A 57671-nucleotide genomic window follows, 5' to 3' on the forward strand; every position below is an offset into this window, starting at 1 on the left:
ACCTGTGGTATAGAAGATCTTATCTTCACCTGACGCTTTGTTAAGCCACATCTCACCAGCCAATGTATCAACAGCATTGTGCCGGCCAACATCTTCAACAAACGATAGAACCTTGTCGTCTTTGCAAACCGCACAACCGTGCACCGCGCCTGCTTTCTTGTAGGTATCGTTGTAATGAGTCAACGCTTCAAGCGCTGTGTAGATTTCAGATTGCTTAATCTTGTTTTGAGGCACTTGGTAATCTTCCAACTGCTTCATTACGTTGCCATACATGGTGCCTTGACCGCAGCCAGAGGTTACTGTCTTCTTCTTAAGCGCTTGCTCAAGTTGGCTCGTATCTTCTTTGGTGATAACCGCTGCAGAGCTGGTTTCCCAATCGATGATGATAGATTCAACCGCTTCAGGGTCAGAAAGGAAGCTTTGGTTCTTCAAATAACCTAACACTAACGCTTCAGGACGTGAGCCGAGTGTCATCAGCGTGACTATCTCTTTCCAGTTCAACATGACCGTGAGAGGGCGCTCGCAAGCGATTTGTTTGGTTAACTTTTCGCCATATTCATCAAACACTTCAACTTCGATTGTCTGAAGTGGGTTTTCACTGGTTTTTATTATGTTTGGTTTTACCACAGTCATGTCCTACTTAATGAGACAGCGATGTTATGAGATAAGAAGTCAACAAGAGCCATCCTATGACTCTGTAGAATACATTTGTTCGCTGTAATTTGTTCAGTTTTAGTTTCACTTTAACTCAAGCATTTAGCAATTCTCATTCCAAAATAACGGGGATTCCAAAAAACATGAAGCATTTGATGAAAATAGCGCAAAATAAGAGAGTTCGTCGGGGGAGCTGTCTGAACTTACGAGTATCGGCTAACGTTATAGGGTTAACTGACTATTGAAAGGCATTATGTAGGATAGTCAAAGTTATCGTGTATTGGCGTGTTTATTGCTATGTAGGGGGTATATGATTGCGCTCGGTACAAAATGTCCTACGTGCATTCAGACCAAAGAAAATCAATTGGGTGAAGTATGTCTGAGATAAAAAAATACAAAGAACAATATGAAAAAACAGAAACAACTTGGCCTATCGGCGTCCAAAGAATAGAGAAAGAGGTCAAAACAGGTATCTGGGTCACGACTCAATGGGAATTAACTGGGTTTGAACTGTCGCCAGAAGACGATGCCCAAGATGTGTGTTTACTCCAATTACATAAAGACGAGCGTACAGACTATCGTTTCAACCTAAGCTCTCAGCAACCTAAGCTTTTCTTAGTAATGGATAATGTTGATTCTGGTGTTAAGCCCGTAATTCAGTTACTTACAGCATCACAAACCGTAGCAGGGCAGTACATGGACGGAGACAACCAAGTGCTGTCTTACGACATGCCTCTGCCCGTACAAGCTTGGATGGAAGCATTCATCGGCCGTCATGGCGAGTTATTAGAAGTAAGACGCAAGAAACGTAAAGGGGTGGGTAGATCAAATGGCAACTAATTTCTTTAGCCGTTGGTCTCAACGAAAACTTGATGAATCCACTGACGAGCCTTTTGAAGCAGAACAAACACTGGAAGAAATAGAACTTACCTCCTCAGATTCTGTATCTTCTGAGATTCTATCTACTGATCTTTCACCTGCTGCTGCCGCAGAAGCACCTCAGCCTTTAGAAAGTGATGCTTTAGAAAGTGATGCTTTAGAAAGTGATGCTTTAGAAAGCGATGAAGAAGCTCATGCTGTCGACTCCCAAGATACGGCATCAGAATCGACTGAAGATTTGTCTGTTGCTCAATTATTGGTGTCAGAAGCCTCAGAAAGCGTAAAAAAAACCGCATTACGTAAATTATTCCTCTCAGAGGAGTTTAACGTGCGTGATGGCTTGGACGATTACGACGACGATTACAGCAATTTGAAGACTCTCTCTGAAGGTGTTGCAGAAACGCTTCGCGATTGGGTAAAAGACAAGACAGAAGAAGACACAGTAAACGAATCAGATCAAGTTGCTGATAATGAAGAAGAAATTTTGATTGATGAGGTTGATGACTCTATTAACGAAGCCGAAGTGACCGAATCAGAACTCAGTGAAAGTGACGAAATTGCGGGGGAACAAAAAGAACTGTATAAAAATACAGTAACCAGCAATAATGATACTGTGACTAACGAAGATACTTAAAAGAAGTGAGACAAAATATACCACACAAAGAATAGGTACATTTTGACTAAACACTCAATGAGCCGCTTGCGACAAAATGTCCCAAGCGGCTTTTTTATTATCTAAAGAGACTCAGAATCACACTAATTCATTGAAAATAATGAATTATTAATTTGGCATGGCACTTGCTAAATATCGTTCATTATCGACTTTTTTGTAGATAGCTTGAGTAAGGTTGAATGGATAATGAATAGCTAACGAAACAATTAGCTGTTAACTGATTACTCAGCAAGTTCTCTAACGCTAACTACAATGAAGGTTGAACAGATTATCCATGTCCAAAGATGGAACTGAGCAATGCTTAAACAATTATTAGAACAAGCAACTTCAAATAACGCTAAAGCAAGACTGTATGCATTTGAAAATACAGTCGAATTAACAAACCTAATTCCACCGACAGTCAGTTATGAGAGCGGGGGAAATACACTCATTATTGGTCCAACTACGATCATCGAAAGTGCGGCTGCGCAATTACCTCAGCTAACTAGCCTAACTTTATTGTCGACAGATGGTGAAAAGGGCACAAACCCAGAATTGTACTTCGCGAATTCGGTTCAAGTATCCGGTTTCCTTGGCACGTTTGAAGTTGTGATCGAAAGTAAAGGCACATCAAGCAACCTAGCGAAAGTCGCGATTAATCACGATTGTTTCGATGTTGTTCTAGACCTATGTCTGAATAGCTGCATGACAGAAGAAGTGCCTGTACCGGGTTATTACCCAGTAGGCCGTGGCTATCCAAAACTGGCTGAAGCACTGGAAGAGATTCCAACGCTAATGGGCACATTTGATAAGCCTAAATTCTTCCGTTTAGACACAGACCTATGTGCGCACAGTTCACGTGGCGTTAAAGGCTGTGAGCGTTGTGTTGACGCTTGTCCTGCTGGTGCACTATCAAGTGAAGGCTCGGATAAGACGGGTCACAAGATCGAGATTAACCCTTATCTATGTCAAGGCGTCGGAACTTGTGCAACAAGCTGTCCTACAGAAGCGATTACCTATGCGCTTCCAAATCCTGACGATACCCAAAAATTCATTGAACGTACGCTAGCGAACTATGAGCAAGCGGGCGGCCTGGATCCTATCGTGCTTATCTGTAGCTCTCGTCATGAAACCTACAATGTGATGGCGTTAAAGGCACTGCCAGATAACGTGATTCCGATTGTGGTGGAAGAACTGCCATCTATTGGTATTGATACGTGGTTTGCAGCTTTGGTTAACGGCGCAACTCAAGTTCTGTTTGCTGCTTCTCGTTTTATGCCAGAAACCATCATTCGTGTTCTGAATAGCGAAGTCGGGATTGCTCAAGAACTGCTAGACCAAATCGGTATTCCAAAAGAAACCATCGATATCCTTTATCTAGAGTCGCTACGTGAAGGTCCTCCGACATTGTGTGTGGATTCATTCGATCTTGCACTTGGTGATCTTCAAGGCAATAAGCGTCAACGCCTGTTTACAGCACTTGATGCAATGTCTTCGTCTCGTATTCCAGTTGAGAACATTGTTGAGCTTCCTTCGAATGCACCCTATGGCACGGTTTCGTGTGAAAGCAAAGATTGTACTTTGTGTATGAGTTGTGTGGCTGTGTGTCCGACACGTGCTCTGCATACCGATGGCGCATCTCCATCCCTTAAATTTGTTGAACAAGACTGTATTCAATGTGGTCTGTGTGAAAAAGCATGTCCTGAGAATGTTCTCACTCTGACTCCACGTATGAATTGGGTGAAAGAAGAACGTCAACAAGCGGTTGTGATTCATGAAGAGAAAGCAGCGGAATGTTTACGTTGTCATAAGCCATTCGCACCACAGTCTATGATTGACATGTTACAGGATAAGTTACGCGGTCACTCTCATTTCTCAGACGAGACAGCAATTAATCGTATTGCGATGTGTGAAGACTGTCGTGTAGTGGACATGTTCGACTCAATGGCTCAAGACCCATTGAATCAATTGAAATACTAGGAGTTGGCATTGGAAACTAATTTAGATCAAGAACAGACACTAAGAACTGAAATCTATTTGGTTCTTTCTGCATTGTTTCGTAGCGCACCTTCTGAAGAGCTGATTGATTTCCTAAAGACGCTAGACATTGAAGCGTCTGAGAGTGCGATGCAAAAGGCTTGGATTGCGATTCAACAAGCGGCAACCGAATCAAACCGCGAAGCACTACAAGATGAATATCAGAATCTTTTCATTGGCATTGGTCGTGGGGAGATTGTTCCATTTGGATCTTGGCATAGAACAGGATCGATGATGGAAAAACCATTAGCTGAGATCCGTCACGATCTTGAATTGCTTGGCATTGAGCGTGATGAGCAGGTTAAAGAGCCTGAAGATCATATCGCGGCTCTTTGTGAAGTAATGGCGATGCTAACCGATGAAGAAGAAGCGCTTCAACAAGCCGTTTTCAATAAGCATCTTGGTCCATGGTTTAACTCTTTTACACGTCAGCTTGAAAGTGCAGAGAGCGCGAACTTCTACAAATCGGCAGCTCAGCTGTGTGAAGCATTCTTAACGTTGGAACAGGTTCGTTTTAGCGTTAATACAAAAAGCAGTAAGCATAAATTAAAGATTGATGTGAAAAACGTCACTGATTACGAGTAATCGAGCAGTACGCGATTATATCGATAGAGGGGCATGAAGCCTCCAAAAAGATCTACCGCAAGGTAAGGAAGCAATGATGAAAGATAATAAAGAAATAGATACAAGCCGTAGAGACTTACTCAAAGGTTTAACGACTGCAGCCGTTGCTGGTGCCGTTGTCGCTGGTACAACGAAGGTGGCAACTGCGTCAGAAACGGTTGAAATGCCGAAAGAAGACATGAAGAAGACGGGCTATCGTGAAACGCAACACATTCGCGATTACTACGACACACTTTAGGAGATAACGGATGAAACTTGTCAAACGCTCCGATAGTGTGAGCAAAGAAACCAATCAGTTAGGTGTGTCTCGTCGCGCCTTCATGAAAAATACTTCATTGGCTGCTGGTGGCGCAGTGGTAGGCGCAAGTCTATTCGCTCCGGGCATGATGAAGAAAGCACAGGCTAAATCAGTCGACCCTGAAGCGAAAACAGAAGTGAAACGTACGATCTGTTCTCACTGTTCTGTGGGTTGTGGTATTTACGCTGAAGTTCAAAATGGCGTATGGACGGGTCAAGAGCCTGCTTTCGATCACCCATTCAACGCTGGTGGACATTGTGCAAAAGGTGCTGCACTGCGCGAACATGGCCACGGTGAACGTCGTCTTAAGTACCCAATGAAATTGGAAGGCGGTAAGTGGAAGAAGCTTTCTTGGGAACAAGCGATTGAAGAAATCGGCAACAAGGCGCTAGAACTTCGCAAAGAGTCTGGCCCTGATTCGGTTTACTTCCTAGGCAGTGCAAAACACAGTAACGAGCAAGCTTACGCATTCCGTAAGATGGCGTCGCTTTGGGGAACGAACAACGTTGACCACCAAGCGCGTATTTGTCACTCAACCACAGTAGCCGGTGTTGCGAACACTTGGGGTTACGGTGCAATGACAAACTCGTTCAATGACATGCACAACTGTAAATCAATGCTGTTCATTGGCTCGAACCCTGCAGAAGCTCACCCAGTTGCGATGCAACACATCCTGATCGCGAAAGAAAAGAACAACTGTAAGATCGTGGTTGCGGATCCTCGTCGTACGCGTACTGCTGCGAAATCTGATCACTATGTTTCTCTTCGCCCAGGTTCAGATGTTGCCTTCATTTGGGGCATCTTATGGCATGTATTTGGAAACCAATGGGAAGACAAAGAGTTCATTCGCCAACGTGTATTCGGCATGGACGAGATCCGTGAAGAAGTCGCGAAGTGGAGCCCAGCTGAAGTTGAGCGCGTTACTGGTGTAAGCGAAGAAGACGTTTACCACACTGCAAAACTACTTTCTGAAAACCGTCCGGGTTGTATCGTTTGGTGTATGGGTGGTACTCAACATACTACGGGTAACAACAACACTCGTGCTTACTGTGTACTTGAGCTTGCACTAGGTAACATCGGTAAGTCAGGTGGTGGTGCAAACATCTTCCGTGGTCACGATAACGTACAAGGCGCAACTGACCTTGGCGTACTATCAGACACGCTTCCAGGTTACTACGGCTTGTCTGAAGGCTCATGGCGCCACTGGTCGAAAGTTTGGGACGTAGACTTTGACTGGATTAAAGGACGTTTCGACGACAACACATACGGCGGTCAAAAACCAATGAACAGTGCAGGTATTCCTGTCTCTCGTTGGGTTGATGGCGTACTCGAAGACAAAGACAAGATTCGTCAACGCGAAAACATCCGTGCCATGTTCTACTGGGGTCACGCAGTGAACTCTCAGACTCGTGGTCCAGAGATGAAGAAGGCGATGCAGAAGCTGGATATGATGGTTATCGTTGACCCATACCCAACAGTCGCAGCGGTAATGAACGATCGTACTGACGGCGTTTACCTGCTTCCAGCTACTACTCAGTTTGAAACCTACGGCAGTGTAACGGCATCAAACCGTTCGCTTCAGTGGCGTGACAAGGTTGTTAATCCTCTGTTCGAATCCAAGCCTGACCACGAAATCATGTACCTTCTTTCTAAGAAGCTTGGTTTCTCTGATCAGCTGTTCAAAAACATCCGTGTTGAGAACAACCAACCATTGATTGAAGACATCACTCGTGAATTCAACAAAGGTATGTGGACGATCGGCTACACAGGTCAAAGCCCAGAGCGTTTGAAAGAGCACCAACAAAACTGGCACACGTTTCACAAAACCACGCTTGCTGCAGAAGGCGGCCCAGCGAATGGCGAAACTTACGGTCTGCCTTGGCCATGTTGGGGCAACCCAGAGATGAAACACCCCGGCACACATATCCTTTACGATACGTCTAAGCCTGTTGCAGAGGGCGGCGGTAACTTCCGTACTCGTTTCGGTGTCGAATTTGAAGGTCAAAGCCTGTTAGCTGAAGACAGCTACTCAAAAGGCAGCGAAATCAAAGATGGCTACCCTGAGTTCAGTGACAAACTACTGAAACAACTGGGTTGGTGGGACGACCTAACAGCAGAAGAAAAAGCCTCGGCTGAAGGTAAAAACTGGAAGACTGACGTTTCTGGTGGTATTCAACGTGTGGCTATCAAGCACGGTTGTATTCCGTTTGGTAATGCAAAAGCGCGTGCGATTGTTTGGACATTCCCAGATAGAGTGCCACTACACCGTGAGCCACTTTACACACCACGTCGCGACCTAGTCGCTGATTACCCAACGTGGGATGACAAAGAAGCAATTTTCCGTGTTCCTACGTTGTACAAGTCAATTCAAGACCAAGACAAGTCTGGTGAATACCCGATTATCCTGACTTCTGGTCGTCTGGTTGAATACGAAGGTGGTGGTGACGAAACTCGTTCTAACCCTTGGTTAGCAGAACTGCAACAAGAGATGTTTGTTGAAGTAAACCCAAAAGACGCAAACGACATCGGCTTCAAAGACGGTGACGATGTTTGGGTCGAGGGCGCAGAAAAAGGTCGTATTAAGGTGAAAGCGATGGTCACACGTCGTGTGAAACCGGGTCTGGCGTTCATCCCATTCCACTTCGGTGGTAAGTTCCAAGGCGAAGATTTGCGTTCTAAATACCCAGAAGGCACTGATCCTTACGTTATTGGTGAAGCTGCTAACACAGCAACCACATATGGTTACGACCCTGTCACGTTGATGCAGGAAACGAAAGTAACCCTTTGTAATATTCGTAAAGCGTAAGGAGTCTTAAAATGGCTAGAATGAAATTTCTTTGTGACACCAAACGTTGTATCGAATGTAACGGCTGTGTCACTGCATGTAAGAATGAAAACGATGATGCCCTGGAATGGGGTATTCAACGTCGCCGCGTTGTGACACTGAACGACGGTGAACCGGGTGAAAACTCAATATCAGTAGCGTGTATGCACTGTACTGATGCGCCTTGTATGGCAGTTTGTCCTGCAGACTGTTTTGAACATACCGAAGACGGCATTGTACTTCACAATAAAGATCTTTGTATCGGTTGTGGTTACTGCTTGTTTGCTTGTCCGTTTGGCGCACCTCAATTTCCTAAACAGGAAGCCTTTGGTGAGCGCGGTAAGATGGACAAGTGTACCTTCTGCGCTGGCGGCCCTGAAACAGAACCAGGTTCTGTTGAAGAGCGTCAAAAATACGGTGCGAACCGTATTGCTGAAGGAAAGCTACCAATGTGTGCTTCGCTTTGTTCGACAAAAGCGCTACTTGCTGGTGATGCTGATCAAGTCTCTGATATCTTCCGTCAGCGTGTTGTAGAGCGCGGTGCGAAAGGTGCCGGTTGGACAGACGGCAACGACCTTTCTTACGATGCGATGAAGAGCTAGTTAGGAGAGACATATGCTTACAATGTTTAAGCGTCTCTTCCTTGTAGTGCTGCCAATGTTGGCAGCACTAACAGTGCTTTCTCCTATGAGTCATGCATCTGAGACGAACTCATCACAAACTCAATCGAATAGTGCAGAAAGAGAAATCACACAACTTGCTGGCGCCGATTTTTGGCGACAAGTAAGAAACGGTGAGGAAGGCTACACCACATCTCAATCTGCTGAGCACGGTGTGTTAATCAGTGCCCCTGGGCAAACATGGTACATACTGAAAGAGAAGTGGATGTCGCCAGCCGGCGCTGTTGCTATCTTTGGCAGTATTGCTTTCGTTACTCTAATGTACGTTGTGATTGGCCCACTAATGCTGAGCGCACCAAGAACAGGCCGTAAGATCAAACGTTGGTCTCGACTTGACCGTGCTTTGCACTGGAGTATGGCGTTTACCTTTTTAACACTGGCGTTCAGTGGTTTGATGTTGGTTTACGGTAAGCACTTCTTGAAGCCGTACATTCCAACGGACCTTTGGGGCTTCATCGTTCTATTGGCCAAGCAATACCACAACTACATCGGCCCGATCTTCTATGTGTTATTGATGTGCGTACTGATCAAATGGTGGCGCAAATCGATTTTCAAAATGGTCGATATCCAGTGGTTCATAAAACTGGGTGGTATGGTCGGGAAACATAAAGGTTCTCATCCATCTGCAGAGTTTTCTAACGCGGGTGAGAAAGCGCTATTCTGGCTATTGATTGTTATGGGTAGTGTCGCTGCGATCAGTGGCTTGGTTTTGGACTTCCCAATTTTTGGTCAAACTCGACGTGATATGGAGCTTTCAAACCTTGTTCACATGTTGGCGGCTCTGATCCTTATTTGTGGTTTCGTGTTCCACATCTACATCGGCCTGTTCGGTATGGAAGGCGCGCTAGAAGGTATGGTAACTGGAGAAGTAGACGAAACCTGGGCAAAAGAACACCATGACCTTTGGTACAAAGAAGTGATGGAACAAGAGAAAAACGGCGTTGAACAAAGCGCGAACGCAGTAACAGAGAAAAGTGAAAGGGTGAATAAAAATGAACAAACCTCATAAAGGTATTTGGGTTGCTTACATCCTTAGCTGCTTCACACCGTTTACTTGTCTGATCTCTGGCGTGATTGCGATTGTCTACGCGGGCTATCGTTTAGATAAAGGTGAAGACGGTGAAGTCGTGGATACCCATTACTACGGCTTGATTCGCTCGTTCTTCTTGAACTTAACGTTCTTTGTGGTGCTTATCGTAACGGTAGCGACCTCTAATGGTGTGTTGATCGGTGTGAATGATTACTGGTATCAAAACCATATTATCGATTACATCGCTTACTACATTCCATATGTAGGTATGTTATTCGGTGGTATCGCAATTGTGGTTTGGTTTATCCGCATGTATCAAGGTATGCAGCGTTTAAGTCAAAACCTACCTCAAAACCCTTCAACAGGACCGAACCTCTAGCTCTAACTAGCAAGCGAATGGAAGAGTTAAGCTTCGAACTAGCGCGATAACGACTTGTCCAGAGCAATAGTCATTTATAAAGCCCAGTGATTCATTTCACTGGGCTTTTTGTGTTTAAACACCTAGATAACTACAAGCAGCCCTGAGTCACTCAACTCTGAATAAAATTCGCCCCATTGACCGCTTCAATATGGTGCAACTCCCTCTGTTGGTGCAATCGTTCATGTGGCTTTTTCGCCCTCTAAGAGCCAAGAACGTGCAGCGGGAAATTTATTTATTTTTAATCAACAACTTAAAAGTCAATTCTATTGCACGAAAATTACGCCACGCAGTTGGAACACATCTTGCGTTCACTGTTGAGTCTTTAATTAATTACATCATTGAATCGCACGATATCAGTGCAAATCAGATAAAGCGAAGGAGAATGCTTTAATGAGTGAAACGGTGACTCAAGTTCATAGTGCAGTACAAACCCTTACCCAAAGTTCAGATACTTTATTCCTATTACTCGGTGCCATCATGGTCTTCTTGATGCACGCTGGCTTCGCCTTTCTCGAAGTCGGTACTGTTCGAAAGAAGAACCAAGTCAATGCGCTGGTTAAGATTCTCTCGGATTTTGGTGTCTCCGCTATTGCTTACTTCTTTATCGGCTACTGGGTCGCTTATGGCGCGCACTTTTTTACCGATGCTGAAACGCTATCACAAGGTAATGGATACGAACTGGTTAAGTTCTTCTTTCTAATGACCTTTGCAGCGGCTATCCCTGCGATTGTTTCTGGCGGTATCGCAGAGCGTGCACGTTTCTATCCCATTTTGATTGCGACACTGTTTACCGTTGGTTGCATCTACCCATTTTTTGAAGGCATCATTTGGAACGGTAACTTTGGCTTCCAGGCGTGGCTAGAAGGCCAATTTGGTTACGGATTCCACGACTTCGCGGGCTCTGTTGTTGTTCACGGCGTTGGCGGTTGGATTGCATTGGTCGCAGTTTACTTCCTAGGCATGCGCAAAGGCCGTATCCGCGCTGGCAAACACACCAACTTCGCACCGTCGAACATTCCATTCTTAGCTCTGGGTTCGTGGATCTTATGTGTGGGTTGGTTTAGCTTCAATGTGATGTCTGCTCAGGCTATTAATGGCATCAGCGGCCTAGTTGCGATGAACTCATTAATGGCAATGGTCGGCGGTATTCTTGCGGCGCTTGTGGCAGGAAAAAATGACCCAGGCTTTATCCATAATGGGCCTTTGGCTGGTTTAGTCGCGATTTGCGCTGGTTCAGACTTGATGCACCCACTAGGCGCTTTGGTGACGGGCGGCGTTGCAGGCGCTTTGTTTGTTTACTTGTTCACGTTCATGCAAAACAAAACACAGATTGACGATGTATTGGGTGTGTGGCCTCTACACGGCGTGTGTGGCGCTTGGGGTGGCATCGCAGCTGGCATCTTCGGTCAGCAAGTATTCTGGGGGCTAGGGGGGGTGAGTTTTGCTTCTCAGGTTGTCGGTACGTTAGCTGGTATAGCTGTTGCTCTGACTGGCGCTTTGATTGTTTATGGCGTGCTGAGCAGACTAACTGGCTTACGTTTGAGTGAAGAAGAGGAGTTCAACGGTGCGGACCTTTCAATTCATAAAATCTCTTCTATCAATGAAGACTAACGCTAGTTGCAGCGTTGAGTTGTAAGCTATTCAAGTAAATATAAATTAAGAAAACAGTGAATAATAAGCGGCTTTGGCCGCTTTTTTGTGTCAGTTGAAAACACATCGAAAGCTTCGGTAAGAAAGCCAAGCGATAGCCAATCGAGTTATGTCACAAATAACCAATGAATTCAGTTGGCTAAGACTATGGTCTAATTCCTAAAACTATTGTTGAAATTTGATCAGTGCTAAGCTGTTACAAAGTGACATATTGAAAAGGACGTTATATGCATTTCCCATATCGAAATATCGTAATTCTTACTGGCGCAGGTATTTCAGCGGAGTCAGGGATTCAAACATTCCGAGCACAAGACGGGCTATGGGAAAACCATAAAATCGAAGATGTCGCGACACCTGAAGGCTTTGAAAAAGATCCTGACTTAGTACAAGCTTTTTACAACAAACGTCGTTCCGGATTGCAAAGTGACAGCATTCAACCAAATTCAGCCCATAAGGCGCTAGGTGAGCTTGAAGACAAACTCGATGGCAAAGTCACGATCATTACTCAAAATATCGATAATCTGCATGAGAGAGGCGGTAGCAGCAATATCATTCACATGCATGGTGAGCTACTAAAAGCACGCTGTAGCGAGTCTAATCAGGTTATCGAACATAAAGATGACATCGACACTGGTGAGCTTTGTCATTGTTGCCAGATTCCCGCGCAAATGCGTCCACACATTGTTTGGTTTGGCGAAATGCCTCTAAGAATGGGCGACATATATTCAGCGTTAGAAGACGCAGACTTGTTTATCTCAATCGGTACATCAGGTGTGGTTTATCCAGCGGCCGGTTTTGTACATGACGCTAAAATGCATGGCGCACATACTATCGAAATAAACCTCGAACCAAGTGCAGTTGAAAGTGAGTTTGAAGAGAAGCGTTACGGCAAAGCAAGTATCGAAGTACCTAAACTGGTTGGTGAACTGCTGAGCACGGAGCCAGGATCTTTAACGGCTTAATTAAGGTATAAAACGACGACAGGCTGAGGCTGGTCGTTGTTATGCCAGCTCTACCCGAGCAGCGTCTACTAGGAACCATTTAGGGTAAACAAGTAAGTTGTCGTTTTGTTTGTGTATATCCATACAAAACACTTAAAACTCGTCTGTGTCAGAGCGCTGGGCTTTTTCATGACATACATAGCTTTATCAGATTCAATCAATGCTTGTTTAAAATTTTCTCGTTGGGCAACTTCGATACCGTATGAAAATGATATGTCTTCATCAAGGAGTAAGTTGGTAACTTGTTTAATAAACTCCCCACCGCGGCCAAGTTGAATGGTTGCTACAAACTCATCGCCGCCAACACGAAACACCATTTCATCTTCAAGTACTACCTGATTTAGTGCTTGAGAAAAACGAACAATCATTAGATCACCGACTTGGTGCCCTTGGTGATCATTCACTTGCTTTAACCCATCTAAGTCGAAATAAATCAGCTCAAATTCTTCAAGCTTAATCGCATCGAACTTTTTACGATTATATAGTCCTGTAAGCTCATCTTTCTTACTTTGGTCTTTTAAGTGGGTATTTAATTTAGTGATACCGATGGCGATTAACAGAAAAGCAATTTGAAGTAAGCCATCTTCGAGAAAGGTATCAATTAGCTCATTTCGGTCAGCCCATTCATCGAGATATTGGACTTCACTCGATACATCATAAAATAAATTAAAGATAAGTAGCAGTGAGCCGAGCATAAGTGTTCTATTTCGGCGAATAGAACGGCGAGCAACAAAGCAGATATATGTCGTAATGACGAACGTATTCGTTTCAAAGAACAGATCGTAATTAGAATCAACTTGAATAAGTGAGTTCAGCCCAAACAAAAGGAGTGACGTTAGAAGCGTTAAAATCACAATGAGTAGAATAGGGTTTGTTGGCATAACAAATAATACTCCGTATTGCTTCCTTTTAATCTTCTATAAAGTGTAGATAAAAATAAAGCGGCTTACGCCGCTTTATTAACCTATCGGTAAAAATCTAGTTGTTTACTTTAAGTTTTTGGAAGTACTCGTCATAAATGACGCTCGCTTCGCCAACTTCATCTTGCCAAACGCCGTTATCCATCACTGATTGTGGTGGGAAAATACTCTTATCTTCAGCAAATTCTTTAGGAAGAAGAGGGTAAGCCGTTTTAACTGGCGTCGGGTAGCCGATCTCTAGAGCAATTTTAGCTGCGTTTTCAGGACGAAGAAGGAAGTCGATCATTTTATGTGCCGCTTCAGTGTTCTTAGCGCCTGCTGGAATCGCTAGGCTGTCCATCCAGAAAATAGCGCCTTTCTCTGGCCAAATAATGTCAATTGTTGCGCCTTCTTGACGCGCCATGTAAGCAGAGCCATTCCAAAGCATACCAAGAGATACTTCACCCGCTAAGAAAGGGTTCGCAGGGAAATCTGAGTTGAATACCAATACGTTTGGCATTAGCTTACGCAGTTCTTCGTACGCTTCTTTGATTTCTTCAGGGTTAGTCGTGTTTGGAGAGTAACCTAGCTTAGACAGGGCAATGTGGAAAACCTCACGAGAGTCATCCATCATCATCAATTGACCTTCCCACTGCGTATCCCAAAGATCACCCCAGCCTTTAACTGAAGACTTATCTAGCATATCTGAGTTAATGCCAATACCTGTTGCGCCCCAAATATATGGGATCGAGTAGTTGTTGCTTGGGTCAAATGGCTTATCTAAGTAATTTGGGTCCAAATCTGCAAAGTGGCTTAGCTTGGTTTTATCAAGCTCTTGAAGCATGCCTTCTTTACGCATCTTAGAAACGAAGTAAGTCGAAGGAACCACTAGGTCATAACCTGTACCTTGAGTTTTTAACTTAGCGTACATGCTTTCGTTAGACTCATAGGTTGAGTAATAGACTTTAATGCCAGTTTCTTCGGTGAAGTCTTTTAGTACTTCATTTGGAATATATTCAGACCAGTTGTAAAAATACAGTTCTTGGTCAGCTGCGAAAGAGGGCGTAGAAAGTAAAGTAGCAGCACACAATGCGCCGGTATACAGTGTCTTTTTCATTACTGTTCCGTTCATTTGTTTGATTTGGAGCTGGGTAGTGAACCCAAAGTAAAAGGATTTTTAAAAATCGCGCTAGATTATATCAGCGATATAACAAAATAGGCAGCCTAAGCTGCCTATTCATTGATATTATTATTTTTAACTTGTTGATTATATAGATAGACTTGTTAAGTAAATCAATTGCTTGCTGCCTACTGGATAACACACTCGCTTACTGACCCGCCTTAAGCTTCATGAAGTAATCTTCGTACTTCACGGTCTTGTTGCCAACCGCTGCTTGCCATTCAACACGGTCAAGGTCTTCTTGCGATGGAAAAAGAGCAGGGCTGTCTTTGAACTTATCATTAGACGCTTTAACTGCCGTTAGGTAGCCAGTGTCACGAGAGATTTGCTCTGCGATTTCAGGGCGAAGTAGGAAGTCGATCATCTTATGAGCCGCTTCTACGTTTACCGCGCCAGAACTAATTGCAAAGTTATCAACCCAACCGATGCCGCCTTCTTTAGGGAAAATCAGTTTCATTGGCAAACCTTCATTTTGCGCTGCAGCCGCAGAACCGTTCCAAAGCATACCAAGACCTACTTCACCTGCCATGTACGGTGCGCCTGGGTTGTCTGAGTTAAAGACGAGAACGTTTGGCATTAGCTTTTGCAGCTCAGCGTAAGCTTCGTCGATCTCTTTCTCGTTGGTTGTATTACCTGAATAACCTAACTTGCGCAGTGCGATGTGGAACACTTCACGCGTGTCGTCCATCATCATCAGCTGACCTTCAAGCTCAGGTTTCCATAGGTCAGCCCAGCTTTGGAAGTCTTCTGGGTCGTACATGTCTGTGTTAACAGCAAGACCTGTGATCGCGACTACGTGTGGAATAGAGTAGTCGTTGTTCGGATCATATGGCTTATCTAGATAGTTTGTATCTAGATTCGCAAAATTGTTTAGCTTGGTTTTGTCGATCTTTTGAAGCATGCCTTCGTCGCGCATTTTAGACACGAAGTAGGTTGAAGGAACCACAAGGTCGTAACCTTTATTGTGTGTTTTTAGCTTTGCGTACAAAGTTTCATTCGACTCGTAAGTCGAGTAAATTACCTTGATACCAGTTTCATCAGTGAACTGTTCTAGAATCTCACTGTTGATGTAAGGCCCCCAGTTCATGAATACCAATTCTTTGTTATCTTTTGCAAAAGATGGTGCAGATAACATTGAAAGCGCACATGCACTACCAGCCAATAGAGTAGCCCATTTTTTCATTGACGTTAGCTCCAAACTAAACGTGGCCCGAAGGCACTAGATAGAAAAACAGAATGGCAATTTACCATTCTGTTTATGATTAACACTTTGTAGAACATGAAGTTTGTTAACTTCTTATCAAGTCCGTCTTTATATAGAATAGGAGACTTATTTGATCTTCTCTCTCGCTAGTAACTGAGAAATAATCACCAGTACTAACGACACCACTAACATCACTGTTGCTAGGGCGTTTACCTCAGGAGAGATACCCACTTTAACCATTGAGTAAATCTTCAGTGGCAAGATTTCATAGGTTGGGCCTGTTACGAAAGAGCTGATGATCACATCGTCCAGAGACAAAGTGAAGCTCAATAACCAACCCGCAGCAACTGCTGGCTTAGCAAGAGGTAAGATGATCTGTTTTAGGATCGTCCATTCGCTCGCGCCTAAGTCTTTTGCAGCTTCTAGCATCTTCACATCAAAGCCATTCAAACGACTGTAAACCGTAACAACAACGAACGGCAGACAGAAAGTAATGTGCGCCGCAAGTAGAGTAAAGAACCCCAGTTGAACACCCATTACCAAAAATAGTGCAAGAAGCGAAATCGCCATTACGATATCTGGTGACATCATCACGATGAACAACATGCCATTTACGATGCCTTTACCTTTGAATTGGTAACGGAATAGGGCTACTGCTGTAAGGCTGCCGACAATCGTTGCGGCTGTTGCTGAGAACACCGCTACGTTGATCGAGTGCCACGCAGCCTGCATTAGGCTGTCGTTGTTAATCAGCGCGTCATACCACTTAGTGGTGAAGCCACCCCATTTCATACCAAACTTATTGGCATTAAATGAGTTTGCAATCAATACAATAATAGGTAGGTAAAGAAACGCGTATACCAGCGCCATAAAGCTGAACTTAACTGTACGACCCATTAGTCTAGCTCCACTTTCTTATTCAATAGCTTACCTGCTCGGTAGTAGGCGTATAACATCACAGCCATTGCCATGGTCAATGCGATACTGGTTGCTGCGCCAAACGGCCAGTCTCGAGCGTTGAGCACTTGGCTCTTAATCACGTTACCAATCAATAGGTTCTTAGCGCCGCCTAATAGGTCAGAGATGTAGAACATGCCTAACGCCGGAAGAAGTACTAATAAACAACCGCCGATAATGCCTGGCATCGTTAAGGGTAAAACAACCTTCAATAGCGTTTGAAGTTTATTCGCACCTAAGTCTTTAGCCGCTTCTAAATAAGTATCGTCTAGCTTTTCAATCGCTGAGTACAACGGCAAAATCATGAACGGGAGTAGGATATACACCAAACCGATCATTACTGCTGTTTCTGAATACATGATACGTAGCGGTTTATCGATAATGTCTAACGCTAACAAGCCCTTATTCAACACACCTTGAGTACCCAGCACCACTTTTAGTCCGTAAGTACGGATCAAAGAATTAGTCCAGAATGGCACAATCACTAGGAATAACATGATTGGACGCCACTTCGCAGGCATTTTTGCCACGATATAAGCGAACGGGTAACCAATAATTAAACAAAGTAGGGTTGCGACAATTGCCATATAGAAAGAGTGCACCAACACTTTAAAATACAGCGGGTCAGCCAAACGCACATAGTTATCGAGAGTGAAGGTCATCTCGATCAAGTTCGCTTCATCACGAGTTAAGAAGCTAGTACCGATGATCATGATGTTTGGAATCATCACGAACAGCACTAACCAACCTGTGATTAAAGCAACAATTGCGTTTTGTAAATTAAACTTCTTGCTCATCTTCTAATACCACTTCCCAGCTCTCAACCCAAGTTACTGCAACTTTTTGGCCCAGTGAGTGATCAACATCAGGGTCATCTTCGTTGAAGAATTCGCTAACCATGACACGCATACCAGATTCAAGTTCTACGACTGAATCTAATGTCATGCCTTTATAGGTTCGCTCGACAATGTGGCCAACAATACCGCGTTGCTCAGACTCTTTAATTTCTTCGATACGAAGATCTTCAGGGCGAAGCAATACTTGCAGTCTTTGACCCGGTGTTACGTCTTTATCGTGATAGATAATGGACTCTTCACCTTCGATTGTCGCAACAATGCGTTTTTCATCTTGACGAGATTTTGCTGTCGCTTCGAATACGTTAATTTCACCAATGAAACGTGCTACAAATAGGTTCTTCGGCTCTTCGTAGATCTCTCTTGGTGTGCCATCTTGTTCAATCACGCCATCACGCATAACAATGATACGGTCAGACATAGACAGCGCTTCTTCTTGGTCGTGTGTTACAAAAATGAAAGTGATACCAAGTTGGCGTTGTAATTGTTTCAGCTCAATTTGCATCTGTTTGCGTAATTTGTAATCAAGAGCAGATAGAGATTCATCCAATAAAAGGACTTTTGGCTTATTCACGACGGCACGAGCGATTGCGATACGTTGCTGTTGACCACCGGATAGCTGGTGTGGTTTTCGTTGTGCCATTTGTTCTAAACGCACCATTTTTAAAGCATCCATTACACGAGGTTCAATCTCGTTGCTTGGAACTTTCTGCATGCGTAAGCCAAATGCCACATTATCGAAGACTGTCATATGCGGGAATAGGGCATAGCTTTGGAATACAGTGTTAACATGCCTTTGTTCAGCAGGAACTTGAGTTACATTCTGACCAGCTAATAGTATTTGACCACTATCTGCAGTTTCAAAACCCGCAATCATTCTTAATACGGTTGTTTTACCACAGCCTGATGGGCCTAAAATCGTGAGAAACTCACCATGATTTACGTTTAGATCAAGATTGCCGATGACTTCTTTACCATCGAAACTTTTACTAATGCCACTAAGTTGTACGACTGGCTTTCCTACTGATTTTTTAGCTTTCAACGTCTGTTTTTCTCCACCTTGGTTCTTTTTGACACCTGTTGCTATACACTTTTAAGGCGCGCATCATAATCACCAAAAACGTGAATTCAAAGCACTTTTTACCATTCGAAGATAAAAAATTTCGCAGGTAAAAGTAAACTTCTTTGACCATACTGATATTTACAAGCTTTACAGCCAAATAAGTGTTTAATTATTAACCATTAAGACTTAAAAGCAAAGCTTGTTACAGATTCATATTTTAGTTTATATCCGACATATGAGTATAATGAAGACAATTTTTTATCAATAAGTTAGGTGGCTTCGATAAAGTAAGTACACCTAGGTATCATTATGAACGACGACATCGAAAAAGATTTTAATCTGGGCGGTAGTATCGACCGTGCACTTTCTGGCGATTATGAGCTCAAAGCAACGGCTGTATTCCAAGAGGCTTGGAAACAAACCATCAGTCACTTTCTTTCGTTCTCTCCTGCTATTGTTGCTCTGATGTTCGTGCAACTGGCCATTTTTTATATCGCATTAAAATTACAACTGGGTGATCCTGCGGTTATCCTAGATGCCGTTATAGACCCAGAGGCTTTCACCCCACAAATCGTTGAATCTATTTTCATTGCTAACTTTAGCTATGAAGTAGTCAGCGCTCCTATTTACGCTGGTATTAGCTTAATGGCAATGAGCCACGCTGCAGGCTTACAAACCAAGACTCGTCACATAGGTAAAGGTCTACAATTTACAGTGCCTGTTATCTTAGTCACTTTGTTCAGCCTGATGTTACAAGGTATCGCGGGGATGATACTCCCGTTCCTTTCTATCTATTTCTCACTTGCATTTAGCCATGCAATTCTGTTGATTTGCGATAAAAAAGTACCTCCAATGCAATCACTGTTGCTTTCTTTGCGGGCCGTAAACAAGAAAATCCTCACTATCGCGTCTATCTACTTAATGGTGATGTTGATGTTCATCATTGCGGCGATGATGTATGGCATTGGTTTAATTTTCGTTCTTCCATTCTTTTTCCACGTGAAAGGTATTCTTTACCGTGAAATGTTTGGCATCAAGTTAAAGCTTATTGCGTCAGACAGGTCAAAGGACGATGACGACAATAACGACGGCAGAGATAATAACGACAGTAACAACAAAAACCCACAGGTGTTCGATGCATAAAGACACGCAGGCAAGCGCAAGCAAATCACTTGCGCTTAAAGTGACGGCACTGGCTCTTGTTGGGTCTATCTCACTGATTGGTCCTTATATTTACCAAGAAGAAGAGCGTCGACGTACGACAGAACAGAATTCCAATTCGACCGACCAGTTTGGTGACTTGACGGTTTCTTCGAGCACACCAAACTTTGCGGCCATCGAAGATGTGAATGAGAAAAAAGACACGTTCTTTTCGTTCCTTCGTCCAAGCATCAATATTGAAAACAAACGTATCACCAAAGAACGTGCGTTTTTAACTAAGCTCTCTACGTCTGGTTTAAACAGTATTGATTCTGAAGACGCGTCTTATGCGAAAAGGTTAGGGAAGTTGTACAGCCTGCCAGTACCTACTGAAGGTTTGGATCAGGCATGGCTGACAGAGATGCTTAACTGCGTCAATGTGCTGCCAGAGGCGCTTGTACTAACACAGGCAGCGAATGAGTCAGCTTGGGGTACGTCGCGTTTCGCCACCAAAGCGAACAACTATTTTGGACATTGGTGTTACGCCAAAGGTTGTGGCCTTGTTCCGCTACAACGTAACGAAGGTAGCTCGCATGAAGTCGCAACTTTCTCTTCAAGCCAAGAATCCGTACATCGTTACTTCATGAACCTTAATCGTAACCGTGCTTACGCCGATCTAAGAGCGATTCGTGCAAAACTTGCTGCGCAAGGTGATGATCTTTTAACAACCGCAACGGCGACAGAGCTCACCAATGGCTTGTTAAAATATTCTGAGCGAGGTTCCGACTATGTGACTGATTTACAAGCTATGATCCGTCACAACGAGGTATACTGGAAAAAGTAACTCATTTTGATACCAACTTGGTTGCCTTCGATAGTCAGCTTACACCAAGTAATGTCACAAAAAGAGTAGCTCATTGGCTGCTCTTTCTATTTATAAACGCTCAACTTCGACAAGATTATAATAATGAAAAAGACAGCACTCGCTTTATTAGCCTCACTAAGCCTTGGGGTTTCTCTTCCTGCTTCAGCGCAAGAATACATGTTCACGTATTCTAAGCTTTATACTCAGCTGAAAAATAACACCAAAGAAGGGCATGATGATGTCAAAGTGGCGGTCTTCTTTGTTGATCAACAAGCTCAGCAAACCTGTCACATCAGCAAAGCTTGGATGGAAAAAGAAGAGCACTACGAAGAGCTAAAAGTCTCTTCTGCGAATGAACTGCTTCTACCGGTAGATCAAAACCTTCGTTCAGCAAACCCTCTTATCTTTGTACAAACACAAGAACAAGAATGTGCGTACTCTTTAGTCGTGATGACTCAAGAGCCTTTAGTTGGCAAGGTTGAAGTTGCACAGATAGAAAACCTATTACCACAGATGCAGGCGATGCTTGAAGATGTCAGCGGCATGTTCTCTGGTTGGTTCACGCCAGATATCCAAGGGTTAACGCTGGAGTTCGCTAATAAGCTTGAAGGCAACATCGAGCTTTCAAACGGCAAGCAACTACCAATCAAAGAAGGACGTGCGAAATTCACTTTAGAAGAACTGAATGGAAGTGACAGCATCACGTTACCAGAACCAACAGTTCGCGTATTGCCGTACATTCCCGCGCAATAATTTTTAACGGAATCATTGTTAGCGAAATCATTCCTCTATGCTTTTGCGACATACCTTAAAGCAGCCTCATCGAATAAGATCAGGCTGCTTTTCTTTATTTGTAATACCAACCGAGATCTTACTAAGACGCGTCTCTCTAACCGTTTAGGGGCTTATCGAACAATAAAAGCAAAAACTTTCTATTACTCAGCTTGGTTATACTGCCGTTACTATTTCAACCTCAAATAAAAATCCGTATAATCCACGCCCTAAAACATCCCACTAGCAATCTACAGTCGGTAATACGACGGTGTGAGAGTCGCAATGAACCAAAACGATAATAGAAAAGAAACACTTGAATTCAACAAACTTCAGAAACGCCTGAGAAGAAATGTTGGAAATGCCATCATCGACTACAACATGATCGAAGAGAATGACGTAGTAATGGCATGTATTAGTGGCGGTAAAGATTCATTTGCGATGTTAGACATTTTGCTACGTTTACGTGAAGCAGCACCTATCAAGTTTGATGTTGTGGCGGTAAACCTAGATCAAAAACAACCAGGGTTCCCTGAACACATTCTTCCTGAGTACTTTGAAACACTGAACATTCCTTACTATATCGTAGATAAAGATACGTATTCAGTGGTTAAAGAGAAAGTGCCAGAAGGCAAAACAACGTGTGGCCTATGTTCTCGTCTTCGTCGTGGTACTTTGTACTCATTCGCTGAGAAGATTGGGGCAACTAAGATCGCACTTGGCCATCACCTTGATGATATCGTTGAAACTATGTTCCTGAACATGTTCCACGGTGCTCGTCTAAAGGCAATGCCACCAAAGCTTCGTTCAGATGATGGCCGTAACGTTGTTATTCGTCCACTGACTTACTGTCGTGAAACGGACCTGATCAAATACGCAGAACACAAAGAGTTCCCAATCATTCCTTGTAACCTGTGTGGCTCTCAAGAGAATCTACAGCGTCAGAACATTAAAGCGATGCTAATTGATTGGGACAAGAAAACTCCAGGCCGTGTTGAGAAGATCTTTAAATCAATCCAGAACGTTAGCCCAAGTCAACTGGCTGATCGCGAGTTGTTTGACTTCATAAACCTTCCACTTGACCGTAGTGAAGATCGCAAAGCATACGAATTCGAAGAAGCTGAAATATCATCTTCAAACATTGATGAGTCAATGTTCATCGACGTAACGAATGTTTAGCCACTTGAGTGAATAAAGATGATTTTAGCCATTCTGTATTTGGAATGGCGTTGCTCTAGATAAACAAAAATGCCTCAAGCAATGCTTGAGGCATTTTTTATAAGTTAAACTTGTCGCTAACTTAACCTTTCGAAAGGTTAGGGTCTAATGGGCTCACGTAACCAGACGGTTTAAGAGCAAGCACGTCACAATTAATCTTGTCGATCACATGTTCCGCAGTATTACCAATAAACACAGCAGACAAACCGGTACGGCCCGTAGTACCAAGAATCACCATCGCAGCGTTATTTTCAGAAGCTACACGAGGAATAACATCTTCAGGCAAGCCTTGCTCAACCACGGTTTGTTCTTCACACATACCGTGCTTCTGACGCAACGCTTTCATTGCCGTTAAGTGATGGCCACGAACTGCGTCGGTATAAGATGTTGGATCAAACTCTGGCAATTCGATTGTTATATTCGCCGGTGTCACAGGGTAAGCATTAACCAAAAACGGTTCTGCATCCAAGCGGCCGGTGATCTCCAGTAATCTATCAACCATCGTATCGTTGAGCTCTAAGTGAGCTTCTGTCTCTGAGCCTACGTGAACTGAAGCAAAGATCTTCGCATCATCAGGCCAGAAGTCATTTTTAACCAGCAGCACAGGGCTAGGGCATTTTCTAAGTAGGTGCCAGTCAGTAGGAGTGAAAATAACAGATTCTAAAGTATCGTGCTTACGCGTACCTTTGATTAAGATATCGTGATCACCACTGTATACTTCTGCAATGATCGCCTCATATGGGCGGTTGTGCCACACAACTTTAACGTTGAATTCAATGGAATCATCAAGGTAAGGTTCTGCTACTTTATTCATCCAGATTTCACGTTGATGAATAACTCCTCTGCGCATTGCGTCTCTTTCGTCGACAGAGAGCATCGATGTCATCTCATAAGAGAAATCATAGATCGACAAAAAGAAAGTGATATGGCTTGTTGAGGTGCTTTTCTTCGCAAGTTGGATAGCACGAACTAGAGCAGGTTGCTCATCGTGATTAATGTCAGCGACAACTAAAATTTTGTTATAGATACTCATAACTAAGCCTACTTTTCAGAACGAATATATAAATAATGTAGCGTAGTTATAGAGAGATGAAGAGAAATATAAGAGGTTTTAAGGGAGAAATATGATGTAGCTCATTATTAGGCTACATCATTGATATCTAGACTATTCTTTTGAAACACCAGCGAGTTCCATCAACGTATCATGATCTTCGATAGTGATGTATTTTCCTTTAACACTCAAGATGTCAGCTTTTTGGAAACGTCCCAAAAGACGACTAATCGTCTCGACAGTTAGACCTAGGTAGTTACCAATGTCGCCGCGAGTCATAGTTAAACGGAACTCTCTAGGGCTAAAGCCGCGTTGAGAGAACCGAGTAGAAAGATTGTAAAGGAATGCTGCAAGACGCTCTTCCGCATTCTTTTTAGAAAGAAGCAGAATCATTTCTTGGTCACCTTTAATCTCATTACTCATCAGGCGCATAATTTGCTGACGCAATTTAGGCATTTTCCCCGATAAATCATCAAGAATTTCGTATGGGATTTCACATACCATAGACGTTTCTAGTGCTTGAGCGAAACTAGGGTGTAGATCACCTGTAATCGCATCGAAGCCAACAAGGTCACCAGCTAAGTGGAACGCAGTAATCTGCTCATCACCTTGCTCGGTAATCGTATAGCTCTTGATCGTTCCAGAGCGAATAGCATACAGAGATTTAAGCTCGTCACCGGCTTTAAATAACTCTTGGCCTTTTTGAATAGGCTTTTTTCTTTCAATGATCTGATCAAGTTGATCGAGTTCAGATTCATTCAAAGTAAATGGAATACAGAGCTGGCTAATACTACAATCCTGGCAATGGATTGCACAACCACCAGACTGAACACGTTTCGTCGCAGGCTTTTCAGAAATCATAACAATCTTTCACTATTTGACATACATCAATATTTTAGCATTCCTTAATCCTAAAGGGTAGTAAAAAAACCGGGTTTAAAGAACAGCTATACGGTATAAATAATAAGGTGTAGAGCCATATATCCAGTATAAAAGCCGTAAATTAGGATTAAAATTGCGCCTAACTGGCGAAATAAATCAACTTGTTGCAGTTTCTTGAAGAAATTAGCCCCCATACCAACGGTTAACATTGCTGGAAGGGTCCCTAAACCGAAGGCTAGCATGATTCCCGCTCCGTCATACCAGCTTCCAGATACCGCTGCCCACGTAAGCATTGAATAAACAAGGCCACATGGGAGCCAACCCCAGATGAAACCAAATGGTAAAGCATGGATGGGGTGCTTCAATGGCAGAAATGATTGACCTACAGGTGATATATAGCGCCATAGCTTCTGCCCGACTTTTTCGAAAAACAACAATCCAAACCACCATTTTCCAATGTACAACCCTAAGATGATCATAAAGGCGGCAGCAAACAGACGAAGCCAACCAAGCAAAGCATTGAAATCGCTTAGTTGACCAATCGAAGAAATTGCACCACCAATCACGCCACCAATTACGGCATAGCTTAATAGGCGTCCAAGGTTATACAGAAGGGGAGTAATAGGGGAAGGTTTAGTGTTGCCAATCGAAAGAAGCGAAGCGATGCCACCACACATTCCCATGCAATGACCTGAGCCTATCAATCCAACAACAAAAGCGCCGATCCAATCAGGTGTCATCATACTTTTTTTCTAAACTAGTTTGGCTTTCTACGCTAACGTAATTTTCTCTAGAGGCAGGGGTGCTCATCTCGGCTTTCTTGTCCCCAGCTGGTTTGTTGTCAGAGTTATGGTTAGCATGGCTGTCTTCATCGAATAGAATACTATGGCCTTGACGTTCAAGATCTTCAAACTGCTCGCTCTTTACTGCCCAAAGAAAGATTCCGACTGCGATGCACACAAGTACGATCGCTATTGGAATGAGGATGTATAAACTTTCCATTATTTCCCTTGCTCTTTTAAAAGCCTTAACGAGTTAGACACAACTATAATAGAGCTAGCCGACATGCCGACGACGGCAATGTAAGGAGCAACTAAACCAGACACTGCTAGAGGAAGGATAAGCAAGTTATACCCCAATGACCACGCCAAGTTTTCACGGATTATCTTACGCGTTTTTAGCGCTAATGTACGTGATTTAAGTAACCTATCGAGATTATCACCCAATAGCACCATATCCGCTGAGGCTTTCGCTACATCTGTACCTCCCCCCATTGCAACCGAAAGGTGAGCACCTGCAAGTATAGGCGCATCGTTAATACCATCACCAACCATCATAGTAATGTCACTTGCATCTCGAGAGTTCAGGTAAGCAAGTTTATCTTCAGGTTTCGCGTTAGCAACAATGTCTGTAATGCCGATCTCTTCAGCAACAGGCTTCGCGTTAATCAAAGAATCGCCAGTCAGCAGAGTCGTTTTGATTCCCGCTTCTTTAAATTGCTTAATAAACTCGATGCTTTCTTTGCGAATGGGATCTTCATAAGTAAACGTCGCGATATGACGCCCCGCCATTGACAAATAAATACCGTTACTTTCCGATGGTTGAGCTTCACCTAGAATGAATTCACTACTACCAATCGCCACTTCTTGGCCATTCCACTCACCAGTGATGCCTGAACCAATCACGTTATTGACTGACTCTACTTCGATATCATCAGAAAGATGAGTCTTGAACGCTTTAGCTATAGGGTGATTAGCGTGTTGTTCTAGGCTTGAAGCAATTTGTAAACATGTCTCTCTATTAAGGTCTGAAAAGGTGTCTACTTGGCTGATGCGAATATCCCCCTCAGTCAAGGTACCTGTTTTATCAATGATTAAGTGGTTAACTTTACACAGAGTTTCGAATACGTGCCCTTTACGCAGCAAAATACCAAAGTTCCCCATACAAGAGGTTGAACAGGTAATTGCCGTTGGTGTTGCAAGAGATAAAGCACATGGACACGTTGCAACGAGTACTGAAAGCATGATCCAAAACGCGTCTTCTGGACGTGTTTGATGCCAATAGAACCAGGTGCCGAATGAAATAACTAAGATAACTGCCACAAAGTACCGTGCGACCACATCAGCGATTTCCGCGATGCGAGGCTTAGACAACTGTGCTTCATCTTGCAGACGAACGATATTAGAAATCACCGAATCGGCCTTAGATGTCATCACCTCTAATTCAAACGATTCATCACCATTCAGTGTGCCAGCAAAGACGGCATCGCCTTCGTTCTTAACCACATGAATAGATTCGCCAGTCAGCATTGACTCATCGATGTGAATTCTGCCAGACAATACTCTGCCATCAGCAGGAATATGTTCGCCCGGTAGAACACGAATCCGATCGCCAACCTTCAAGGTTTTCACCGGAACTTGATCGCCATCTAACGTTGTCGCCATAGCAGGAACGAGCTTAAGCAGGTTACCACTAGCAGCTGCTGCTTTACGACGAGCGCGCATTTCAAGGAAGCGACCAAGTAGAAGGAAGAAGGTAAACATTGAGATTGATTCAAAGAATACTTCGCCTTGTTCTGTAACTGTTGCCACTACACTCGCAACATAAGCAAATAGCAGAGCAATCGACACAGGCACATCCATGCCTAGCGTTCGGCCTTTAATGCTTCGCCACGCATTAATATAGAAAGGTAGCGCTGAGTAGAGCAGGACAGGGGTTGCGAAGATCAAACTAACCCAGCGGAAGTAACTCTTGAATTCCGGCTCTAGGCTACCAAACACTTCAAGATAAAGTGCCACAGCCAACATCATGACTTGCATGGTCGCCAAACCAGCAACACCAAGACGATAGAGGTAGTTTTTCATCGAGCGATGATAGGCGGCTTCTTGTTGATCGGCTTCAAAAGGTGCAGCTTTGTAACCTAGTGTATGGATTGCTGATAACAACTCGCTAAGTTTCACTTGCGTATTATCCCAACTAAGCAGGGCACGGTTAGTGGTGGTATTAACACGAATGCTACCGACCCCGGCCTTTGAAGAAACTTGCTTTTCAATAAGCCATGCACAAGCTGCACAAGAGACGCCTTCAAGTGACAATGTCACTTCAGAGGCGTTTTCAGAGCTACGAACGAACTCTAGTTGGACATCTTCATTATCATAATGGCTGAGAGCCAGAAGTTGCTCTGGTACTAGATCAGCTTTTTCAGCTGGAGCGGTGCGATATTGGTAGTAAGAAACCAAACCGCTATCAACGATTGTTTGGGCTACGGTTTCGCAGCCCGGACAACACATATTTCGAGTCGCTCCTAAGATCTCTACTTTAAAATCCGTTTCCGCTGGTACATCTTCACCGCAGTGATAACAGGATTCACACATAAGCTTTTAGTTCGTTAGTTGAGTAGAAGTTTCAATAGGGAAGTTCATGCGACCTTGCACTAACCATTCAGAGTTATGTGGAGAAAGCTCGATAAACCATGGACCTTGCATTTCGTGGTCTAGAGTCAACGTGTAATTGCCGCTCGCATCAGCGGTAAGCAACTGAGTGAAATCACGGTCAGGCAGTGTTCTGTGAACGAACATTGCGTTAATAGCAGGGAAGTGATCAAGTTTGCCTTTATTTAGAGTAATGATAACAGAGTTACCTTTCTCATTAATTGAAGCCGAGAGACCAAGTTCTTTAGCGATGTTTACTTTCGAAATATCAACATTAATGCCTTTTCCTTTTTTATAGTAATCCTCCGTCACCAAATCTACAGAGTTCTCTGTAAACACAATAACCGTAATGATGGTCCAAATAACTACTGTCGCCGGCAACGCGATTAAGAACCACGGCCAAAACTGTTTATACCAAGGCTTTACCATAAAAAATATCTCAAAAAAGAATAAAAAGAAGGGGTTATAAAATAAAGGAAAGACAGCCTCTTAAAAAGAGGCTGTTATTGAAATGTTACTTATTATCTGAGTTGCTTAAACTCCACACGTATGATGCAACAAGCTGAACTTTGTCTTCGCCTAGAATATCTTTCCAAGCAGGCATTACGCCAGAACGTCCGTTCATTACTGTTTCAGTGACATCAGCGCGAGAATCGCCGAACAACCAATCGCGGTCTGTTAGGTCAGGCGCACCTACAGCAGGGTTACCCTTACCATCAGTACCGTGACACGCAGCACACACGACGAAACGTGCTTTACCAGCTTCTGCTTCACGTGCGTTCACACTACGTCCAGAAAGGCTAAGCGTGTAGCTAACCACTTCTTTAACGCCTTGCTCACCAAGTGCATCTTTCCAGCCTGGCATTTGACCAACACGACCGTGCATGATCGTCGTCACAATAGCTTGTGGCTCACCGCCATATAGCCATGCGTCGTCAGTTAGGTTAGGAAAACCTTTCTGACCACGAGCATCAGAGCCGTGACACTGAGAACAGTTTTGCAGGAACAAACGTTGACCCACTTTGATTGCGTCAGTATCTGATGCAATGTCAGGGACAGAACGTAGGCCGTTTTCGTCGTGAGCTAGCTTTTTAAACGCTTCACCAAAGTAGGTATTTGCATCATCAAGCTCTTTAGCGTATTCGTCTAACTGTTTGTTAGCTTGAGCTGCAGCGATTGCAGAGCGAGACTCTTCTACGCTACGAACTGTTTGATTTGAACTCGTCCAACCTAGTAGACCTTTAAAGTTACCAAGGCCAGGGTATAGAGCAAGATAAACAGCTGCAAACACAATCGTGCTAACGAAAAGGTACGTCCACCATTTAGGTAGTGGGTTATTGAGCTCACGAATACCGTCGTATTCATGGCCCATATCATGACCCTCTTCTACGCCTGTTTTATCTTTAAAACACCAACGAAGTAAGACCGCACAACCAATTAGGGTACCAATCGTAATCGCACTAACCCAGATACTCCAGAATGTACTCATTACTTTGTCACTCCTTCATTTTTAGAACTTGTTGCTGGCTCGTCGTCAGCAAACACTAGGTTCGCGTCTTCGTCGAAACGTGATTTACGGTTCTTGCCGTATGCCCACCAAACGATACCGATGAAGCAAGCAAAAACAGTCACAGTCCAAACACTTTGAAATGTAATAATGTCCATAATTATTCCTTATTTCATTGCGTGGCCAAGCGATTGAAGGTAAGCGATGATTGCATCCATCTCTGTTTTTCCTTCAACATCTTGTTTAGCGTTAGCAATTTGTTCGTCTGTGTAAGGAACACCAAATTGATTACGGAAGAGTTCAAGCTTCTGTTGAGTCAATTTGCCATCAAGTACATTCTCAGCAAGCCAAGGGAAACCTGGCATGTTTGATTCAGGAACAAGTTCACGAGGATCTAGAAGGTGAACACGGTGCCACTCATCAGAATAACGGTCACCAACACGTGCTAGATCAGGACCAGTACGCTTAGAACCCCATAGGAATGGATGTTCCCAAACGCTTTCGCCAGCTACTGAGTAGTGGCCGTAACGTTCAGTTTCAGAGCGGAAAGGGCGAATCATTTGGCTGTGACATACGTTACAACCTTCGCGGATATAGATATCACGACCTTCCATTTCCAGAGCAGAGTAAACTCGTAGGTTTTCTACAGGTTCTGTTGTCTGTTTTTGGAAAATAAGAGGAGTGATCTCTACTAAAGCACCAAAGCTGATAGCAATAACGATCAGGATCGCTAGTAAGCCAACGTTTTTCTCGACCAACTCATGGCGATTATTTGAATTTGAGCTCATTCTAAATCTCCTTAAGCCGGTTGAGGGATAGCTTTAAGGCTATCTTTAGGTGCTGAAACAGTTTTGTACGTATTGTATGCCAGTAAGAACATACCAGATAGGAAGATGAAACCACCTAAGAAACGTACAAAGTAGAACGGGTAAGACGCTTCTACTGACTCTACAAAGCTGTAAGTCAACGTACCGTCAGAGTTAACTGCACGCCACATCAGACCTTGCATCACACCAGAGATCCACATCGCAACAATGTAGAAAACCGTACCAATCGTTGCTAACCAGAAGTGAACATTGATTAGAGATACAGAGTACATACGCTCTTGACCAAACAGTTTAGGAACTAAGTGGTAAACCGAACCGATAGAAACCATTGCAACCCAACCTAACGCACCAGAGTGAACGTGACCGATAGTCCAGTCCGTGTAGTGAGATAGTGCGTTAACCGTTTTGATTGCCATCATAGGGCCTTCGAAAGTCGACATGCCGTAGAATGATAGAGAAACGATTAGGAAACGTAGGATTGGGTCATAGCGAAGCTTATGCCAAGCACCTGATAGAGTCATAATACCGTTGATCATGCCACCCCAAGAAGGAGCAAACAGAACCAAAGACATAACCATACCTAGAGACTGAGTCCAGTCGGGAAGTGCAGTGTAGTGTAGGTGGTGAGGACCAGCCCAGATATACAGAGACACAAGAGCCCAGAAGTGAACAATCGACAGACGGTAAGAATAAACAGGGCGACCAGCTTGTTTAGGAACGAAGTAGTACATCATACCTAGGAAACCAGCTGTCAATAGGAAGCCTACCGCATTGTGTCCGTACCACCATTGTACCATTGCATCGATTGCGCCTGCATAAATCGAGTACGATTTAAACGCAGATACAGGAACAGAAAGGCTGTTAACGATGTGCAACACGGCAACCGTTATGATGAAAGCTCCGAAGAACCAGTTTGCTACGTAAATATGCGAGGTCCTACGCTTAATCATAGTTCCAAAGAACACGACCGCATAAGCTACCCACACAAGGGCGATAGCAATATCGATTGGCCATTCAAGTTCTGCGTATTCTTTACTAGAGGTCATACCTAACGGTAAAGTAATTACAGCGGACAGGATAATCGCTTGCCAACCCCAAAAGGTAAAGGCTACGAGAGGGCCACCAAAGAGACGCGTCTGACAGGTACGTTGTACAACATAATATGATGTTGCAAACAGCGCACTTGTACCGAACGCAAAAATAACCGCATTAGTATGCAGGGGACGTAAACGACTGTACGTCAGCCACGGCGTATCAAAGTTTAGCTGTGGCCAAACTAATTGAGCGGCAATCAAAACACCAACGCCCATACCGACAATACCCCACAAAATTGTAACGAGGGTAAATTGACGGACGACCGTATAGTTGTAGTTTTGTTCAAGCTGCTTTTCTTGGCTCATTTGCATGCTTCCAATTTCTTATTTACTACACTTTACTTCCAACACGACTCACGTCGTAATGCCACCCAAATTAGAAAAGGAAATTCAGCCTATTCATGACTTTATTTCCACTTGCTGATTTTAAAAAAAAGTGGCATTTTCAACGCGACACTATACTTGAATTAACAAATCAATGACAGAGTAGTAACCTTACGCATGGTCCGGAATTGGATTTTTCTTTAAAAACTTTGAACTTTGTAACAAGGAGTAAAGATTATAATGGCAGCACAAAAGCTAACAAAAGGCAGGCTTGTTCAAATTATCATCATATTGGTTGTTTTAATAGCTGCATTTACTTGGAGAACAGTAACATACGTTAACGACGAAACAATAGACTGTATAATTTCAAAACCTTGTCAATTTGGTATTGAACAACATAATGTTTTAATTTCAGGTTATAGCAAGGGGTATTCAATCAAAACATCCGAAACTGGTAAATTCATCATTAATTATGATGGCAGCGGAACCTTAGAACCAAACGGGGGCTCTCATTGGTTACTACAAACCAACGATGAAACTGCCTCAATAACGGTTACATTCCCACAACAGGTCAGTACGTATTCTGTAAATATATCTAAAGCAAACTGAATCACGGCATCGATACTTTTGTAGAAACATATACTAAATCAGTGAAACACAGTGCATTAAAGTGTTATAAAGAGAACATTAATAAATCCTTCAGCAATCTATGAAATTTCTATCAAAAGTCTCTTATTCCTTAGATTATAAAGTAGCGGTCGATGAGTTGCTCTCCGGAGTAGTAAAAAGCGATGATATCGCCTGTCTTATTTGCTACTGCACAGAAGAGTACTCAACGTTAGCTGTGCAGCAACATTTGGTCAACGCGCTTCCTCATACTCCCATTCATGGATGCACTACTTGTCACGGCATAATGACCGAAACAGGGTTCCATTCTGGCCCTGTGATTGGTGCACTTATCATTTATGATACAGGGATCAACGCCTACGGAACGGGTATCGAGCACTTCGGTGATTCTATAGAAAAAAACACCTTCCGAGCGATCGATAAAGCACTTAAAAACGCCAACCGAGAAGGCGAAATACCCGATTTAATCTTGCTTCATTCTACGCCTGGCAATGAAGAAAAAATCATGGCAGCCATAGACAACAAGTTTGGAACAGCCGTACCAATTATTGGTGGCAGTGCTGCAGATAATCAGGTTTCCGGCAATTGGAGCATATTCACCGAAGAATCTCTCTCTGTTAACGGTTTATCTCTAATGGCGGTGTTCGCTTCTCAATCGATATATTCATCCTTAAGCGCCGGTCACACACCCACACAGTACTCTGGTACCGTGACTAAAGTCAGAAACAGAGTATTGTTGGAGATCGATCATAGGCCTGCTGTCACCGTTTATAATGAATGGACCAATTTCCACTTAGGTGACAGTGATGACGGCTATATATTCGAAAAGTCTTCTGTCTATCCATTGGGCAGAAAAGTAGGTTCTTCATACGACTACCCATATTTCAAGTTGTCGCATTCAATCCGAGAAACCGAAAACAACGGGATCGAGTTATTTACCGACATAAATGAAGGCGATACCATCTATTTGATGCAAGGCTGCAAACAACAATTAATAGGCCGCGCAGCCAACATCATTCATTCATCTTACTATAATGATATGGAATTTGAGGAAAAACTGGGGGCTATTAATATATTCTGTGCGGGTCCGATGTTAAATCTAAAACAAGACATGGATGAGGTATGCAACCAAATAAATCAAGCACTTGATGGACTACCTTACATTTGCTCTTTCACATTTGGTGAACAAGGTAGACTCTCTGGCGGCGAAAATGCACATGGAAATTTAATGGTGTCGTCAGCAACTTTCTATAGGCTAAAAAAATAATGAGTTCTGAAGGTCAAGAAGAGCTACAAGAAGCCCGTATTGAACTGCAAAAACTAAAATCACGTGAACGGAAATTAGCTGAAGAAAATAGGGTGATCTTATCAACCATTTCGGCTATCAGTAAAGCGAATAACATCGCAGAGATATTCTCTAGTATTGAATTTGTACTCAAAAAATACATAAAATTCGATGATTTTATCGTGATCTCAAGGGTCGGGAATGAAGGGAAATTCAAAACTTTGTTAACCAATAATAGAGTATTTGGAAAGATAAAATGGAGTGATAGCGGTAAACTATCGCGAGTGATAAATGGAGAATGCGTAATCCTTTTTGAACCCAAATCCTTGGGTGAATTTAACTCTTTGCATCCCATCATACTCGACCAAATTAACTCTGTTTTGATCACCGGCATTGATAGTGGATTAACTCAATCCGTCATTATCTTTGTTCATTCCAACACCAAGCATTTTGATATTGAAACCAAAGCTACCCTAAGCCGTTTTCGTCCGCTAATTGAACGAGCGGTGTTTGATATAGAAAATAAAGAGAAACTCGAAGCCACCGTTCGAAAGCGAACAGCGGAGCTTGTCACAGCAAGAAAAGAGGCAGAAAGAGCCAATAAGGCAAAGTCTGAATTCTTAGCAATGATGAGTCATGAGTTAAGAACACCATTAAACGCGGTCATAGGCTTAATCGACACACTAAAGTCAACACAGTTAGATGAAGAACAACAGTCTATACTGCTTAATATGAGTACATCATCTGAGCTTTTGTTAGCAATTATCAGTGACGTGTTGGATTTTTCTAAAATCGAGTCTGGAAGTTTCTCTTTGGCTCCTCAATGGAGCGACATAAGAGACGCTGTAACTTTTGTGTTATCTGAACAAAAGAAGACAGCAGACAATAAGGGATTGGAGTTAACCTCTACGAGTTATATACCTGAAGGGGAACTTCATTATACCGATCCAACTCGCTTAACACAGATTCTATTTAATCTGATTGGTAACGCGATAAAGTTCACCGAATATGGACATGTTCACGTATCGATTGATTACCAACAGAGCTCTTTTGATATAACGGTGGAAGATACCGGGATTGGCATTAGCTCACAGCAAATTTCGTCATTGTTCAGCCCGTTCGTACAAGCCGATAGCACAATCACACGTAGGTTTGGTGGTACAGGTTTGGGGTTAGCTATCACTAAGCGACTTGTTGAATTGATGGGTGGTCGCATTAGCGTAGAGAGTAAGCTAGGCAAAGGTTCTAAGTTCAAAGTGCATTTACCCGTGCTCACTAGAGCAATGAACAAACAGGATTGCTCTAAAGCAAATAAACGCTCTCGAAAGCTAAGAAGTCGCTATGCAGTTTTAGTTGTTGAAGATAACCCAACGAATCAAATGGTGATCAAGTTAATCCTAACGCGACAAGGGCACGAAGTTTTTATTGCAAGTAACGGTGAAGAAGCACTTAACTTTATCGAGAAAGGCCACGATCGGATAGACATTATTTTAATGGACGTGTCGATGCCAGTAATGGATGGATTGACCACAACAAAATATATTAGAGATGCCAATATCGAAACACCAATCGTTGCGTTGACAGCGCACACATCAATAGAAGACAGATATTCGTGTCTAAATGTAGGCATGAATGATTTCGTAACGAAGCCTGTACGAACCAAAGAGATAACAGAAGCAATTAATAGATTAATGCTTAACGCCTAATAAACATATTTCTTAAATGAAGATTAAGAAATATGTTTATTAGGTATTTTATGGTAAATAACCACTATGGTTAAATACACAGTATAAAACCAGAGAATAACAACACAATACGAAGGCAGGGCATCACACAAAGAGTCCTGCCTTATAAAAACTAAATTCTATTTAACATAATATACATAATACGCACTTAGACTAGTTTGATTTTGAGGGGTTTTCTGAGCTCATACAGAGACTCTGAACGTTGTTACTGACAAGGTTTTCGTGCATGCTCCATTGCTTGAACGTCTGTCTCATATGGCCCATAGATTTTTACGTTGTGGTTTTCATCTTTATCAACGCTTGTAACTGACATGAACCAGTCACCAACCAAGAATATCTCATCAGCAAGTTCATTCACTTCTTGGAAGTTTAAGCCAACAACATTCGACACCATACATTGAACTTGGTCTGTGTCATCTCGATAGCCAAGCATCTGTACATGATTTTTTGTTGGATTCACTTATGAGCAGCATTTCTTTTAGTAACTCTAAGCTGTCGAAGACTTTTTTGTACTGAGACGCTTGGCAACCATTATTTTAACTACCTCATGAGCTTGATACCGAAGCGTTTTAATTCCAGTCCACCGAAGTTATTCACGGTAAAGCTTGAGCTATCACGTTCATAGGTCCTGAACACCAATATCTTTTTGAAGAAAAAGTAACACAAGTGCGAATAATTATAACTTTAACCTATTGTTTTAAAGAAGCTTGAAATCAGACGTCAACCTAAACTAATGTCTCGACTACGTTGGAGAACGCATAAAATCGGCGATATTTATAATTATCTTTTAAATCAGGTGGTTAGATGTGATTTCTAATAGTTCAAAGCCCTTTATTTTGTTAAGATACTCTCTAAATCAATAATATAAAAGGCTTAATATGAAAATTAGTACAATCGCCCTATCACTATTCACCATTTTGGGGATGAACACATACACACTTGCTAGTAACAATGAAACCTATCCTAGAGACCTTGGTAATTTTTACGCTGGCATCGATGCCGGATTTTATAATGAAACTGAATTAGAATACCGTGGTAGCGCAATTGAAGATTCATCTGATCTATCAGACTTCAGCTATAACTTAGTTGGTGGCTACGAATTCAATACGCACGATGCTGTCAAATTGGGATTAGAGGCCGAATACCGCAAAATCGGGAAAGTTAACTATAGCGACGTAATGGATGTTGAAGGTCAAGCTTTCTTCGTTAATATTAAACCTAAGTTTATTGTTAAAGGTGACGTACTAGATCTGTATGTGTCTCTATTAGCTGGCATTGGTTCTATGGATATGGAAGCAAAAGCATTCGGAGTGTCAGACTCGAAATCTGAAGCGGCTTATCAGGTTGGCGGTGAGCTTGGTGCGGTCCTTACAGACAACATCGACATCCATCTTGGTTACCGAAATGCACGCGTGGAAATAGACTCCGTCGATGTTTCATCTCAAACGGCATACATCGGTGCAAGGTACCATTTCTAATCTCAATTCAATCGTAAGCTTTATTTCAAATTAAGCCGTTCTTTTCGAGTTCGGCTTTTAAATCTTCAGGTTCCCTACTCGACTTCGATTTTATAGTCGTAACTTTCTCTACGGTTAAAGTTACGTTGTATCTTATTCAAAAAATCCGAGAAGCTTATTAGCTGCTGTCCCACACTGTAAAATCACGCTACTATTTTTGTTTAAACTTTGATCTATCAATCAGTTACATGAATAAACAAGGTGATTAAGCAATCAAATGCAATACATTCTCACTCTTATTGTAATTATAAGTGCTAACATCAGGAAATTTTGTGAGATAGGTGTTTGATATGTTACCTAGGCTTTATAAGTTCAGATCTCTTCACGATAGAAATATACAGTCAATATCTGAGTGCTCGTTGTGGTTTGATTACGCAAAAACTTTTAATAACCCTTTTGAATCTAACCTCGCGCTAAACGAAAACCTTCAAAACGATTTCAAAGTAATGTGCTTCTCTCAATCTAGTGATCACCCAATATTGTGGTCACAGTATGGCGATAATTTCAGGGGTATGTGTATCGAGTATGATCTTAATTATTATAAAGGCAAAGCTGACCTCAACTGTTTTAAAGTCCAATATGAAGATGACATCACCGTTTTTAATTCGCCTCCCAAAGATGACAAAACGACTAAGGTAGGTACCGAATTATTTAAAATCAAACATTCTAATTGGCGTTTCGAGCAAGAATATCGATGGGTATTGCCTGATGAAGAGATCGTTGGGCATAAATTATATCTGAATAGAGAGTGCTTGAGGTCAGTGATTCTTTCAGAACACGCCCCTGTTGATAGAAAGCTGAAAGTCCTAATGACTTGTCAAGAGCTAGGCATTCCCGTTAAACATGCGAGAGCTAAGCAGGACTCATTTACTTTTCAAGTTGTTAACTAAGCTTAAATCGATCATAAAAAGTTACACTGCAACAAAAAAGAGTCACATTAAATGTGGCTCTCTTCTCTCTATTTCTACATATCTGTGGTTAGTTTACCAGGAACTTTACTTTGTACTTGCCCTATCGTCTCAGCCGCCATTTGTACTGTAGAGAACCAATACGACCGATGTTTGGCGTTAAATAAATCACTATTATCTAACGCTTCATACACAGAGAATTTTCTACCTTGAGCCAGTGCTGCACCACAAACGGTTCGTTCAAGAGTTGGAATATCATTTACTTCCTCAAGAAGCGCGTGCTTTATGTATTGGTTGTCCGGGCTCCAATCAATAAATTCGACAATTTTTTTAAGTAACTTGAGTTCCAATGGCTTGACCATTGCTTCGAGAAACTGTGTATTGGGTAAAACTTCAGTACAAGCGTAATATTCATCATGCCTATCACTTGCATCTCGGTAATCCAGCATGGTTTTAACCAATGCGTCTTCAAACGTTGAAGAAAAGTGGTTACAAATTAAGAATAAAGGCAAAACTCGTATCACACCAAGCAAGATACCAACATTAGGATCTTTTACAGAGGTTTCTTGGAGTCTAAGCCGCGTAACGTTTGAAGTTACGACTAGGTGTTGCCAAACCTTAGGCACAATATGTTTAATATTGCCATCATTCCACTTAATCAGTTGCTGGCTCATTAATAAAGGAAACAATAAACGACAATTTTCTATTCCTATCTGCCGAACTGCTACTCTAGGATCAAGAATGACTTTAGATTTCTTTCCATACTTCTCGGCAAATTCTTGATTGGAAACAAATTCGATTAAACTTGAGCTCAATGACCTGCTTTTAGCTGATATTTCATGGAGTTTAGCAAAGTTTAAAGACGGCGAATAAGCAACGCTAGCAAGCTGATTGTAATCGGGTAAGTCTGAAAACAACGAACTGATTAAGGTGCTTTGGAGCTTATCAAGCATTAGATCCGAGGCTGCATTGCTAACATCATCAATAACGTATTGTAGTGTTTGTTGCTTCGCGACCACTTTCTCACGATGAGCATTAACTCTATCTTGTTCACAGCGCAGTAGAATACGTTGGTTATGAGATATGCGGTCAGATTCATCAAATATGACGCTATCACAATATCTATTTTCTAAACTCAGCAGCGTATCAACCGTAGATTGTTCTAGTTTGTATTGTGGCGATATTAACCATTTGGTAAAACGTGCCTCGACGTTCATCGAGACTTTCCTAGAGATTTCTATGACTTCAGGGGAATAACTTTTATTTACTAACAACAACCGTGACTTTCCTTTGCCCTAAGATTTATTTTCTGGCATATCCTGCCTTGATAACAAAGCTAATATTAATAGAAATTAGAGATTGGTTCACGAAATTGTTTCAATAAAATTAAGGTCATTTAGTTATAGTGCATTGAAGGTGGCCTAACACGTAATATGTAGCCGGATATACTTTTCTGGAAAACTGTATTTGAACCTTTTCTTCTTTGGCAAGTACTTTTTCGCCTGCTTGCAAACGTTGCTATCACCAGACGTTCTCACCTTTTTGATTCTTGCGTAACCTTTAGAGTGCTTCATCTCAATCATAAGATCGCAATAACCATCGAAATCAACATCGCTCTTGTTGAGTCCTTTCATGACGGTGACTTTGATTTTTTTAGCGACGGGATTAACCAATGCATCGTCGGCAAAAGCAACTGGGGATAAAAAACACAATAGGAATACTAGGTATCTCATACTGCTCTCTCTTTGTTGAAGGTGAGAACAGTATGCGGAGATTTAAGGAAAATGAAGGATTAACTTAGTATGAGGATTGACCAGCTAACACGTAATTATCAACGATTACGCTTTCTTTGAGCCTTTAGACTTAAAACCATTATGCGGGAACACGTTACGAATGCGCTGCTGAACGCTTTTAGGTACATCTTTAGTGAACTTGAGATTATAACCAGAGCGTTTGGCATATACTTTAAGTTCTCCCTTGAAAAGATTTTTATGACCAATTTCTTCAAGATTGTGTTTAAAACTAGGTGGAAGATGACCTTTAACTTGTTCGATCGCCCCATTGTTAAATTTAATTTTTAATACTGGCCTATCAATTGCGACCAACCAAAAAACCAATATTGCACCAATTAAGATTACGTACATCATAATGTCACCACTACAGTTGATGATTATTTATCGTCAGAAAGGAGTTTACTCAGGTCTTCTTTAAGACTGGTTACTGTCTTACTCGCTTGTTCACTACGAGATGCTTCACTGACTAAGTACTCGATGGCATCAGATAGCGTGCAACCAAGCTCGTTAGCTCGTTGGGAAAGTTTCTCCCATACACGATAATCAAGGTCGATCGACTTTTTCTTCGTGTGAACTTGTTCTGCGTTGAAGTGACGCTTTCGCTTGGCTCTGATCGCTTGTTTAAGCTTGTTATCGAGCTCTGGAGAGATATTATTAGATATCCACTCAAGAACACCTGTGGGTTGGTGTTCGAGCTTCAATAAGGCTTGTACAGCAACCTCAGCTTCACTTGAATCAATATGGCAGGTGATCACTTCACCTTCTTTCCATTTTTTGACCAGATAGTTCCATTTCCAACCACATTCTAGATTTTCAAGTTGCTGATATTTCATGTCTAATCTCGAGAGTTAATCCTAGTGACAGCGTAACCCATAATGGGCTGTTTAACAATTATTGTCTTGTAAGAATAGACCAAGATAATACTTATTTTGGCATAGTGAACTGTAACTACAACATAGAGCTACAAGCGAGATCGGTTTTTCTATATAATCCCTACCTCATTATCGTAATCAGAAAATTAAATGACTCAAGTAGATTGGCGACATGTTACGCCTCAGTACGACGAATATAACGCTCAATTAGAGCAATTCCCTGACATCTCGCCTTTCCCGTTTTCAAACATTCAACATAGATTTAGAGACGCCTTAACCCGTTTTACTCGCTTATCTAACCTTTCGCGTGTTTTACTTGTAAACGCTCCAGACAACTCTATCTATCGTCAGATGATTGTCGAATCTTTAGTTACTGCTTTAGATGATCAAACACAGCCTGTAATAAAAACCGAATCGTTAAATGCTATTTCTTTGTTTAACCAGGTTCAATCAAAAGACGGTAAAGTTGTTGCGACAAAACCCGGCTTACTGGCTAGAGCAAACAACGGCTACCTGATCGTTTCAGCAAACTTGATCTTGGCAAACCCGGGAAGCTGGCTATTGTTAAAGTCTGCGCTCCTTGGTGATGCGGTAGAACCAATCAGTAGTAACCCTGAACACTTAAACCAATCTCCGGTTTTACCTCTCACTTATGACATTAAGCTGATTGTTGTTGGAGACAGATCTCAATTAGGGGACCTTGATTATCTAGATAGTGATATTCAAACCGGTTTTTGCCTATTCAGTGAAATTGAACAAGACATCAAGCTTTCACACGACACTTTGACTCAATACCTTGGTTATCTAAAATGGCTTCAGCAACGTTATAGCTTGCCAACAATTACGCAACAGGCGCTAATTGGAATTCTTAGCGCTGGCGCCAGGGAGACCGAAGATCAAAGCTATATTCCGTTGTGCCCTATTTGGCACAACGCATTGCTGAACGAAGCTTTGATTGAAGCTAATAACGGAGAAATTGACCTTCACCACGTTCAACAAGCTCAGCAACACAAGTACAACCGTGAATCATATCTGCCTGAGCGCGCTCTTGATGATATTCGAGATGGCCAAGTCATTATCGAAACAAAGGGTGAACAAGTAGGTCAAGTTAATGGTCTGACTGTTATTGATGTACCGGGACATCCAATATCGTATGGTGAGCCTGCACGTATTTCATGTGTCATTCATTTTGGTGATGGTGATATTGCCGATGTTGAGCGTAAAGCCGAACTTGGTGGTAACCTTCATGCGAAAGGCATGATGATCATGCAAGCGTTTTTGAGCAGTTCGCTCAACTTAGAAGATCCCCTACCATATGCAGCTTCCGTGGTATTTGAACAGTCGTATTGCGAAGTCGACGGAGATAGCGCTTCTCTAGCTGAGTTATGCTCGTTAGTAAGTGCGCTTTCTGAGTACCCTATTAACCAGCAAATAGCGGTTACAGGCGCTGTTGACCAATTCGGTCGCGTACAAGCGGTAGGCGGGCTAAACGAAAAAATTGAAGGCTTCTATCATGTGTGTAAACACAATGGCTTAACTGGCGAACAAGGCGTGATCCTTCCAAGATCTAACTTAAGGCATCTGGCTCTAAAACCTGATCTTATTGAAAGCATCAAAAATGAAGAATTCCATATTTGGTCTGTGTCTAATGTAGATGAAGCTATTCCTCTGATTATGAACAAACCATTTAGAGACGATGAACAAGAAAACGTTCTGAGCAAAATAGCAGAACGTATTGAAAACTTTGAAAGACATGAACACCGTATTGGAATTGTTGGACGCATTAAAAACTGGTTTGTCTAGTACTGATCGGACTTGTTTAGCGTACACCTGTTCACTAATATGCACCTATCAAAAATCGGAGTAATTGATAATGCAAAACAAACGTGATTCTTACACTCGCGAAGATCTTCTAGCATCAAGCCAGGGCGAACTATGGCCAGAAGGTCCTCAACTACCTGCACCGAACATGTTGATGATGGATCGCATCACAAAAATGTCTGAGACTGAAGGTGATTTCGGTAAAGGGTTGATTCTTGCTGAGCTGGATATTACTCCTGACCTATGGTTCTTTGACTGTCACTTCCCTGGCGATCCAGTAATGCCTGGTTGCCTAGGCCTTGACGCAATGTGGCAGCTTGTTGGGTTCTACCTTGGTTGGGTTGGCGGCAAAGGTAAAGGCCGTGCTCTAGGTGTTGGCGAAGTGAAATTCACAGGTCAAATTCTACCTACAGCGAAAAAAGTCACTTATGAGATCCACATGAAACGCGTTGTTAACCGCCGCTTGGTGATGGGTCTTGCTGATGGTCGCGTACTTGTTGATGGTAAAGAGATCTATGTTGCTAAAGATTTGAAAGTTGGCCTTTTCCAAGATACGTCAGCATTCTAATCGAATCGTTAAAGTTTTAATAAAGTGGTCGCTGACCGCTTTATTTTTACCTCAATAAATTTAGTTATAGTGCATTAAAATATACTGAGAGTTTATTAAAACTATATATGTCCACCAGCTATAGTAAGACTCTAGATAATGTGTTCAGAGTTACTAGCCCGCCTCTAGTATCTGTATCATTTAAAATATCTCTTTCAGAAACTAACAAAGCCCCAGCTGTTGTAGTTAACAACAGGCAATGGAGCCTTGATTTTGGAATACGTTACGCCCTATCTACTTATAGAGACCTGAATGCTTATCATCTTTAGCATCTCGCCAGCCACCTAACCAATACGATCTAGAATCCATTTGGCTGTATGGGCAAGCTTCTTGCGACCTACCATTCAAACCAGCCTTGTAGCCTTGAGATTGTGCTCGTTCTAGTCGATCTCGCTTCTGTCTCTTCATCGTGCAGTCCTCATACGGGTGTTGATTTACTAACATATAATGATTACAACTTTGAGGAGTTTTTGTAACTCCAACTTTAAGAATCGATCAATTTTTCACTTTTCTCAAGGCGAAAAAAAGCCCGAGTTCAGAATTGTGAACTCGGGCTCATGAGGTGAAATTATTTAAATTTTCTACGGAACCCTAACAGAGCAAACACAGTCAAAGTAAACCAACCTAGGCTACCACCTTGGCGATCGACTTTCTCGGAGTCGGCACTACGAGTTTGAATATCATCTTTAGTAGCACCAGCTATTGGAACCAGTTTAACAGCAACAACTTCTTCTACTGCGTTAGATGCAGCGCCACCACAGTAAGAGTTATGAGATGTTGTATCATACGCTTGAACTTTACCACCAACGGTACATTTGATAGCTGTTGCTGAAATCACACCTGCATCATTAATGTCAGTTGCGTCAATAATTCGGAACTGGTTGTTATTTCCAGAAACGTTACCATCATTGGTTAGATCATCTAACCACCAAGCTTGGCCGTTAAAGATGTCTACACGACGCTCATCTTTCGAGGAATCGACATTGTACGGGTAGATAAAACCACGATGCCTACGCTCACTACCATCAACCTCACGAGTCGTTTCTGCGTCAATCTGACCCACAAACTCATTGAAGTTGTTCACAGCTTTAGCTTCACCACTTGAACCACCGAAGAAGATACCGCCAGAAAGATATGTTGCAGTAGGAGTAGATGCAGACGCATCTGTTACGACGAAGATCTTGTTACCTGCGCTTCCGTTTTCAGGAACATAACCATTACGCTTCGAATAACCCACAGCGAACAAATTATTGTTAATATCACTCGCTACAGAGTTACTGTATTTATAGTCATCAGATGAGTTCGAGTTAACCGCTGCACCACTAATCGATTTAGTTACCCATGTGTTACTGCTATCAGACAAGTCCAGAGATTTACTGATAAAAACCGCCGCATCCATATCTTGTAGGTCACCACTACCATCTGTAGTGTTATAACCTACACCATAAAAAACGGAATTTGACTCTGCGATAGAACGCATACTACCTTGAGCAAAGAAGTCACCCGTTTTCGCTGGAAAAGCAGAGTTGTTATCCCAATCGATTAGTTTAGTCGTCGTACCATCCCAAATCGCAGCTTTAGAACTAAATACTTTATCGGGTTTAGAGGTATCTGTCGTACCACGGTCTTCGGAAACACTACCTACATTATAAACGGTACCATTGCTCGCTTTAATTGCTCGCCACGCACGAGTTTCCGAAGAACCAACTGGAGCTACCGAATCAGTATGAAGGGCAGTATTACGGATACCGCCTTCTGATTTAACACCCAAAGGTTCAACTTCTGTCGCAGATTGAGCATACAGTGAGTTAATGACCGTGTTTCGGCTTGTAAATGTATCCCCACCTTCAACAAAAGCCTTTGCATTCACATGAGTAAGATCTGTCCGCTCTTTGCTCCAAGCGTTCCAATGATCTGTAGCCCAAGCTTCACATGTTGAATATCTTAATTCACGGTTACAGTAGTTTTCAAAGTCATCGAACTCTTGAAGGTATTGGAACGCAGCGTCCATAGCGAAAGGGACTTCTTCGCGATAACTGATGCCTTCGACAGTATCTCGTGTCTCGCCAGCCAGTTTAAATGAACTGTCCGCACAGTTAGTTGCATTAGAATCAAAGCAACCTAGAGGTAACTCATCATCAGGTAATGCTGGCAATTGTGCGTTAGCGTTTACAGCTTTACCTGGCTGAATCGCTACACCAAAGATCTCAGAGATTTCAGGTTCATCAGCAAAAGAAGGCGTTACTTCAACAACCTTGTAAAGCGCAGCGTTGGCGTTAGTTGCGGCAAACACTAATGCTGCAACTGATGTTAATTTAAATTTAGTACAAGTCATTATTACTTCTTAACTTTCCTGTTGTAGTGCCTCGAGCTCTTCCCAGCGCTCAAAAGCAACTTCAAGCTCCTGCTCTGCTGCAGATAGCTTATCTAATACTGGTTGTGTCTGCTCTACAGATTTTGAAAAGAAGCTTGGATCGTTGACTTCTTCCTGAAGAGTTTCAATTTGAGTTTCCAATTCTTCTAAACGCATTGGTAACGCTTCTAGTTCTCGTTGTAGCTTATACGATAACTTCTTAGGTTTAGCCTTAACTGGCGCAGTTTTGGGAGTTTCCTCAACTACTTTCTCAGGCTTTAATGGCTTTTCAACCTGTCGGTACTCTAATGCCTGCTTTCTTTGCTGCTGAGCATCGTGGTAGCCACCAACAAATTCTTCAATCACGCCGTTACCTTCAAAGATCCAACTTGTCATCACTGTGTTATCTACAAATTGACGATCGTGGCTTACTAAAAGAAGCGTACCCTGATAGTTGGCAAGCAAATCTTCTAAAAGTTCCAAAGTTTCGATGTCTAGATCATTGGTTGGCTCATCGAGAATCAACAAGTTGTTCGACTTAAGGAAAATACGCGCCAATAACAGACGGTTTTTCTCACCACCAGATAGCGCTTTAACAGGAGTACGAGCACGTTTAGGAGAGAATAAGAAATCTTGTAAATAGCTCAGTGCATGGCGCTCACGGCCGCCCACGGTCACTTCTTGCTTACCATCCGCTAAGTTATCGATAACTGACTTCTCAGGGTCTAGGATTTCACGGTATTGGTCGAAGTAAGCCACTTCAAGTTTAGTACCGCAGTGCAAGCGACCAGAATCAGGTTTAAGTTGGTCAAGAAGCAACTTAAGTACCGTACTCTTACCACAACCATTCGGGCCAATCAGAGCAATACGATCGCCACGCATAATGTTGAAGTTGAAGTCCTTAACAATTTCTTTGCCTTCAAAGCCAAAGTTAAGATTTTCTGCTTCGAATACAATCTTGCCTGAGCGTTGACTATCATCAATCTGGATAACCGCTTTACCCTGCACTTCACGACGATTGATGCGTTCTTCTCGCAGCTTCTTCAGTGCACGTACACGGCCTTCGTTACGAGTTCGACGAGCTTTGATCCCCTGACGAATCCAAACTTCTTCTTGAGCAAGCTTTTTATCGAATTCAGCATTCTGCATTTCTTCAACACGCAACGCTTCTTCTTTCTCTAATAGGTAGTTTTCATAATCGCCAGGAAACGAGCTCAGCTTGCCGCGATCAAGGTCGACGATGCGTGTTGCCATCGACTTAATGAACGCACGGTCATGCGAAATAAAGATGATTGAGCCGCGGAAGTCTTTCAGGAAGCCTTCTAACCATTCAATAGTCGCGACATCCAAGTGGTTAGTCGGTTCATCTAGAAGTAGAACGTCTGGGTCACACACAAGTGCACGAGCAAGGGCCGCTTTACGTTGCCAGCCACCAGACAAATCGGTCAGTTTTGTCTCAGCAGTTAGATTAAGCGCCGCCATTACGTTACTTACTCGATCTTCGAAACGCCATGCGTTGGCATGATCCAACTGCTCTTGAACACGAGTAAGACGGTTTAGGTTCTTTTCACTCGGATCAGTACCGATGAGATCCAAAAGATCATGGTAGATCTTCAACTGTTCGCCGATTTCCGCTAGGCCACCAGCAACGTAATCATAAACGGTACCTTCCTCATTACGCGGTGGATCTTGCTCAAGACGAGACACAACCACATCTTGTGTGATTTGCATCTTACCGTCGTCCATGATGATGTTCCCAGACAGGATTTTCATCAACGTAGACTTACCCGCGCCATTGCGCCCTACTAAACACACACGTTCGTTTTCTTGCAACGCAAAATCCGCACGATCTAATAACGGGTGATCGCCAAACGCTAATTGCCCGTTATGAATTGTAAGTAATGCCATTCTTTTTTAACCAATCATTAAGTTCTAACAAGCCAAATGGCCAGTTAAGCTCTGAGCTTTGAGTACAATCAGAGCTTTCAAATTTGAGTACCGGAATAGTGACCCCGTAACGGGAAAATAGCTCATCATCAAATGCTATGTCGACAACATTGACGTGATGGCTAATGTTTAACTGTTCCGTGAGTTGGAATGCCATCTCACATAGATGGCACCCTTCTGTACTGTAGAGAGTCAGCACTCTATATCCTTATACAATCTCTTTGATTACTTGTGTGTAATCAACCAGCAGTTATGAATGTGCTTATTGCGAGAGAAGTCCAATGGAAGTGTTTTAGCTGAAATATTCTGAGCTTTAAGACCTAACTCCTCTAGAGCTTCCACGTCCATTTTAAAGTGACGTTTGTTGTTAGAGAACACAATCGTGCCTTCTTCACGAAGAAGACGCTTCAGGTTTTCCATCAACTGAATGTGATCACGCTGAACATCAAAAGATTGATCCATACGCTTTGAGTTCGAGAATGTTGGTGGATCAATAAAGATCAGATCGTAAGAACCCTGCTCTTTAGCCAGCCATTGTAGACAGTCAGCTTGAACGAACTGATGTTGACGACCAACACGTCCGTTAAGCTCCATGTTCTGTTTTGCCCACTCTAGATAGGTATTAGACATATCTACTGTTGTTGTAGAACGTGCGCCGCCCACAGCAGCATGAACAGATGCACTACCTGTGTAAGCAAACAAGTTTAGGAAATCTTTACCTGCGGCCATCTCACCAATACGACGACGAGTGATCTTATGATCTAGGAATAAGCCCGTATCTAGGTAATCGTGAAGATTAACAATCAACTTAACGCCGTATTCATTCACTTCTAGGTTCGATGAGTCTTGAGCCATTTTTTGATATTGAGAACGACCTTTCTGTTTCTGACGCACTTTAAGCACAACGTTGTTCGCTTCAACGCCAGTCACTTGAATAGCTGCACGGATGATATCGGTTAGACGACGTTTTGCTTTATCTTCTGGTACGTCTTTAGGGGCTGCGTATTCTTGAATCACTAGGTGACCTGGATATACGTCAATCGCTACATTGTATTCTGGTAAATCCGCATCATAGATACGGTAACAATCTAATTGCTCTTTCTTAGCCCACTTGCCTATTTTACCGATATTCTTTTTAAGACGGTTCGCAAAATCAGGCGCAATCAATTGTTCTTGCTCGCCTGTCGGACGCTCTGACATCGGACGATCTGAGATTGAGTAATTCTTTTGGTGACACGGTAACGCACCGTTGTTCAATTTGAACTGTTTGTCTGCACGCATTCGTAAGCAGCTAAGTAGTTCGTCTGAACTAGAGAAGATAGACGCGTTACAACCGCCAAATTCCGCTTTAAGCTGTGCTCCGAATGCCGTGTAAAGTGCAATTAGGCCCGGCTCTGTACCTAAACGCTCACCATAAGGTGGGTTTGACACAATCACACCATCGTTAAATTCTGTAGGGCGTTTAAGTTTTGCTGCATCACCTACTTCGAATTCAATCAACTCTTCAACACCGGCACGACGAGCATTGTCGCGCGCTGTTTTGATCATGCGTTCATCATTGTCGTAGCCATAGAACTTACATTCCACTTTCTTAACACCACGACGGCCTTGAACATTCGCTTCAGCTTTCACTTCAGCCCATAGCTCTGGTTCAAAGTCTTCTAGTGATTCAAAACACCACTTCTGACGTTTAACACCTGGAGCCATGTTTGCAGCCATCATCGCCGCTTCAATCACTAACGTACCTGAACCACACATTGGATCTAGGAAAGGCTTAGTTGCGTCCCAACCACTACGAAGAAGAATCGCGGCAGCAAGAGTTTCACGTAATGGTGCTCGACCTGATTCAGGACGGTAACCACGTTGGTGAAGACCGCTACCTACCATATCAACACCAAGAATCGCTTTATCGCGGTGTAGACGAACGTGAATACGAACGTCTGGGTTCTCTTTGCTGATTGAAGGACGTGGCAAAGACTTCTTCTCGAAGCAATCAACAACGGCATCTTTTACTTTCATCGCACCGTATTGGCTATTACGGATTTCGTTGTTCGTACCATTGAAGTCAACAACAAAACGCTTAGAGCTGTGGAATTGATTTACCCAGTTAACCGCAGTGGTTGATAGGTACAAATCCATGTCGTCCATACAAGTGAATTCAGAAAGGACACGTACAAATCGAGAAGCCAGACGGCTCCATAAACAACAACGATAAATTTGCTCATTGGTCGCTTTGAATTTAACACCTGCTTGAACAGGTTTTGCGTTTGTAATCCCTAGTTGGGTTAGTTCTTCAACTAATAAATTCTCAAGGCCGTTTGAGGTAACCGCTAGATATTGATTCATAGTGTTCTTTTATTGATAAAAATTAGCTCGATTATACCTGAATTTGCTACTAGAGCATCACACTAAACTCGGATTTTCATTGAATCTTTCAACTAACTGGCTAGCAAATGCACAGTGTTGAAGCGATCGCTTACCCACACCCCCTGAGGACACAAGACCTATCAAACCAACTCCATTTCTGACCATCTATTAACCAAAGTAGTGACGTGAATTTATATTCACCTTAAAATTGGTATATACCAGTAAGAATTTATGGGTGAAATTTAGTTACAAATGACTTAAAACAAGGAATAAAGGCAGGCAATTTCCACTTCTAGTAATGGGAATAGGCAGAAATTAAGGTGAAAAAATAGCCATAAGTTCACTATTTATATGATTGGGAGGTGATGTATTTATCAAGATGAGATTTTTTAGGCACAAAAAAATCGGCTATTAAGCCGATTATGAGGAAGGTTTCTGTGAGTTTTGTCTAGTGAGGAACGTTAAATGACATACTAGATTAGAAGCTAACCTACCATCGCTATGTGTGTTTTATGCAGGATAGTATTCGCGTCTACCATTCTATCGTGCATCACTTTGATTGAGTCTCCAAAGCGCAGCCCTTTTGAAGGCGTCAGCAGGAACTCTTCTAGGTCGACAAATGCACATAGGCTCGCACACTCTCCCACTTCTAATACAATGAAATACCCTAAGCTATGCTCGTTATTCATTTGTACAATATCCCCTTCTTGAGGATATTCATGGCCAGTGCCTTGTGAGTCGAAAAACCAACTCTTAGGCTGTACAGGCTTATGGAAGCGCTTTGCTGCCACACAATAGAGTGCTAATTCAGCTTGACGAGGCTCAGATAGATCTAAGCCAGAAATTTGTTCTTTGAAGGTTTGGTATGCAGATGCATCATCAACAGTGAATTCATTATCTTTAAACGCGCAGTCCACCAGCTTGTTGCGGACCAGATTCGTTTTAAAAACCATATCCTCTCCGAGGTTTAGCATTAATGAACATTGCTGATCATCATAATACCAATTCCATGTATCGCTAGGTTTAAGCATCATTTCGTCTCACACTGTTGAACCATTCCGTTAGGTAAAACGCAAAATTACCTTCAATTACAGTAATTTTACTGAGCAATAGGCAAAAAAAAAGAGGAAATGAATTCCTCTTTCTTATCGCTTTTCTCTACAACTCAGTGAGTTACAGTGTCTCTTTTAACAAGACGATGCCAGATTGTCGCTTTTATAAGGATAAAAGCTTTTTGAAGCTTATAAATTTTTGACGATGTCGCCTACAAGGCCTGGACCTTTGTAAATGAAACCAGAGTAAACTTGTACAAGCTTAGCGCCTGCCATCATTTTCTCTTTTGCAGCAACATAAGAGTCAACACCACCTACCCCAATGATCGGCAGTTGGTCACCCAAATCTTCGTGGAGTTTACGAACCACTTCAGTACTGCGAGATTGAACAGGACGTCCACTTAGGCCACCCGCTTCATCGCAATGCTTCATGCCTTCAACAATACTGCGATCTAATGTTGTGTTGGTTGCGATCACACCATCGATCTTATTTTTGATCAATGATTCGCAAATCTGGCTGATTTCGTCATCACTTAGATCTGGAGCGATCTTAAGAGCAAGCGGGACATATTTACCATGCTTCGCTTCTAATTCAGATTGCTTGGTTTTCAATTCAGACAATAAATCATCAAGAGCTTCGCCATATTGTAGTGAACGAAGTCCTGGAGTATTTGGTGAAGAGATATTTACCGCAATGTAACCTGCGTATTGATATACCTTCTCCATACAGATCAGGTAATCCTCCGCACCCTTTTCAATTGGTGTGTCTTTGTTCTTACCGATGTTGATACCTAAAATGCCGTCATAGTTTGACTTCTTAACATTCTCAACAAGGTTATCTACGCCTAGGTTATTGAAGCCCATGCGGTTGATAATACCTTCGGCTTCAACAAGACGGAACAAACGAGGTTTGTCGTTACCTGCTTGTGGACGAGGAGTAACAGTCCCTACTTCCACGAAACCAAAACCCATTGCGCCAAATGCATCAATACATTCGCCGTTTTTGTCTAGGCCGGCAGCAAGGCCAACTGGGTTTTTAAAAGTAAGACCCATGCACTCTACAGGTCGGTGAGGTAATTGTTGACGATACAAAAGATCAATAGGTGTACCAGTGAAGCGTTTGAAATTTTGGATTGCAAGATCATGTGCCTTTTCGGCATCAAGTTGGAAAAAGCCAGTTCTGGCTAGACGGTAAAGCATTGTGCCTCCGATAGAAAAAAGCGCCGTGTAAACGGGGCGATATTATTTACTTATTTACCAAACTATTCAATCTATTACTGCCTGTAAAGGTAAGATAATCGAGTTAGCTAAAGAAAGAGGTTTATTATTAAGCAAACGTTATCGTATCCCCCAACAAATGATCCCTTTGACTATTATTCATGTAACGAGCATCAGTCAACTCGGCCAATTAGAAGCTAACTTGACCAAGCATAAGTGACTCAACGAAGTAATTTGACACGTCATTCATTATTCAGCTAAACGAAAAAGGCAGACCTAATGGCCTGCCCTTGTTTCTTTTCGTTTTTATCTAATCGCTAGTCTGTCGACATGCAGTTTAAGTTCAATAGCATCAACTCTCGCAACGCTACTGAGAACTTAGCAAACTCATGAACCGAACCGACTTTGAATTCGTTCAAGATACTTTCCCAACGATGTAGAGAAACAGAGTTACTTTCCATCCAATCATCCAACGCTTTAATCACATCAAGGTCGGCACCACAACCGCAATTAAGCACTTGGCCAGTTAGCTGACGTTGCTGCCAGTCCAGATCTTCTCTGAATGCCGCACGTGCCAGCGCTTGCCAGTTGTTGTCCACTGCTTGGCCATTGATTTGTTTCAAGAACCAGTGCAGAGACAAACGGTCACCAAGGTTGAAGTAAAGCTTAGACGCTTGTTGTACTGTTTTACCCGTTTCTCGAGCCACTGTTGATATATCCAGTGCTGAATACAAGCTAGACAAACGAGCCACCGAATTGGCCAGTTCTGCAGTTACTCCCTGATCAATCCACACCTGAGCCATTGCCTGGTGCTCTTCTACTTCTGAAGCCACTAGGTTTTCATCCAGTTTCTCAGTAATAGCAGCCACATCCCCTTGGTAAAGTTCAATCAATGCATTCACTGATTGTTTACCATTACGGTTTCTTAGCAACCAACGCGCTAGACGACGCAACGTCCGACGCACATGATAAAGCAACTCATATTGAGCTTCAGAACTTGAGATGTTATCCAACTCACGAATGCTTTTCAGAACTTTGCCTAGACCGTAAATCTCACGAGATGCCGCGTAAGCATTTGCAATCTCAACAATATTTGCGCCTGTCTCTTCTTGCAAGCGAGTCACGAAGTTACAGCCCATCTCGTTAACCATTTGGTTTGCAAGTGCAGTAGCAATGATCTCAGCACGCAACGGATGGTTATCCATGTGTTGATGATAGTTACGGCGTAACTCAGTTGGGAAGTATTGCATCAGTTGCTGAGCATGAAACTCATCATTCGCAATATCATCATTCACAAGATCTTCTTTCAGTACCATTTTACCGTAAGCAATCAGCACTGATAGCTCTGGCCTTGTTAGCGCTTGGCCTTGCTTCTCACGCTCTAGCAAAGTTTCATCGTCAGGAATGTATTCCAAACCACGATCCAAGTACCCTGCTTTTTCCATTGTGTGGATGAAGCGAATTTGTTCTTTCACTAAGCCAACACCTTGATGCTCAGTAACCGAAATAGATTCAGCTTGGCAGTACGCATCATCGAGTACGATTTCGCCTACTTCATTTTCCATCGACTCTAGAACTTGGTTACGTTGTTTAACGGTGAGATCACCATTAGACACTAACCCGTTCAAGAAGATTTTAATGTTCACTTCGTTATCCGAACAGTCTACGCCACCAACATTATCGACAAAATCAGTATTAACTCGGCCACCTGTTAGCGCATATTCAATACGACCCAGCTGAGTCATACCTAAGTTACCACCTTCGCCAACAACTTTAGCTTTTAGGTCGCGGCCATCAATGCGAAGCATGTCATTTGCACGATCACCTACATCGGTATGAGTCTCGTTTGAAGACTTAACATAAGTACCAATACCGCCATTCCAAAGTAGATCCACTTTCATAGACAAGATCGCTTTGATCAAATCATTTGGCGCCATTGATGCTTTTTTGGTGCCCAGCATTTTCTGAATTTCAGGCGTTAAAGGGATAGATTTCGCGCGACGAGAGAAGATGCCACCACCTTGAGAAATCAGGTCCTTATTGTAATCTTCCCAGCTTGAACGAGGCAGATTAAACAGACGATCACGCTCTACCCAACTGGATGCTGAATCTGGATTCGGGTCAATGAAGATGTGCATGTGGTTAAACGCAGCTTGCAAACGAATGTGCTTAGATAGCAGCATACCGTTACCAAACACGTCGCCCGCCATATCACCCACACCAATTGCAGTGAAATCTGTCGTTTGGCAGTTGATACCCATTTCACGGAAGTGACGCTTAACCGATTCCCAACCACCTTTAGCCGTGATGCCCATTGCTTTATGGTCGTAACCGTTTGAGCCACCAGATGCAAATGCATCACCCAGCCAAAAGTTGTACTCTCCAGCTACTGAGTTGGCGATATCTGAGAATGTCGCGGTACCTTTATCGGCAGCAACAACCAAGTAAGGGTCATCTTCATCGTGACGAATCACGCCCTTAGGCGGGATAACCTCGCCTTCGATGATGTTGTCAGATACATCCAGTAATGCACGAATGAAACGTTTGTAACAACGTTGACCTTCAGCGAAGATTTCATCACGGCCAGACATTGTGTGCTGGCGTTTACAAACGAAACCACCTTTAGCACCCACTGGGACAATTACCGTGTTCTTAACTTGCTGTGCTTTAACTAGGCCTAGAATTTCAGTACGGAAATCTTCTTGACGATCTGACCAACGCAAACCACCACGAGCGACTTTACCTGCGCGTAAATGCACACCTTCTATATCAGGTGCATAGACAAAAATCTCGAATGCAGGGACAGGAGCTGGAATATCTGGAATCTCGCTTGGTCTCATTTTCAGAGCCAACCAAGGTTTAAACTGTTTGTTTTCGTCTAACTGGTAATAGTTAGTACGAAGTGTCGCAGTGATCATTTCCATGTAACGACGAATGATACGATCATCATCCAAACTTTCTACATGATCAAGCTGCTCTGTAATCTTCTTAATAAGATCTTGTTGACCTTTCGCGCTGCCTTTCAGTTTTGGATCGAAACGCTTGCCGAACAAGCTCACTAATCCTTTCGCTAGCTCAGGGTAATGAGACAATGTGTCTTCAATGTATTGTTGGCTGAATGGGAAGCCAACTTGACGCATGTAACGAGCATAAGCACGTAGGATTGAGATTTCACGACCGGATAGGCCTGCTCCAAGTACTAAGCGGTTAAAACCATCACTGTCTAACTCTCTTGCCCAGATAGCAGCAAAGGCTTGTTGGAAAAGATCACGAGCTTCACGAAGATCAACGGTCTTGTCGCTCTTATGCAGCATTGAAAAGTCCAAGATCCAATAGGTTAAACCATTGGTCTTACGCACTTCGTAAGGAGATTCGCCAATCACACGTAGACCAAAGTTTTCAAGCATTGGCATTACTTCAGAAAGGTGAATTGGCTCGTCACTGTGATAAAACAGTTTCAAACGAACGGCTTTCGAATCTGCTGCTTCTTCTTGAGGACGGTAGAACAGCATACCAAGTCTGTTATCTTCGCTTAATGCTTCCAAACTCTCGATATCGGCCACCGCAGAACCAGGCATCATGTCTTCTTTGTACGAGCGTGGGAACGCACGCATATACTCTTTAGACAGCGGAAGCCCTTTGCTTTCACCAAAGTTAGCAATGATTGACTCAGATAAGCGGTCATCCCACGTAGACGATACTTCCATTAAATTCTGCTCAATTGTTTTCACGTCCACATCCATGTTGTTGTTATCAACACGAACAATATAGTGCGTTCTCGCCAGCGGGCTTTCAGAGAAATACGTTGTAAATTCAACTTCTTGTTCACAGCCAAAATACTGCTTCAAGATGCGCTGTGTTTGACGACGAAGTTCAGTGTTGTAACGATCTTTTGTTACATAAACCATACAGCTAAAGAAGCGACCAAACGGGTCTTTACGAACAAACAAGCGTAGAAGGTCACGATCTTGCATTTGCACAACGCCAGTACCTACTTCCAGTAGCTCTTCTTCACGAGCTTGAAGCAGTTCATCACGCGGGTAATTTTCAAGAATGTTATGCAGTGCTTTGTAAGAGTACGATCCCTCACGGTAACCACTCGCCTCTATAATACGCTCTACTTTTTCACGAACCAGTGGAATCGTTTCAACAGTTTGATTGTAAACGGCAGAGGTATAAAGACCGGTAAAACGATGTTCACCGATTACCTTTCCATTCTTATCAAACTTCTTAATACCGATATAATCATTGTAAGCAGGGCGATGAATACGTGAAGCCGTGTTTCCCTTGGTGAGAATGAGTACATAAGGTTTTTTTGCCTCTAAGCGCGCCGAATCAGAAAACTCCGACAACTTAACATTACGTACGCGATCTGAATTTGCAAACAAACCAAGACCTTGCTCTTTAGTCGGTTGCAGTTCAGTGTCACCATTCACAGTCACAAGGTCATATTCCTTGTAGCCCATAAAGGTAAAGTTGTGTTCACCTAACCAACGAAGGAACGCCAACGTTTCATCAAAGCGCTGACCATCAACTGGTATGCTATCTTTTTGCTTTTCAACTTTATTCGTTACTTCTTCAAGTCTTTCAACCATTTTAAGCCAGTCATTCACAACTAAGCTAGTATCTGTGAAAATATCCAGTAGTTCCGTTTTAAGCGCTGTCATTTCAGCTTTACTGCTAAGACGATCCACTTCGATATGAAAAAGCGACTGGAAAGCGCCTTTATTGTTACTCACGCCAACCACATTTCCTACGCCAGAACGATCAATTTGCGTTGGGTTATGCAGCATAAGGTGAGAAGAAAGGTCTAGGCGAGTCAATGCCATTTTTACAGAATCAACGAGGAATGGGCTGTCTGGTACCACTATCTCAACGATAGTGTGAGTAGATTGCCAACCTTGGCGACTTACTGTTGGATTAAACACTCGAACAGAAATTTCGTCAGGTTTTTTTTCGTTGATGTGATGCCATAAGCTAACTACAGCACCATATAAATCGGATTCGTTTCTTTGGATTAAATCGTCTTGAGAAACATTACTAAACAAATGTTGAGCAAGTTGAGTTACGAGAGGTCGATGAGCAAGGTCAAGTTTGTCTTGAATGAGTTTGTACACTTTTTCAAGTAAAACTGGAACCACAGTTTCACGTGCGGTCATAGTCACACTCCACAATTAGAATTGTATTTTATTATAGGGGGATCACTTAAGCTGGTGTTTGAATTCGCGCTGTAAAGCCCACTTCTACTAACGAGTTAAGCAAAGGTAATGCATTCGTTTATTGTAAAAGCATTATTGAAAAATAGTTAATTGTTTTGGAGGTGGTAAGAGGTGAAATGTTTGATTATGTGATTAAGATTCCTTTTAAGTCACTGGGCATGTCGAGCTTTACAGAGCTTCCAACTTTATAAACTTATTTTTTTGGTCAGTTGTAAGCCTAAACTGTCCTCTGACTCCTGTTTGTGTAAGAAGTGGTCTGAATCGAGTTGCTGGTAATTGTAAGCGTAAACCGGTTGTTGTTATCACTTGAACTTTACTAGCCG

52 protein-coding genes and 1 pseudogene (1 of these 53 running past the window's edge) are annotated in these 57671 nt (G+C 42.6%); 22 read left to right on the forward strand and 31 right to left on the reverse strand.

The window, feature by feature from the left end; genetic code table 11:
• On the reverse strand, nucleotides 1-627 hold a 627-nt coding region (locus tag WR49_RS12950; RefSeq protein WP_046224349.1), incomplete at its 3' end, for a formate dehydrogenase accessory sulfurtransferase FdhD.
• 402 nt (nucleotides 628-1029) lie between these two features.
• On the opposite strand from WR49_RS12950, the gene WR49_RS12955 reads away from it, so the two are divergent.
• The 11 genes and pseudogenes from WR49_RS12955 (at nucleotide 1030) to cobB (ending at nucleotide 12711) form a co-directional block, all read left to right on the forward strand.
• On the forward strand, nucleotides 1030-1494 hold the full coding sequence (locus WR49_RS12955) for a DUF3305 domain-containing protein (RefSeq protein ID WP_046224293.1): 465 nt from the start codon (nucleotides 1030-1032) through the stop codon (nucleotides 1492-1494).
• A pseudogene (locus WR49_RS12960) lies at nucleotides 1484-2202 on the forward strand (DUF3306 domain-containing protein). Before WR49_RS12955 ends, WR49_RS12960 begins: the two are co-directional and overlap by 11 nt.
• A 301-nt stretch (nucleotides 2203-2503) precedes the next feature.
• Entirely contained in the window at nucleotides 2504-4165 is a 1662-nt protein-coding gene (locus WR49_RS12965) for a 4Fe-4S dicluster domain-containing protein (protein WP_046224294.1), read from the forward strand.
• 9 nt (nucleotides 4166-4174) lie between these two features.
• Complete coding sequence (locus WR49_RS12970) at nucleotides 4175-4807, forward strand: TorD/DmsD family molecular chaperone (RefSeq protein WP_046224295.1); 633 nt, start codon at nucleotides 4175-4177, stop codon at nucleotides 4805-4807.
• 76 nt (nucleotides 4808-4883) lie between these two features.
• On the forward strand, nucleotides 4884-5084 hold the full coding sequence (locus tag WR49_RS12975) for a twin-arginine translocation signal domain-containing protein (RefSeq protein WP_046224296.1): 201 nt from the start codon (nucleotides 4884-4886) through the stop codon (nucleotides 5082-5084).
• A gap of 10 nt (nucleotides 5085-5094) precedes the next feature.
• A complete protein-coding gene (locus WR49_RS12980) occupies nucleotides 5095-7950 on the forward strand; it encodes a formate dehydrogenase subunit alpha (RefSeq protein WP_046224297.1) in 2856 nt (951 codons plus the stop codon).
• Nucleotides 7951-7961: 11 nt separating this feature from the next.
• Nucleotides 7962-8570, forward strand: coding sequence for a formate dehydrogenase FDH3 subunit beta (gene fdh3B / locus WR49_RS12985; RefSeq protein WP_046224298.1), 609 nt, complete (start codon nucleotides 7962-7964; stop codon nucleotides 8568-8570).
• A gap of 13 nt (nucleotides 8571-8583) precedes the next feature.
• The gene (locus WR49_RS12990; RefSeq protein ID WP_046224299.1) at nucleotides 8584-9657 is read left to right on the forward strand and encodes a formate dehydrogenase subunit gamma; all 1074 of its coding nucleotides are present in this window, start codon (nucleotides 8584-8586) and stop codon (nucleotides 9655-9657) included.
• Nucleotides 9641-10057 (forward strand): hypothetical protein, encoded by a 417-nt coding sequence (locus WR49_RS12995; protein WP_046224300.1) that lies wholly within the window; start codon nucleotides 9641-9643, stop codon nucleotides 10055-10057. Before WR49_RS12990 ends, WR49_RS12995 begins: the two co-directional genes overlap by 17 nt.
• A 432-nt stretch (nucleotides 10058-10489) precedes the next feature.
• On the forward strand, nucleotides 10490-11710 hold the full coding sequence (locus WR49_RS13005) for an ammonium transporter (RefSeq protein ID WP_046224302.1): 1221 nt from the start codon (nucleotides 10490-10492) through the stop codon (nucleotides 11708-11710).
• A gap of 266 nt (nucleotides 11711-11976) precedes the next feature.
• Nucleotides 11977-12711 carry a Sir2 family NAD+-dependent deacetylase gene (cobB, locus tag WR49_RS13010; RefSeq protein ID WP_017057264.1) on the forward strand — a complete coding sequence of 245 codons (735 nt, stop codon included), beginning with the start codon at nucleotides 11977-11979 and terminating at the stop codon, nucleotides 12709-12711.
• A 68-nt stretch (nucleotides 12712-12779) separates the two neighbouring features.
• Here cobB and WR49_RS13015 read toward each other — a convergent pair whose 3' ends face one another.
• The 6 genes from WR49_RS13015 to potA all read right to left on the reverse strand — a co-directional run bounded on the left by WR49_RS13015 (nucleotide 12780) and on the right by potA (nucleotide 18886).
• Nucleotides 12780-13631: a GGDEF domain-containing protein gene (locus WR49_RS13015; protein WP_082082778.1), complete on the reverse strand. Its 852-nt coding sequence runs from the start codon at nucleotides 13629-13631 to the stop codon at nucleotides 12780-12782.
• A 97-nt stretch (nucleotides 13632-13728) separates the two neighbouring features.
• Nucleotides 13729-14766, reverse strand: coding sequence for an extracellular solute-binding protein (locus WR49_RS13020; protein WP_017057262.1), 1038 nt, complete (start codon nucleotides 14764-14766; stop codon nucleotides 13729-13731).
• Between the two features lie 211 nt (nucleotides 14767-14977).
• The gene (locus WR49_RS13025) at nucleotides 14978-16012 is read right to left on the reverse strand and encodes an extracellular solute-binding protein (protein WP_046224303.1); all 1035 of its coding nucleotides are present in this window, start codon (nucleotides 16010-16012) and stop codon (nucleotides 14978-14980) included.
• A 147-nt stretch (nucleotides 16013-16159) separates the two neighbouring features.
• Complete coding sequence (gene potC / locus WR49_RS13030; protein WP_009846722.1) at nucleotides 16160-16930, reverse strand: spermidine/putrescine ABC transporter permease PotC; 771 nt, start codon at nucleotides 16928-16930, stop codon at nucleotides 16160-16162.
• Entirely contained in the window at nucleotides 16930-17787 is an 858-nt protein-coding gene (gene potB, locus WR49_RS13035; RefSeq protein WP_046224304.1) for a spermidine/putrescine ABC transporter permease PotB, read from the reverse strand. Before potB ends, potC begins: the two co-directional genes overlap by 1 nt.
• Complete coding sequence (gene potA / locus WR49_RS13040) at nucleotides 17771-18886, reverse strand: spermidine/putrescine ABC transporter ATP-binding protein PotA (protein WP_046224305.1); 1116 nt, start codon at nucleotides 18884-18886, stop codon at nucleotides 17771-17773. The genes potB and potA overlap by 17 nt, the downstream gene beginning before the upstream one ends.
• Before the next feature lie 330 nt (nucleotides 18887-19216).
• Here potA and WR49_RS13045 point away from each other — a divergent pair, with 330 nt between their 5' ends.
• The 4 genes from WR49_RS13045 to ttcA all read left to right on the forward strand — a co-directional run bounded on the left by WR49_RS13045 (nucleotide 19217) and on the right by ttcA (nucleotide 22862).
• The gene (locus WR49_RS13045; protein ID WP_046224306.1) at nucleotides 19217-20050 is read left to right on the forward strand and encodes a hypothetical protein; all 834 of its coding nucleotides are present in this window, start codon (nucleotides 19217-19219) and stop codon (nucleotides 20048-20050) included.
• Nucleotides 20043-20891, forward strand: coding sequence for a glucosaminidase domain-containing protein (locus WR49_RS13050; protein WP_046224307.1), 849 nt, complete (start codon nucleotides 20043-20045; stop codon nucleotides 20889-20891). Before WR49_RS13045 ends, WR49_RS13050 begins: the two co-directional genes overlap by 8 nt.
• Nucleotides 20892-21014: 123 nt before the next feature.
• Nucleotides 21015-21665 carry a DUF2987 domain-containing protein gene (locus WR49_RS13055; RefSeq protein ID WP_046224308.1) on the forward strand — a complete coding sequence of 217 codons (651 nt, stop codon included), beginning with the start codon at nucleotides 21015-21017 and terminating at the stop codon, nucleotides 21663-21665.
• A 303-nt stretch (nucleotides 21666-21968) separates the two neighbouring features.
• Nucleotides 21969-22862, forward strand: a complete 894-nt coding sequence (gene ttcA, locus WR49_RS13060; RefSeq protein WP_017057255.1) for a tRNA 2-thiocytidine(32) synthetase TtcA — start codon at nucleotides 21969-21971, stop codon at nucleotides 22860-22862.
• 121 nt (nucleotides 22863-22983) lie between these two features.
• Here ttcA and uspE read toward each other — a convergent pair whose 3' ends face one another.
• The 10 genes from uspE to ccoN all read right to left on the reverse strand — a co-directional run bounded on the left by uspE (nucleotide 22984) and on the right by ccoN (nucleotide 31999).
• On the reverse strand, nucleotides 22984-23934 hold the full coding sequence (gene uspE, locus WR49_RS13065) for a universal stress protein UspE (protein WP_017057254.1): 951 nt from the start codon (nucleotides 23932-23934) through the stop codon (nucleotides 22984-22986).
• Between the two features lie 132 nt (nucleotides 23935-24066).
• A complete protein-coding gene (locus tag WR49_RS13070; RefSeq protein ID WP_017057253.1) occupies nucleotides 24067-24813 on the reverse strand; it encodes an FNR family transcription factor in 747 nt (248 codons plus the stop codon).
• An 86-nt stretch (nucleotides 24814-24899) separates the two neighbouring features.
• Entirely contained in the window at nucleotides 24900-25574 is a 675-nt protein-coding gene (locus WR49_RS13075) for a sulfite exporter TauE/SafE family protein (protein WP_046224351.1), read from the reverse strand.
• Nucleotides 25564-25836 carry a cbb3-type cytochrome oxidase assembly protein CcoS gene (gene ccoS / locus WR49_RS13080; protein WP_046224309.1) on the reverse strand — a complete coding sequence of 91 codons (273 nt, stop codon included), beginning with the start codon at nucleotides 25834-25836 and terminating at the stop codon, nucleotides 25564-25566. Before ccoS ends, WR49_RS13075 begins: the two co-directional genes overlap by 11 nt.
• Nucleotides 25836-28208 (reverse strand): heavy metal translocating P-type ATPase, encoded by a 2373-nt coding sequence (locus WR49_RS13085; protein WP_046224310.1) that lies wholly within the window; start codon nucleotides 28206-28208, stop codon nucleotides 25836-25838. Before WR49_RS13085 ends, ccoS begins: the two co-directional genes overlap by 1 nt.
• A 6-nt stretch (nucleotides 28209-28214) precedes the next feature.
• The gene (locus tag WR49_RS13090; RefSeq protein WP_046224311.1) at nucleotides 28215-28694 is read right to left on the reverse strand and encodes a FixH family protein; all 480 of its coding nucleotides are present in this window, start codon (nucleotides 28692-28694) and stop codon (nucleotides 28215-28217) included.
• 85 nt (nucleotides 28695-28779) lie between these two features.
• Entirely contained in the window at nucleotides 28780-29754 is a 975-nt protein-coding gene (gene ccoP / locus WR49_RS13095; protein WP_017057248.1) for a cytochrome-c oxidase, cbb3-type subunit III, read from the reverse strand.
• Nucleotides 29754-29930: a CcoQ/FixQ family Cbb3-type cytochrome c oxidase assembly chaperone gene (locus tag WR49_RS13100; RefSeq protein WP_004742291.1), complete on the reverse strand. Its 177-nt coding sequence runs from the start codon at nucleotides 29928-29930 to the stop codon at nucleotides 29754-29756. Before WR49_RS13100 ends, ccoP begins: the two co-directional genes overlap by 1 nt.
• 9 nt (nucleotides 29931-29939) lie before the next feature.
• Nucleotides 29940-30560 carry a cytochrome-c oxidase, cbb3-type subunit II gene (ccoO, locus tag WR49_RS13105; RefSeq protein WP_017057247.1) on the reverse strand — a complete coding sequence of 207 codons (621 nt, stop codon included), beginning with the start codon at nucleotides 30558-30560 and terminating at the stop codon, nucleotides 29940-29942.
• Between the two features lie 11 nt (nucleotides 30561-30571).
• Nucleotides 30572-31999 (reverse strand): cytochrome-c oxidase, cbb3-type subunit I, encoded by a 1428-nt coding sequence (gene ccoN / locus WR49_RS13110; RefSeq protein WP_046224352.1) that lies wholly within the window; start codon nucleotides 31997-31999, stop codon nucleotides 30572-30574.
• A gap of 258 nt (nucleotides 32000-32257) precedes the next feature.
• Here ccoN and WR49_RS13115 point away from each other — a divergent pair, with 258 nt between their 5' ends.
• The 3 genes from WR49_RS13115 (at nucleotide 32258) to WR49_RS13125 (ending at nucleotide 35635) form a co-directional block, all read left to right on the forward strand.
• Nucleotides 32258-32626, forward strand: a complete 369-nt coding sequence (locus WR49_RS13115) for a hypothetical protein (RefSeq protein WP_046224312.1) — start codon at nucleotides 32258-32260, stop codon at nucleotides 32624-32626.
• A 100-nt stretch (nucleotides 32627-32726) separates the two neighbouring features.
• Nucleotides 32727-33911, forward strand: a complete 1185-nt coding sequence (locus tag WR49_RS13120) for an FIST signal transduction protein (RefSeq protein WP_046224313.1) — start codon at nucleotides 32727-32729, stop codon at nucleotides 33909-33911.
• Entirely contained in the window at nucleotides 33911-35635 is a 1725-nt protein-coding gene (locus WR49_RS13125; RefSeq protein WP_046224314.1) for an ATP-binding protein, read from the forward strand. The genes WR49_RS13120 and WR49_RS13125 overlap by 1 nt, the downstream gene beginning before the upstream one ends.
• Nucleotides 35636-35879: 244 nt before the next feature.
• Here the strand turns inward: WR49_RS13125 and WR49_RS13130 are convergent, their stop codons facing one another.
• Nucleotides 35880-36134, reverse strand: coding sequence for a hypothetical protein (locus tag WR49_RS13130; protein ID WP_231574712.1), 255 nt, complete (start codon nucleotides 36132-36134; stop codon nucleotides 35880-35882).
• 418 nt (nucleotides 36135-36552) lie between these two features.
• Here WR49_RS13130 and WR49_RS13135 point away from each other — a divergent pair, with 418 nt between their 5' ends.
• The gene (locus WR49_RS13135; RefSeq protein ID WP_046224315.1) at nucleotides 36553-37152 is read left to right on the forward strand and encodes an outer membrane beta-barrel protein; all 600 of its coding nucleotides are present in this window, start codon (nucleotides 36553-36555) and stop codon (nucleotides 37150-37152) included.
• Nucleotides 37153-37481: 329 nt separating this feature from the next.
• On the forward strand, nucleotides 37482-38081 hold the full coding sequence (locus WR49_RS13140) for a DUF2971 domain-containing protein (RefSeq protein ID WP_046224316.1): 600 nt from the start codon (nucleotides 37482-37484) through the stop codon (nucleotides 38079-38081).
• A 74-nt stretch (nucleotides 38082-38155) separates the two neighbouring features.
• Here WR49_RS13140 and WR49_RS13145 read toward each other — a convergent pair whose 3' ends face one another.
• The 4 genes from WR49_RS13145 to matP all read right to left on the reverse strand — a co-directional run bounded on the left by WR49_RS13145 (nucleotide 38156) and on the right by matP (nucleotide 40725).
• Nucleotides 38156-39376, reverse strand: coding sequence for a hypothetical protein (locus tag WR49_RS13145; RefSeq protein ID WP_046224317.1), 1221 nt, complete (start codon nucleotides 39374-39376; stop codon nucleotides 38156-38158).
• Between the two features lie 144 nt (nucleotides 39377-39520).
• Nucleotides 39521-39832, reverse strand: coding sequence for a hypothetical protein (locus WR49_RS13150; RefSeq protein ID WP_046224318.1), 312 nt, complete (start codon nucleotides 39830-39832; stop codon nucleotides 39521-39523).
• A 105-nt stretch (nucleotides 39833-39937) separates the two neighbouring features.
• Nucleotides 39938-40246: a DUF3634 family protein gene (locus WR49_RS13155; RefSeq protein WP_046224319.1), complete on the reverse strand. Its 309-nt coding sequence runs from the start codon at nucleotides 40244-40246 to the stop codon at nucleotides 39938-39940.
• A 23-nt stretch (nucleotides 40247-40269) separates the two neighbouring features.
• Nucleotides 40270-40725 carry a macrodomain Ter protein MatP gene (matP, locus tag WR49_RS13160; protein WP_046224320.1) on the reverse strand — a complete coding sequence of 152 codons (456 nt, stop codon included), beginning with the start codon at nucleotides 40723-40725 and terminating at the stop codon, nucleotides 40270-40272.
• A 189-nt stretch (nucleotides 40726-40914) separates the two neighbouring features.
• On the opposite strand from matP, the gene WR49_RS13165 reads away from it, so the two are divergent.
• Nucleotides 40915-42567 (forward strand): AAA family ATPase, encoded by a 1653-nt coding sequence (locus WR49_RS13165; protein ID WP_046224321.1) that lies wholly within the window; start codon nucleotides 40915-40917, stop codon nucleotides 42565-42567.
• 70 nt (nucleotides 42568-42637) lie between these two features.
• A complete protein-coding gene (fabA, locus tag WR49_RS13170; protein WP_010440782.1) occupies nucleotides 42638-43153 on the forward strand; it encodes a bifunctional 3-hydroxydecanoyl-ACP dehydratase/trans-2-decenoyl-ACP isomerase in 516 nt (171 codons plus the stop codon).
• Between the two features lie 273 nt (nucleotides 43154-43426).
• On the opposite strand, the gene rmf is transcribed toward fabA, so the two are convergent.
• The 9 genes from rmf to WR49_RS13215 all read right to left on the reverse strand — a co-directional run.
• On the reverse strand, nucleotides 43427-43600 hold the full coding sequence (rmf, locus tag WR49_RS13175; RefSeq protein ID WP_017057234.1) for a ribosome modulation factor: 174 nt from the start codon (nucleotides 43598-43600) through the stop codon (nucleotides 43427-43429).
• A gap of 160 nt (nucleotides 43601-43760) precedes the next feature.
• A complete protein-coding gene (locus tag WR49_RS13180) occupies nucleotides 43761-45527 on the reverse strand; it encodes a DUF3466 family protein (protein ID WP_046224322.1) in 1767 nt (588 codons plus the stop codon).
• Between the two features lie 9 nt (nucleotides 45528-45536).
• Entirely contained in the window at nucleotides 45537-47453 is a 1917-nt protein-coding gene (locus WR49_RS13185) for an ABC transporter ATP-binding protein (protein WP_046224323.1), read from the reverse strand.
• Nucleotides 47431-47691 carry a glutaredoxin family protein gene (locus WR49_RS13190; protein ID WP_082082779.1) on the reverse strand — a complete coding sequence of 87 codons (261 nt, stop codon included), beginning with the start codon at nucleotides 47689-47691 and terminating at the stop codon, nucleotides 47431-47433. The genes WR49_RS13185 and WR49_RS13190 overlap by 23 nt, the downstream gene beginning before the upstream one ends.
• A 26-nt stretch (nucleotides 47692-47717) precedes the next feature.
• Nucleotides 47718-49838: a bifunctional 23S rRNA (guanine(2069)-N(7))-methyltransferase RlmK/23S rRNA (guanine(2445)-N(2))-methyltransferase RlmL gene (gene rlmKL, locus WR49_RS13195; protein ID WP_046224325.1), complete on the reverse strand. Its 2121-nt coding sequence runs from the start codon at nucleotides 49836-49838 to the stop codon at nucleotides 47718-47720.
• 506 nt (nucleotides 49839-50344) lie between these two features.
• Nucleotides 50345-50893 (reverse strand): cell division protein ZapC, encoded by a 549-nt coding sequence (locus tag WR49_RS13200; RefSeq protein ID WP_029627105.1) that lies wholly within the window; start codon nucleotides 50891-50893, stop codon nucleotides 50345-50347.
• A 207-nt stretch (nucleotides 50894-51100) separates the two neighbouring features.
• Entirely contained in the window at nucleotides 51101-52111 is a 1011-nt protein-coding gene (pyrD, locus tag WR49_RS13205) for a quinone-dependent dihydroorotate dehydrogenase (protein WP_046224326.1), read from the reverse strand.
• A gap of 335 nt (nucleotides 52112-52446) precedes the next feature.
• Entirely contained in the window at nucleotides 52447-57288 is a 4842-nt protein-coding gene (locus WR49_RS13210) for an NAD-glutamate dehydrogenase (protein WP_046224327.1), read from the reverse strand.
• Between the two features lie 228 nt (nucleotides 57289-57516).
• Nucleotides 57517-57671, reverse strand: partial view of a DUF2835 domain-containing protein gene (locus WR49_RS13215; protein WP_046224328.1) — the 3' portion only. The gene runs 64 nt beyond the window's last position; only the last 155 of its 219 coding nucleotides appear in the window; its start codon lies beyond the right edge, outside the window — the gene reads right to left on this strand; the stop codon is at nucleotides 57517-57519.

It is taken from the genome of Vibrio sp. ECSMB14106, from assembly GCF_000972265.1.
Lineage (GTDB): Bacteria > Pseudomonadota > Gammaproteobacteria > Enterobacterales > Vibrionaceae > Vibrio > Vibrio kanaloae.

What these genes read in the sequence shown, in the direction of transcription:
- WR49_RS12955 (WP_046224293.1), top strand. Translation starts at nt 1,030, where the DNA reads ATGTCTGAGATAAAAAAATACAAAGAACAATATGAAAAAACAGAAACA.
- WR49_RS12965 (WP_046224294.1), top strand. Translation starts at nt 2,504, where the DNA reads ATGCTTAAACAATTATTAGAACAAGCAACTTCAAATAACGCTAAAGCA.
- WR49_RS12975 (WP_046224296.1), top strand. Translation starts at nt 4,884, where the DNA reads ATGAAAGATAATAAAGAAATAGATACAAGCCGTAGAGACTTACTCAAA.
- WR49_RS12980 (WP_046224297.1), top strand. Translation starts at nt 5,095, where the DNA reads ATGAAACTTGTCAAACGCTCCGATAGTGTGAGCAAAGAAACCAATCAG.
- fdh3B (WP_046224298.1), top strand. Translation starts at nt 7,962, where the DNA reads ATGGCTAGAATGAAATTTCTTTGTGACACCAAACGTTGTATCGAATGT.
- WR49_RS12990 (WP_046224299.1), top strand. Translation starts at nt 8,584, where the DNA reads ATGCTTACAATGTTTAAGCGTCTCTTCCTTGTAGTGCTGCCAATGTTG.
- WR49_RS12995 (WP_046224300.1), top strand. Translation starts at nt 9,641, where the DNA reads ATGAACAAACCTCATAAAGGTATTTGGGTTGCTTACATCCTTAGCTGC.
- WR49_RS13005 (WP_046224302.1), top strand. Translation starts at nt 10,490, where the DNA reads ATGAGTGAAACGGTGACTCAAGTTCATAGTGCAGTACAAACCCTTACC.
- cobB (WP_017057264.1), top strand. Translation starts at nt 11,977, where the DNA reads ATGCATTTCCCATATCGAAATATCGTAATTCTTACTGGCGCAGGTATT.
- WR49_RS13015 (WP_082082778.1), bottom strand. Translation starts at nt 13,631, where the DNA reads ATGCCAACAAACCCTATTCTACTCATTGTGATTTTAACGCTTCTAACG.
- WR49_RS13020 (WP_017057262.1), bottom strand. Translation starts at nt 14,766, where the DNA reads ATGAAAAAGACACTGTATACCGGCGCATTGTGTGCTGCTACTTTACTT.
- WR49_RS13025 (WP_046224303.1), bottom strand. Translation starts at nt 16,012, where the DNA reads ATGAAAAAATGGGCTACTCTATTGGCTGGTAGTGCATGTGCGCTTTCA.
- potC (WP_009846722.1), bottom strand. Translation starts at nt 16,930, where the DNA reads ATGGGTCGTACAGTTAAGTTCAGCTTTATGGCGCTGGTATACGCGTTT.
- potB (WP_046224304.1), bottom strand. Translation starts at nt 17,787, where the DNA reads ATGAGCAAGAAGTTTAATTTACAAAACGCAATTGTTGCTTTAATCACA.
- WR49_RS13045 (WP_046224306.1), top strand. Translation starts at nt 19,217, where the DNA reads ATGAACGACGACATCGAAAAAGATTTTAATCTGGGCGGTAGTATCGAC.
- WR49_RS13050 (WP_046224307.1), top strand. Translation starts at nt 20,043, where the DNA reads ATGCATAAAGACACGCAGGCAAGCGCAAGCAAATCACTTGCGCTTAAA.
- WR49_RS13055 (WP_046224308.1), top strand. Translation starts at nt 21,015, where the DNA reads ATGAAAAAGACAGCACTCGCTTTATTAGCCTCACTAAGCCTTGGGGTT.
- ttcA (WP_017057255.1), top strand. Translation starts at nt 21,969, where the DNA reads ATGAACCAAAACGATAATAGAAAAGAAACACTTGAATTCAACAAACTT.
- uspE (WP_017057254.1), bottom strand. Translation starts at nt 23,934, where the DNA reads ATGAGTATCTATAACAAAATTTTAGTTGTCGCTGACATTAATCACGAT.
- WR49_RS13070 (WP_017057253.1), bottom strand. Translation starts at nt 24,813, where the DNA reads ATGATTTCTGAAAAGCCTGCGACGAAACGTGTTCAGTCTGGTGGTTGT.
- WR49_RS13075 (WP_046224351.1), bottom strand. Translation starts at nt 25,574, where the DNA reads ATGACACCTGATTGGATCGGCGCTTTTGTTGTTGGATTGATAGGCTCA.
- ccoS (WP_046224309.1), bottom strand. Translation starts at nt 25,836, where the DNA reads ATGGAAAGTTTATACATCCTCATTCCAATAGCGATCGTACTTGTGTGC.
- WR49_RS13085 (WP_046224310.1), bottom strand. Translation starts at nt 28,208, where the DNA reads ATGTGTGAATCCTGTTATCACTGCGGTGAAGATGTACCAGCGGAAACG.
- WR49_RS13090 (WP_046224311.1), bottom strand. Translation starts at nt 28,694, where the DNA reads ATGGTAAAGCCTTGGTATAAACAGTTTTGGCCGTGGTTCTTAATCGCG.
- ccoP (WP_017057248.1), bottom strand. Translation starts at nt 29,754, where the DNA reads ATGAGTACATTCTGGAGTATCTGGGTTAGTGCGATTACGATTGGTACC.
- WR49_RS13100 (WP_004742291.1), bottom strand. Translation starts at nt 29,930, where the DNA reads ATGGACATTATTACATTTCAAAGTGTTTGGACTGTGACTGTTTTTGCT.
- ccoO (WP_017057247.1), bottom strand. Translation starts at nt 30,560, where the DNA reads ATGAGCTCAAATTCAAATAATCGCCATGAGTTGGTCGAGAAAAACGTT.
- ccoN (WP_046224352.1), bottom strand. Translation starts at nt 31,999, where the DNA reads ATGAGCCAAGAAAAGCAGCTTGAACAAAACTACAACTATACGGTCGTC.
- WR49_RS13115 (WP_046224312.1), top strand. Translation starts at nt 32,258, where the DNA reads ATGGCAGCACAAAAGCTAACAAAAGGCAGGCTTGTTCAAATTATCATC.
- WR49_RS13120 (WP_046224313.1), top strand. Translation starts at nt 32,727, where the DNA reads ATGAAATTTCTATCAAAAGTCTCTTATTCCTTAGATTATAAAGTAGCG.
- WR49_RS13125 (WP_046224314.1), top strand. Translation starts at nt 33,911, where the DNA reads ATGAGTTCTGAAGGTCAAGAAGAGCTACAAGAAGCCCGTATTGAACTG.
- WR49_RS13135 (WP_046224315.1), top strand. Translation starts at nt 36,553, where the DNA reads ATGAAAATTAGTACAATCGCCCTATCACTATTCACCATTTTGGGGATG.
- WR49_RS13140 (WP_046224316.1), top strand. Translation starts at nt 37,482, where the DNA reads ATGTTACCTAGGCTTTATAAGTTCAGATCTCTTCACGATAGAAATATA.
- WR49_RS13150 (WP_046224318.1), bottom strand. Translation starts at nt 39,832, where the DNA reads ATGAGATACCTAGTATTCCTATTGTGTTTTTTATCCCCAGTTGCTTTT.
- WR49_RS13155 (WP_046224319.1), bottom strand. Translation starts at nt 40,246, where the DNA reads ATGATGTACGTAATCTTAATTGGTGCAATATTGGTTTTTTGGTTGGTC.
- matP (WP_046224320.1), bottom strand. Translation starts at nt 40,725, where the DNA reads ATGAAATATCAGCAACTTGAAAATCTAGAATGTGGTTGGAAATGGAAC.
- WR49_RS13165 (WP_046224321.1), top strand. Translation starts at nt 40,915, where the DNA reads ATGACTCAAGTAGATTGGCGACATGTTACGCCTCAGTACGACGAATAT.
- fabA (WP_010440782.1), top strand. Translation starts at nt 42,638, where the DNA reads ATGCAAAACAAACGTGATTCTTACACTCGCGAAGATCTTCTAGCATCA.
- rmf (WP_017057234.1), bottom strand. Translation starts at nt 43,600, where the DNA reads ATGAAGAGACAGAAGCGAGATCGACTAGAACGAGCACAATCTCAAGGC.
- WR49_RS13180 (WP_046224322.1), bottom strand. Translation starts at nt 45,527, where the DNA reads ATGACTTGTACTAAATTTAAATTAACATCAGTTGCAGCATTAGTGTTT.
- WR49_RS13185 (WP_046224323.1), bottom strand. Translation starts at nt 47,453, where the DNA reads ATGGCATTACTTACAATTCATAACGGGCAATTAGCGTTTGGCGATCAC.
- rlmKL (WP_046224325.1), bottom strand. Translation starts at nt 49,838, where the DNA reads ATGAATCAATATCTAGCGGTTACCTCAAACGGCCTTGAGAATTTATTA.
- WR49_RS13200 (WP_029627105.1), bottom strand. Translation starts at nt 50,893, where the DNA reads ATGATGCTTAAACCTAGCGATACATGGAATTGGTATTATGATGATCAG.
- pyrD (WP_046224326.1), bottom strand. Translation starts at nt 52,111, where the DNA reads ATGCTTTACCGTCTAGCCAGAACTGGCTTTTTCCAACTTGATGCCGAA.
- WR49_RS13210 (WP_046224327.1), bottom strand. Translation starts at nt 57,288, where the DNA reads ATGACCGCACGTGAAACTGTGGTTCCAGTTTTACTTGAAAAAGTGTAC.